General features: G+C 72.8%; 47 protein-coding genes and 1 pseudogene (1 of these 48 running past the window's edge). 24 read left to right on the top strand and 24 right to left on the bottom strand.

The window, feature by feature from the left end; genetic code table 11:
* The 5 genes from ACFXAM_RS10630 to ACFXAM_RS10610 form a co-directional block, all read right to left on the bottom strand.
* On the bottom strand, positions 1–2,846 hold the 5' portion of the coding sequence (locus ACFXAM_RS10630) for a BTAD domain-containing putative transcriptional regulator (RefSeq protein WP_380289548.1). It extends 211 nt beyond the left edge of the window; only the first 2,846 of its 3,057 coding nucleotides appear in the window; the start codon lies at positions 2,844–2,846; its stop codon lies off the left edge, out of view.
* A 415-nt stretch (positions 2,847–3,261) separates the two neighbouring features.
* Entirely contained in the window at positions 3,262–3,660 is a 399-nt protein-coding gene (locus ACFXAM_RS10625) for a hypothetical protein (protein WP_380289546.1), read from the bottom strand.
* Between the two features lie 324 nt (positions 3,661–3,984).
* Positions 3,985–4,569 carry an RICIN domain-containing protein gene (locus ACFXAM_RS10620; protein WP_380289544.1) on the bottom strand — a complete coding sequence of 195 codons (585 nt, stop codon included), beginning with the start codon at positions 4,567–4,569 and terminating at the stop codon, positions 3,985–3,987.
* A gap of 44 nt (positions 4,570–4,613) precedes the next feature.
* Positions 4,614–5,276: a hypothetical protein gene (locus ACFXAM_RS10615; RefSeq protein ID WP_380289542.1), complete on the bottom strand. Its 663-nt coding sequence runs from the start codon at positions 5,274–5,276 to the stop codon at positions 4,614–4,616.
* 245 nt (positions 5,277–5,521) lie between these two features.
* Positions 5,522–6,586, bottom strand: a complete 1,065-nt coding sequence (locus ACFXAM_RS10610; protein ID WP_380289540.1) for an IS701 family transposase — start codon at positions 6,584–6,586, stop codon at positions 5,522–5,524.
* Positions 6,587–6,942: 356 nt separating this feature from the next.
* Here ACFXAM_RS10610 and ACFXAM_RS10605 point away from each other — a divergent pair, with 356 nt between their 5' ends.
* From ACFXAM_RS10605 to ACFXAM_RS10550, 12 genes are all read left to right on the top strand, one after another.
* Positions 6,943–7,518, top strand: coding sequence for a TetR family transcriptional regulator (locus ACFXAM_RS10605; protein ID WP_380289538.1), 576 nt, complete (start codon positions 6,943–6,945; stop codon positions 7,516–7,518).
* Between the two features lie 505 nt (positions 7,519–8,023).
* Positions 8,024–9,268: an NAD(P)/FAD-dependent oxidoreductase gene (locus ACFXAM_RS10600; RefSeq protein WP_380289537.1), complete on the top strand. Its 1,245-nt coding sequence runs from the start codon at positions 8,024–8,026 to the stop codon at positions 9,266–9,268.
* Positions 9,269–9,376: 108 nt separating this feature from the next.
* Positions 9,377–9,730 (top strand): cupin domain-containing protein, encoded by a 354-nt coding sequence (locus ACFXAM_RS10595; protein ID WP_380289535.1) that lies wholly within the window; start codon positions 9,377–9,379, stop codon positions 9,728–9,730.
* Positions 9,727–11,397: a class I tRNA ligase family protein gene (locus tag ACFXAM_RS10590; RefSeq protein WP_380289533.1), complete on the top strand. Its 1,671-nt coding sequence runs from the start codon at positions 9,727–9,729 to the stop codon at positions 11,395–11,397. Before ACFXAM_RS10595 ends, ACFXAM_RS10590 begins: the two co-directional genes overlap by 4 nt.
* Before the next feature lie 313 nt (positions 11,398–11,710).
* Positions 11,711–12,088, top strand: a complete 378-nt coding sequence (panD, locus tag ACFXAM_RS10585; protein ID WP_380289531.1) for an aspartate 1-decarboxylase — start codon at positions 11,711–11,713, stop codon at positions 12,086–12,088.
* Between the two features lie 148 nt (positions 12,089–12,236).
* On the top strand, positions 12,237–13,580 hold the full coding sequence (locus ACFXAM_RS10580) for a SidA/IucD/PvdA family monooxygenase (protein ID WP_380289529.1): 1,344 nt from the start codon (positions 12,237–12,239) through the stop codon (positions 13,578–13,580).
* Entirely contained in the window at positions 13,577–14,671 is a 1,095-nt protein-coding gene (locus ACFXAM_RS10575; RefSeq protein ID WP_380289526.1) for an NAD(P)/FAD-dependent oxidoreductase, read from the top strand. The genes ACFXAM_RS10580 and ACFXAM_RS10575 overlap by 4 nt, the downstream gene beginning before the upstream one ends.
* Positions 14,668–16,272: a hypothetical protein gene (locus tag ACFXAM_RS10570; RefSeq protein ID WP_380289524.1), complete on the top strand. Its 1,605-nt coding sequence runs from the start codon at positions 14,668–14,670 to the stop codon at positions 16,270–16,272. Before ACFXAM_RS10575 ends, ACFXAM_RS10570 begins: the two co-directional genes overlap by 4 nt.
* Before the next feature lie 5 nt (positions 16,273–16,277).
* On the top strand, positions 16,278–17,228 hold the full coding sequence (locus ACFXAM_RS10565; RefSeq protein ID WP_380289522.1) for a lactoylglutathione lyase: 951 nt from the start codon (positions 16,278–16,280) through the stop codon (positions 17,226–17,228).
* Between the two features lie 124 nt (positions 17,229–17,352).
* A complete protein-coding gene (fdxA, locus tag ACFXAM_RS10560) occupies positions 17,353–17,679 on the top strand; it encodes a ferredoxin (protein WP_380289520.1) in 327 nt (108 codons plus the stop codon).
* A 10-nt stretch (positions 17,680–17,689) separates the two neighbouring features.
* The gene (locus ACFXAM_RS10555) at positions 17,690–19,678 is read left to right on the top strand and encodes an NAD(P)-dependent oxidoreductase (RefSeq protein ID WP_380289518.1); all 1,989 of its coding nucleotides are present in this window, start codon (positions 17,690–17,692) and stop codon (positions 19,676–19,678) included.
* Positions 19,675–20,919 carry a cytochrome P450 gene (locus ACFXAM_RS10550; RefSeq protein WP_380289516.1) on the top strand — a complete coding sequence of 415 codons (1,245 nt, stop codon included), beginning with the start codon at positions 19,675–19,677 and terminating at the stop codon, positions 20,917–20,919. The genes ACFXAM_RS10555 and ACFXAM_RS10550 overlap by 4 nt, the downstream gene beginning before the upstream one ends.
* Before the next feature lie 553 nt (positions 20,920–21,472).
* On the opposite strand, the gene ACFXAM_RS10545 is transcribed toward ACFXAM_RS10550, so the two are convergent.
* Together ACFXAM_RS10545 and ACFXAM_RS10540 are read right to left on the bottom strand one after the other, a co-directional pair.
* Positions 21,473–22,219, bottom strand: a complete 747-nt coding sequence (locus tag ACFXAM_RS10545) for a thioesterase family protein (RefSeq protein ID WP_380289565.1) — start codon at positions 22,217–22,219, stop codon at positions 21,473–21,475.
* Between the two features lie 1,111 nt (positions 22,220–23,330).
* A complete protein-coding gene (locus tag ACFXAM_RS10540; RefSeq protein ID WP_380289514.1) occupies positions 23,331–24,341 on the bottom strand; it encodes a GlxA family transcriptional regulator in 1,011 nt (336 codons plus the stop codon).
* 483 nt (positions 24,342–24,824) lie between these two features.
* Between ACFXAM_RS10540 and ACFXAM_RS10535 the strand changes: the two genes are divergently transcribed.
* From ACFXAM_RS10535 to ACFXAM_RS10520, 4 genes are all read left to right on the top strand, one after another.
* Positions 24,825–25,961: an MFS transporter gene (locus ACFXAM_RS10535; protein ID WP_380289512.1), complete on the top strand. Its 1,137-nt coding sequence runs from the start codon at positions 24,825–24,827 to the stop codon at positions 25,959–25,961.
* A gap of 1,177 nt (positions 25,962–27,138) precedes the next feature.
* The gene (asnB, locus tag ACFXAM_RS10530) at positions 27,139–28,989 is read left to right on the top strand and encodes an asparagine synthase (glutamine-hydrolyzing) (RefSeq protein WP_380289510.1); all 1,851 of its coding nucleotides are present in this window, start codon (positions 27,139–27,141) and stop codon (positions 28,987–28,989) included.
* Positions 28,990–29,082: 93 nt separating this feature from the next.
* Positions 29,083–29,265, top strand: a complete 183-nt coding sequence (locus tag ACFXAM_RS10525; protein WP_380289508.1) for a hypothetical protein — start codon at positions 29,083–29,085, stop codon at positions 29,263–29,265.
* Positions 29,252–30,643, top strand: coding sequence for an amidase (locus tag ACFXAM_RS10520; RefSeq protein ID WP_380289507.1), 1,392 nt, complete (start codon positions 29,252–29,254; stop codon positions 30,641–30,643). Before ACFXAM_RS10525 ends, ACFXAM_RS10520 begins: the two co-directional genes overlap by 14 nt.
* 187 nt (positions 30,644–30,830) lie before the next feature.
* On the opposite strand, the gene ACFXAM_RS10515 is transcribed toward ACFXAM_RS10520, so the two are convergent.
* The 3 genes from ACFXAM_RS10515 to ACFXAM_RS10505 all read right to left on the bottom strand — a co-directional run bounded on the left by ACFXAM_RS10515 (position 30,831) and on the right by ACFXAM_RS10505 (position 32,242).
* Positions 30,831–31,229 (bottom strand): DUF2267 domain-containing protein, encoded by a 399-nt coding sequence (locus ACFXAM_RS10515; RefSeq protein ID WP_380289505.1) that lies wholly within the window; start codon positions 31,227–31,229, stop codon positions 30,831–30,833.
* A 53-nt stretch (positions 31,230–31,282) separates the two neighbouring features.
* Positions 31,283–31,687, bottom strand: a complete 405-nt coding sequence (locus ACFXAM_RS10510; protein WP_380289503.1) for a DUF2267 domain-containing protein — start codon at positions 31,685–31,687, stop codon at positions 31,283–31,285.
* Positions 31,688–31,807: 120 nt separating this feature from the next.
* Positions 31,808–32,242, bottom strand: a complete 435-nt coding sequence (locus ACFXAM_RS10505; protein ID WP_380289501.1) for an Hsp20/alpha crystallin family protein — start codon at positions 32,240–32,242, stop codon at positions 31,808–31,810.
* Between the two features lie 109 nt (positions 32,243–32,351).
* On the opposite strand from ACFXAM_RS10505, the gene ACFXAM_RS10500 reads away from it, so the two are divergent.
* Positions 32,352–33,038 (top strand): hypothetical protein, encoded by a 687-nt coding sequence (locus ACFXAM_RS10500; RefSeq protein WP_380289499.1) that lies wholly within the window; start codon positions 32,352–32,354, stop codon positions 33,036–33,038.
* A 158-nt stretch (positions 33,039–33,196) separates the two neighbouring features.
* Here the strand turns inward: ACFXAM_RS10500 and ACFXAM_RS10495 are convergent, their stop codons facing one another.
* The 3 genes from ACFXAM_RS10495 to ACFXAM_RS10485 form a co-directional block, all read right to left on the bottom strand.
* Positions 33,197–33,733, bottom strand: coding sequence for a hypothetical protein (locus ACFXAM_RS10495; protein ID WP_380289497.1), 537 nt, complete (start codon positions 33,731–33,733; stop codon positions 33,197–33,199).
* A gap of 129 nt (positions 33,734–33,862) precedes the next feature.
* The gene (locus tag ACFXAM_RS10490; protein ID WP_380289495.1) at positions 33,863–34,636 is read right to left on the bottom strand and encodes a class I SAM-dependent methyltransferase; all 774 of its coding nucleotides are present in this window, start codon (positions 34,634–34,636) and stop codon (positions 33,863–33,865) included.
* A gap of 49 nt (positions 34,637–34,685) precedes the next feature.
* A complete protein-coding gene (locus ACFXAM_RS10485) occupies positions 34,686–35,186 on the bottom strand; it encodes an NADAR family protein (protein WP_380289493.1) in 501 nt (166 codons plus the stop codon).
* A gap of 151 nt (positions 35,187–35,337) precedes the next feature.
* On the opposite strand from ACFXAM_RS10485, the gene ACFXAM_RS10480 reads away from it, so the two are divergent.
* A complete protein-coding gene (locus tag ACFXAM_RS10480) occupies positions 35,338–35,706 on the top strand; it encodes a hypothetical protein (RefSeq protein WP_380289491.1) in 369 nt (122 codons plus the stop codon).
* An 8-nt stretch (positions 35,707–35,714) separates the two neighbouring features.
* On the opposite strand, the gene ACFXAM_RS10475 is transcribed toward ACFXAM_RS10480, so the two are convergent.
* Together ACFXAM_RS10475 and ACFXAM_RS10470 are read right to left on the bottom strand one after the other, a co-directional pair.
* Complete coding sequence (locus ACFXAM_RS10475) at positions 35,715–36,101, bottom strand: VOC family protein (RefSeq protein WP_380289489.1); 387 nt, start codon at positions 36,099–36,101, stop codon at positions 35,715–35,717.
* A gap of 469 nt (positions 36,102–36,570) precedes the next feature.
* Positions 36,571–37,593, bottom strand: a complete 1,023-nt coding sequence (locus tag ACFXAM_RS10470) for a hypothetical protein (protein WP_380289487.1) — start codon at positions 37,591–37,593, stop codon at positions 36,571–36,573.
* 418 nt (positions 37,594–38,011) lie between these two features.
* Here ACFXAM_RS10470 and ACFXAM_RS10465 point away from each other — a divergent pair, with 418 nt between their 5' ends.
* Positions 38,012–38,356 (top strand): hypothetical protein, encoded by a 345-nt coding sequence (locus ACFXAM_RS10465; protein WP_380289485.1) that lies wholly within the window; start codon positions 38,012–38,014, stop codon positions 38,354–38,356.
* Positions 38,357–38,691: 335 nt separating this feature from the next.
* The gene (gene cpt, locus ACFXAM_RS10460) at positions 38,692–39,225 is read left to right on the top strand and encodes a chloramphenicol phosphotransferase CPT (protein ID WP_380289483.1); all 534 of its coding nucleotides are present in this window, start codon (positions 38,692–38,694) and stop codon (positions 39,223–39,225) included.
* 239 nt (positions 39,226–39,464) lie between these two features.
* On the opposite strand, the gene ACFXAM_RS10455 is transcribed toward cpt, so the two are convergent.
* The 6 genes from ACFXAM_RS10455 to ACFXAM_RS10430 all read right to left on the bottom strand — a co-directional run bounded on the left by ACFXAM_RS10455 (position 39,465) and on the right by ACFXAM_RS10430 (position 49,486).
* A complete protein-coding gene (locus ACFXAM_RS10455; RefSeq protein ID WP_380289481.1) occupies positions 39,465–40,202 on the bottom strand; it encodes a hypothetical protein in 738 nt (245 codons plus the stop codon).
* Between the two features lie 517 nt (positions 40,203–40,719).
* Positions 40,720–41,325, bottom strand: coding sequence for a hypothetical protein (locus tag ACFXAM_RS10450; protein WP_380289480.1), 606 nt, complete (start codon positions 41,323–41,325; stop codon positions 40,720–40,722).
* Between the two features lie 720 nt (positions 41,326–42,045).
* Positions 42,046–42,807 carry a 2OG-Fe dioxygenase family protein gene (locus ACFXAM_RS10445; RefSeq protein WP_380289478.1) on the bottom strand — a complete coding sequence of 254 codons (762 nt, stop codon included), beginning with the start codon at positions 42,805–42,807 and terminating at the stop codon, positions 42,046–42,048.
* Between the two features lie 511 nt (positions 42,808–43,318).
* Entirely contained in the window at positions 43,319–43,576 is a 258-nt protein-coding gene (locus tag ACFXAM_RS10440) for a glutamate-cysteine ligase family protein (RefSeq protein ID WP_380289476.1), read from the bottom strand.
* 166 nt (positions 43,577–43,742) lie between these two features.
* Complete coding sequence (locus ACFXAM_RS10435) at positions 43,743–49,304, bottom strand: tetratricopeptide repeat protein (RefSeq protein WP_380289474.1); 5,562 nt, start codon at positions 49,302–49,304, stop codon at positions 43,743–43,745.
* Between the two features lie 11 nt (positions 49,305–49,315).
* Complete coding sequence (locus ACFXAM_RS10430; RefSeq protein ID WP_380289472.1) at positions 49,316–49,486, bottom strand: hypothetical protein; 171 nt, start codon at positions 49,484–49,486, stop codon at positions 49,316–49,318.
* 220 nt (positions 49,487–49,706) lie between these two features.
* Between ACFXAM_RS10430 and ACFXAM_RS10425 the strand changes: the two genes are divergently transcribed.
* Positions 49,707–50,165 (top strand): hypothetical protein, encoded by a 459-nt coding sequence (locus tag ACFXAM_RS10425; protein ID WP_380289470.1) that lies wholly within the window; start codon positions 49,707–49,709, stop codon positions 50,163–50,165.
* Positions 50,166–50,192: 27 nt separating this feature from the next.
* Positions 50,193–50,483 (top strand): hypothetical protein, encoded by a 291-nt coding sequence (locus ACFXAM_RS10420; protein WP_380289468.1) that lies wholly within the window; start codon positions 50,193–50,195, stop codon positions 50,481–50,483.
* 196 nt (positions 50,484–50,679) lie between these two features.
* Here ACFXAM_RS10420 and ACFXAM_RS10415 read toward each other — a convergent pair whose 3' ends face one another.
* Together ACFXAM_RS10415 and ACFXAM_RS10410 are read right to left on the bottom strand one after the other, a co-directional pair.
* Positions 50,680–51,348 (bottom strand): response regulator, encoded by a 669-nt coding sequence (locus tag ACFXAM_RS10415; RefSeq protein ID WP_380289466.1) that lies wholly within the window; start codon positions 51,346–51,348, stop codon positions 50,680–50,682.
* On the bottom strand, positions 51,345–52,631 hold the full coding sequence (locus ACFXAM_RS10410; protein ID WP_380289464.1) for a sensor histidine kinase: 1,287 nt from the start codon (positions 52,629–52,631) through the stop codon (positions 51,345–51,347). Before ACFXAM_RS10410 ends, ACFXAM_RS10415 begins: the two co-directional genes overlap by 4 nt.
* Positions 52,632–52,838: 207 nt before the next feature.
* Between ACFXAM_RS10410 and ACFXAM_RS10405 the strand changes: the two genes are divergently transcribed.
* Complete coding sequence (locus ACFXAM_RS10405) at positions 52,839–53,636, top strand: ABC transporter ATP-binding protein (RefSeq protein WP_380289462.1); 798 nt, start codon at positions 52,839–52,841, stop codon at positions 53,634–53,636.
* Entirely contained in the window at positions 53,636–56,239 is a 2,604-nt protein-coding gene (locus ACFXAM_RS10400) for an ABC transporter permease (RefSeq protein ID WP_380289460.1), read from the top strand. Before ACFXAM_RS10405 ends, ACFXAM_RS10400 begins: the two co-directional genes overlap by 1 nt.
* An 839-nt stretch (positions 56,240–57,078) precedes the next feature.
* Here the strand turns inward: ACFXAM_RS10400 and ACFXAM_RS10395 are convergent.
* Positions 57,079–57,671, bottom strand: a pseudogene (locus ACFXAM_RS10395) (IS701 family transposase); the annotation flags it as partial.

Raw genomic sequence — 57,671 nt, 5'->3', positions numbered from 1 at the left:
CTGCGGTGGACCCGGGCGGCGATGTTCTCCACCTCGGCCTGGCGCAGGCGGGCGTCGCAGCGGGCGACCAGGTCCAGGGCGCGCTGCGCGCAGGCCAGGACGCCGGTGCGTTCGCCCAGCAGCTGGCGGGTCTCGGCGGTGTAGGCGAGGGCCAGGGCGTGGTTCTCCGCGCGGCGGGTCTCGTCCCCCAGGGCCAGGGCCTGCTGGAGGCTGTCGAGGGCGCCGGCGGGGTCGTCGGTGCACAGCCGGGTCGCCGCCAGTTCGATCAGGGCGATCTTCTCGTTGTCGCGGGCGCCGATCTGCCGGTTGAGGCGCACCGCGCGCAGGGCCGCGTCGGCGGCGTCGGGGAAGCGTTCCAGCCAGCGGTAGACGGAGCTGAGGTTGGTCCAGCTCTCGCCCTCGCCGACCTCGTCGCCGGTCTCCCGGCGCAGGACGACCGCCTGTTCGAGGAAGGACAGGGCGGTGGGGAGGTTGCCGAGGGCGCTGTGCAGCAGGCCCAGGCGGCCCACGCCGATCGCTTCCTGCTGGCGGTCGCCGCAGGCGCGGGAGATGTCGAGGGCCTCGACGGCGCAGGCGATGCCGTCGGTGAACTGCCCGCAGCGCCAGCGGGCGACGGCGAGGTTGTTCAGGCTCAGGCTCAGCAGGTGCGGGACGGCCAGGCGCCGGGCGGCGCGCACGGCGACGAGGCCCTGTTCGACCTGTTCCTCGACGCGGCTGCGCATGTAGAAGTAGAAGGCGAGGTTGCGCGACAGGTGCAGGATCTGGTGCGGGTCGGCGGTGTCGCCGTCCTGGTCCAGGCAGTAGCGGATCGCGTGGTGTTCGCGGTCGAACCAGGCGAGCGCGTCCTCGGGGGCGTTCCACGGGGGCAGTTGCGCCGCCGGCGGGCGGGGGCCGTCCTCGAAGCGCAGCCGGTCGGGGAACAGTGTCACGCAGGCGGCCTGCGTGGCGCTCAGGTAGTAGGACAGCAGCCGCCGCACCGCGCCCGCGCCCTCCCCCTCGCCGCCCTCCCCCTCGCCGTCGTCGCCGTCGCCGCTGTTGTCCCCGGCGTCGTCGTCCGTGGTGCTCAGGGAGCGTGCGAAGCTGCGCACCAGGTCGTGGATGCTGTAGAGGTCCTGGGTGTGCTGGAGCAGCAGGTGGGCGTCGAGGAGGTGTTCCAGGACGGCTTCGGCCTCGCGGGCGGGGATGGCGGCCAGGGCCGCGGTGGACCAGATGTCGATCTCCGCGGCGGGGTGGCGGCCCAGCAGGCGGAAGACGGTGCGCTGCTGGGCGTTCAGTGCCTGGTAGGACAGTTCGAGGGTGGCGGTGACGCTGCGCTGTCCGGCGCTGAGTTCGTCCAGGCGCCGGGTCTCCTGGCCGAGGCGTTCGACGAGGTGGCGCACCGACCAGCGGGGCCGGTTGCGCAGGCGGGAGGCGGTGATGCGCAGGGCCAGGGGCAGTTGCCCGCACAGTTCGCCGAGGCGGTCGACGGCTTCGGGTTCGGCTCCCGCGCGTTCGGCTCCCAGGGTGCGGGTGAGCAGGGCTCTGCTGTCCTCGGGGGCCAGCATGCCCAGGGAGAGCCATTCGGCGCTGTCCAGGTCCATCAGCCGGGCGCGGCTGGTGACCAGGACCAGGCAGCCGGGTGAGGCGGGCAGCAGCGGCAGCACCTGGGCGCTGTCGGCGGCGTTGTCCAGCAGGAGCAGGACGCGCCGCCCGGCCAGGGCCGCCCGCCAGGCGCGGGAGCGTTCCTCCACCCGGCCGGGCAGGTGGTCCTCGTGGGGGGCCAGGGTGCGCAGCAGGCTCTCCAGGGCGGCGGCGGGTTGCAGCGCTTCTTCGCCCGGGGTGAAGCCGCGCAGGTCGATGTGGAGCTGGCCGTCGGGGTAGTGGGGGGCGAGGCGGTGGGCGACGTGGACGGCGAGGGCGGTCTTGCCGATGCCGCCCATGCCGTCGAGTGCGATGACGCGGGTGCTGTCGTCGCTGTCGTGGCGGGCGCGTTCCAGCAGGTGGCGCACTTCGGTGTCGCGGCCGGTGAAGTCCGCCAGGTCGTAGGGCAGGGTGCGGATCGCGCGGGCGTGCGGGGCCGCATCGGGGTCGGGCGTGGGGGCGGGGGTGGGGGTGGGTTTCGCGGTGGGGGTGGGGGTGGGTGGTGGTGTGTCCAGGCCCGGGTCGGCGCGCAGGATCCGTTCGTAGAGGGCGGTCAGGGGCCCGCCGGGGTCGGTGCCGAGTTCCTCGGCGAGCAGGGCGCGTACCGTTCCGTACTCCTCCAGGGCCTCGGCGGCGCGTCCGGCCCGGTAGAGGGCCAGCATGAGGTGGCCGCGCAGGGTTTCGCGCAGCGGGTGGTCGCAGATCAGGGCCCGCAGGTCGCCGACGAGTTCGCCGCTGTCGCCGCGGGCCAGGCGCAGGTGGAAGTACTGTTCCGCGGCGGTCAGGCGCCGTTCGCTCCAGGCGGTGGCCGCGGCGTCGATCACCGGGCTGCCGCGTCCGGCCATGACCGGTCCGCGCCACAGGGCCAGTGCGCCGGACAGTGCGGTGAGCGCGTCCTCGGCGCGTTCGTGGGCGAGGGCCTGGCGGGCGGTGCGCAGGGCGTCGGTGAAGCGGGTCAGGTCCAGGGCGAAGGCGGCGGTGTCGGTGCGGTAGCCCGGGCCGTCGGTGACGATGACCGCGGCGCCGTCCGGCAGGCGCCGGCGCAGGTCGGAGACCGCTTTGCGGACCTGGTGCTCCGCGCTGGAGGGCGGCACCTCGCCCCAGGCCGCCTCGACGAGGCGGGCCACCGGCACCACCCGGCCGTTCTCCAGCAGGAGTGTCACCAGGACGCGTTCTTGGACCGGTCCGCCGAGCGGCAGCCGCCGCTCGCCGTGCCAGGCCTCCACCGTGCCCAGGACGAGAAAGTGAAGCGTCCGCTGTGCCCCCACCCGTTTCCCCCAATCCCCTTTCCAGGTGCCGGGCATCGGTTCGGCCCCGCCGTGTCACGATAGGCGGTCGACCTGTGCGGGCCCGCGGGTTCCAGTCTGGGGTCGTCCGCGAACGAGGGAAAGGGGCGCTTGGGCCGCGCCGCCAAGGGCCGCGGCGGGCCGGGCACGGAAGGAAAAAGGGGCGCGGAAGCCAACGGCGCGGCGGCCAACGGCCCGGGGGAAAGACGTGGCGGCCGACGGCGCGGAAGGAAAGGGCGCGGGGGCAGGCGCGCGGAGGGGGTGCGGGCCGGGCGGTGTTCCCGGGCGGCGGGGCGCGGGCCGGGCGGCGTGTGGGCGCGGGCCGGGCGGCGCCGGGGTGGGGTCGCGGGGGCGGTCAGGCGACGGTGGTGAAGGCGGCGTCGACGGCCAGGACGGCGAGGGCGCCGGCCTCGGCGGCGGGGCGCAGGTCGAACACGCCGGTGAAGGGTCCCGTCACCAGCAGCAGGACCTCCTGGGAGCGCAGCGCGCGCCACCATTCGCGCCCGGCCATGATCGAGGTGTCGAGCCAGGTCTCCCCGCTGGGGCGGTGCACGGTCAGGCGGGGTGCGGCGGCGGTGACGGACCAGCCCGGCGCGGGGCCGTCCTCGGGGAAGCCCGCCTGCCGTGACCAGCCTTCCTCGACCCGCAGGGGGCCGGCCACCGGGGCGGGCACCACCAGGACCGGGCGCCGGTCGGGCAGCAGTTCCGGCCAGGCGCCGTCGATGAGTCCCGCGTTGGTGGTGGTGATCTCCATGCCCCGCCCCTTGCCCCGCATTCCGTCCCGGCACACTCCCCGCCCCGGGCAGCGTCCATCATCCCCCACTTCGCCGCCCGTGTCCCGGGTTGCCGCCAACCGCACGGGCACCTGCGGGCAGGGCCGCCTCGGGCCGAACACCCGTTCGTGGAAGTGGCGTTGACGGCCCTTCGGGGGCGAACGGGCGTTCGGGAACGGTGCCGTGGCGGGGCGGCGGGGCGCGGCGGGAAGGCGGTGGGGCGGGGTGGGGCCGGCCCGGGGTGGGGAGGGGTCGGCCCGGGGGCTGCCCGGCTCCGGGCCGTCCCCTCCCGTGGGTGTCAGCGGTTACCAGACCTTGTCGAACCGGAACAGGTCGGCCTGGAACTGCATCTGGACGATGTGGTCCCCCTCGCCGCCGCCCTGGACGACCAGCCAGCCGTTGCTGTTCTGGGCCTGGAAGGCGGTCAGGCCGGTGCCCGGGACGGTCTTGCCCCAGAACACCTCGCGCGCGTCCCAGTTGCACTCCTCGGTGATCAGCCAGACCCCGTCGCCGGCGGCGCCGCGGTCGATGGCCAGGCACCACCAGCGCATGTGGTCCTTGAACTTGTAGAACTTGGCGTTCGGGTCGTTGGGGTCCTGGCGGCTGCAGACCTGGAACTGCTGGTTGGCGGCGCCGTTCCAGCGGTACTGGACGATGGAGCCGTGGTCGTCGCGGCTCTTGGAGACGTCGAGCACCAGGTTCTCGTTGCTGCCGTACTTGGTGGGGGTGAAGATGCGGTACCCGCCGCCCTCGCAGCTGTAGCCGTCCATCGGGTCGGACGCCGAGGCGGCGGGAGCCGCGACGGTCATCAGCGCGGCGGCGGTGACGGTGGCGCCGAGGACGGCGCCGATGCGCCGGGCGGGGCTGTTCCTGTGCCGGGTCCTGGCCATGGTGTGTCCTTGCCTCCTGGTCGGTTCGCCTGACGGGGCCCGGGTCACGGGCAGATCTTGCGCTGGGCCGCCCACCGGACCGTGCCGGGGGGCATGTACTGCGTGCACTCCACCGTGCCCAGCTCGGCGTCGCCGAACGTGACGTAGCGGCCCTTGCCGGTCGAGCTGGAGTTGACCCAGTAGCCGGTGCCCGGGCCGGAGCGGGCGCACAGGTAGCGGGCCCACTCGCCGGAGACCTCCAGGACGCCGCGGTAGAGGCCGTAGTAGCCGGGCACGTTGATGTCGAAGCTCTGGGTGCGCTCGGTGGTGCGGGTGGTGCTGCGTTCGGTGGAGACCGAGAACCCGACCTTGACGCCGACCTCGGAGAGGGTGGACTTGTAGCTGGAGTTGAACTCGGTGTTGTTGTTGATGCTGGTGTTGATGGTGGTCTGCTCGCGCATCGTCTGGGTCTGGCGGCCGGTCGTTCCGGGGGCCACGTTGAACCCGATGAACTCGGTGATGACCGGTTTGACGGTGGCGGAGGTGATGTCGTCCCAGATCCTCTCGACGTCGGGGTTGCAGGCGGGGCCGGGCGGCGGTGTGGCGTGGGCCGGTACGGCGCCCAGTCCGAGGCCGGCGAGCGTCAGGGCCGCGGCGAGGGCGGTGGCCGGCGCGGCGCGCCGGCGCCTGCGGGCGGGGGCGGGGGTGGGGGTGGGTGAGGTGCTCACGAGGGTCTCCCTGCGGTTAGGGGGAACGGTCCGCTGCGAACTACCGGAAATCCTCGGCCACGGCGCGGCGGGCTTTCCATCCCACGTTCCTGAGGGGCGTTTGTGGCGGAGCACGGGCAAACGGCGGGGGCGCTCGCGGGCGCCCGGGCCGGCGGGCCGGGCCGGGCCCGGCCTGGGGCGGAGCCCGGGCGGGGGGCCGGGCGGGAGGCCGGGGGCGGGGCCGGGCAGGGGGCCGGGCGGGGTGTTCAGCCGGTGTCGGCGAGGGTGCGGTAGGCGTAGGCGGCGGACATCAGGGTCATGTAGTGGTGCCAGCCCGGGTAGGAGCGGCCCTCGAAGTCCTGAAGGCCGAAGTCCTGGGTCAGTTCGCGTACCGCCTCGCCGGTGCCGGCGTGACAGGAGACGAGGGCGAGGAGGTCCTCGGGGCGCCGGCGCACCAGGTTGGTGATCCACACGACGGTGGGGTAGCGCGGGTCGGTGAACAGGCGGTAGGTCTCGCGGGCGCGGGCCCCGGCGGCGGAGGGCAGGCGTACCAGGGTGTGGCGCACGCCCGGTGGGGAGACGCAGGCGGCGGCGGGCAGGTCGCGTCCGGTCTCGTCGAGCGGCAGGACCGCGAACACGCCGGGCACGGCGAGCACGAAGTCGTGGCAGTGGTGGGTCAGCAGGCGCAGCAGGCCGGCGGTCTCCTTGCTGTCGCGCAGGTCGGCGACGATGGGGGCGGGGGCGATGCCGGAGCGTTTGAGGCGTTCGACCATGTCGAAGGTGTCGGCCCAGATCGGCTGGCCGGGGGCGTCGCGGGGCACGCGGGCGCGTCGGCGCAGGCTCGGCAGGGACCATTCCTGGGGCAGGTGCAGGCGCCAGTCGACGGGGACGGCGGCGGTGGGGCCGGCCAGGAACAGGCCGGTGCCGACCTGGCAGTTGACGGTGCGTCCGAGCTGGGGGACGAAGCGCCGGTGCACTCCGCAGGAGTGGTCCCCGCGTTTGGGCACGACGGTGGTGACCACCGTCCACGCCCGTGGGCGCAGGTGGGCCTCGGCCCAGCGGGCCAGTTCGCGGCGTACCGGTTCCCAGGGCCAGGGGCTGGAGTTGACGAACTGCTGCAGGGACTGCGAGGCGGTCGGGGAGTCGGTGACGGCGGCGGCCAGGTGGCGGACCGTCTTCTTGCCCGGTGCGGTGAGCAGTCCGTGGAGGTAGGCGTGGCCGCGGCGGCGCTGGTCGGCGCGCTGCAGGTGGACGAACAGGACGTCCGCGAAGGCGGACAGCCGGTCGGTGGGATGTGGCGGAACAGTGGCAACAGGGCAGTGCGGCAGCATTGGTACCCTTCCCCCTCGAAGCACGTCTCCTGCCGCCAAGAATAATTGAGCTGACGATGTTTCCGGAGTCCAGGAACCGGACAAAGAACACCCGGTCAAATCGACGTCATATCGAGGTCAAGACGCCGGATGCAGGGGGAATCGGCCAGCAGCGGATTCCGGGATTCCCAATCCGATGTGGCCGCTCTGCGTCCGCGGCACCGTGTTGCTGGTTCACTCAGCACACGAGGCGGTTGCTCTTCGCGCCGTCCTCCCGGTACCCGCCGCGACGGCGGCGCTCGCCTCGCAGAATTCCCATCCGCCCGACCGTGCGACCGCCCAATGCCCCTCGGAGTCATCAGATGCAGGAACGAGCAGTGCGAACCCGAATCGCCCTGGTACACGCAGCCGCCGCGGAGTTCGACCGGCACGGCTATGCGGGCACGTCCATGCTGCAGGTGTGCAAAGCGGCGGGCATCACCACCGGTGCGCTCACCTTCCACTTCGGTTCCAAGGGTGAACTGGCGGACGCCGTGCAGGATCTGGGGCGCAGTGCCGTTCGCGCCGCGGTGGAGCGGGTGACGGCGCGCCCGGCTCCGGCGCTGGATCTGATCGTGGAGCTGACGATGCGTCTGGCGGGGTTGCTGGAGGACGACATCGCGGTGCGTTCGGCCGCGCGGCTCACGCGGGAGCGTCCCGAGGGGCGGCTGAGCCTGTCGGCGTCGTGGCTGCCGACGGTCAGCCGGCTGGCCGACCACGCGCACCACGCGGGTCAGTTGCGGGTCGGTACCTCGCCGGCGGCGCTGGCGGCGCTGGTGTCCTACCTGCTCACGGGGGCCGAGGACCGGACGCGGGCGGCGCTGGGGGGCACGGGGCGTCCGGACGCCGTGCAGCAGGTGCAGCAGATCTGGGGGATCGCGTTGCCGGGGATCTGCGCCGAGCGCGGGGTGTGAGCGCGGGCGCCCGGGCAAGGCCTGCGGGCGCGGGCCGCAGGGCGCCGGGCGGCTGAACCCGGGGGCCGGGAGGCCGGGTTGCGGACACGGGCCGGGGGCCGGGCGCCGGGTGCGGCCGGGGGCCGGGTGGCCGGGCGCCGGGTGCGGGCGGGTCGGGGCGGGTGGATGCGGGGCGGGCGGCGCCCGGGGGGCGGGTGCGCGGGGCGGGCGGGGCCCGGGCGGGGGCGGGCGCAACGCGCGGAGAACCGTGTGGCCGGCGGGACCCGAGCGCCCGCGCACGACCCCTGCGCATTGCCGTGGCCGCAATGGCGCCGCACCCCCGGGCGCGGGCCCGGAAAATGCGCGCGATGACCCAAAGTGGACGACGAGTGTCACGTCCTCGTCTCGTCCCCGCCTGCCGCGGCGGCGAGGATTCCATTCACCACGAACTCGCGACCAGCGCGTCCGGCTGACTAATCCTCAGCCCTGTCCGGCATGCCTGCATTCATTTATCCAGGAGGATTCCATGGCGAAAGCCGAACGCATGGACGTGGTCATCGTCGGTGGCGGGATCGCCGGATCCGCGCTCGCCGCCGCCCTGGCCGGCGACGGCCTCGATGTGCTGCTCCTGGAGCGGCAGGCCGTCTACCGGGACAAGGTCCGCGGCGAGGTGATCAACTGCTGGGGTGTCGCCGAACTCCTCGAACTCGGCCTGGAGGAGTGCATTCTCAAGGCCGGCGGCACCTACGTCGACCGGTTCATCGGATTCGACGAAATCGTCACCCCCGAAACCGCCCGCGCCAACGCCCTGCACCTGGACCGGCTGCTCCCGGGAATCCGCGGCGTCCTGGACGTCGGCCACCCGCAGGCCTGCGAGGCACTGTCGCAGGCCGCCCGCCAGGCCGGGGCCACCGTCGTCAAGGGCGTGGGCGACGTCATCGTCAGCGCCGGCGCGCACCCTGGCGTGCGCTACGAGTACAACGACCAGGAGTACGAGGTGGACTGCCGCCTGGTGGCGGGCGCCGACGGGCGGATGTCGACCGTGCGCCGCCAGCTGGGCCTGGGCCTCACCCAGACCCCGGCGAACTCGCTGGGCGGCGGCATGCTGGTGGAGGACCTGCACGCCTGGCCGGTGAACGTCACCTCCGTGGGCACCGAGGGCGACGTGCTGTACTTCGTCTTCCCCCGCGAGGGCGGACGGGCCCGGCTGTACCTGCTGCACGACGTCGCCCAGAAGGGCCGCTTCTCCGGCCCCGAGCGCCACAGCGACTTCCTGCGGGCCTTCCGGCTCGACTGCCTGCCCGACAACGAGATGTTCGCCTCCTGCACCCCGAGCGCGGTCTGCGCGTTCTACCCGATGAACGACGCGTGGGCGGACGCGCCCAGCGCACCGGGCGCCGTGCTGCTCGGGGACGCGGCCGGATGGACCGACCCGGTCATCGGCCAGGGCCTGTCCATCGCACTGCGCGACGCGCGCATGGTGCGCGACGCGCTGCGCGCCTCGCCCTCCTGGGGGCCGGGCACCTTCGAGCCCTACACCCGCGAACGCGAGATCCGCATGCACCGCCTGCGGATCTCCGCCTCGGTGCGCACCATGATGAACCTGACCTTCACCCCCCGCGGCGTGGCCCGCCGCCGCGCCTACGCCGAGGTGTGGCCCACCGACCCGCTGCTGGCGGGCTCGCGCCTGGCCACCTTCAAGGGCCCCTTCCACGTGCCCGCCGAGTCCTTCGAACCCGAGGTCATCGAGCGCCTCTTCGCCCTGGGATGACCCGCCCCCCGGGCGGCCCCGGCACCCCCGTGCCGCGGCGCACCCGGGCACCGCGCCGGCCCTCCTTGCGGGCGCGGGACGCGCAGCACTCACGAGAGGAGACACCCCATGCACGTCAAGACCGCCTCCGGTGACGAACAGATCCGCAAGAACGGGTGCGACATCCGCCAGCTCTACCCGTGGGAGGGCGTCGTCACCCCGCCCTGGAACAGCACCCTGTGCTCCATCAGGCCCCAGGAGTCCAGCACCCCGCACGGCCACGACACCGACGAGACGTTCATCTTCGTCAGCGGCCACGGGCGCGCGCGGGTGGGCACCGAGGAACGCGAGGTGGTGCCCGGCGACGTCATCTACATCCCCCACGGCACCAACCACATCGTCACCAACGACAGCGACGAGCAGGCACTGACCTTCGTCAGCATCTACTGGCTGCAGCCCGCCGGACCCGGGGAGGACGCGTGAGCGGCGACACCGCGCACGACACCCCGCACAGCGGCGCGCACGACACCCCGCACGGCGGCGCGGACGGCGCCGCGGGCGGCTCGGCGGGCGGGGGTGGGCGGCGCCGGCGTGTGGACGTCACGTTCTCCCCGCCCACCCCCAACGGGGACCTGCACCTGGGACACCTGGCCGGGCCGGTGCTGGGCAGCGACGTGTGCGCCCGCGCCCAGAAGATCCAGGGCCACGACGTGGCGTTCGGCACCAGCACCGACGACAACCAGACCTACGTCGTCACCACCGCCCGGCGCCTGGGCACCGAACCCGAGGCCCTGATCCGCCAGGCCTTCGACGCCGTCACCAAGACCCTCGCCCTCGCGGGCGTGGAGGTCGACCTGTTCGAGCGCCCCGACGCCGAGTACACCGCGTTCGTGAAGAACTTCTTCACCCACCTGTGGCGCCACGGCGCGTTCGACCGCCGCGAGGTGGACCTGCCCTACGACGAGGAGAGCGGCACCTACCTCGCCGAGGCGTTCGTCACCGGCCGCTGCCCCACCTGCCTGGCCCACGCCCGCGCCGGCGTCTGCGAGGCGTGCGGCCTGTACAACCTGCCCGGCGCGCTGCTCGCGGTGGGCGAGGACGCGCTGCCCACCCGGAAGGTGTCGATCTGGGTCCTGGACCTGGAACGCCACCGCTCGCTGCTCGCCCACTGGTACCGCTCCAGCGACATCCGCCTGCGCCCGGACCTGGAGAACGTGGTCACCCGCTCCCTGGCCGCGCCGCTGCCCTACATCCCCATCACCTACCCCGGCACCTGGGGCATCGCGGTCGACTGGGACGGACCCGACGCCGAGCCCCAGACCGTCAACGCCTGGCCGGAGATCTACGTCGGCCACCTCTACTGGCTGCGGCGCGCCCGCGACAACCGGCGCGAGGACGTCGAGGAACTGGTGCAGTTCATCGGCATCGACAACGGCTTCTACAACGCGTTCGTGTACGTGGCCCTGTCGCTGCTGGCCGCACGCCACGGCCTGCCGGTCGAACTGCCCCGCACCCGCACCCTCACCAACCAGTACTACCTGCTGGAGGGCCGCAAGTTCTCCACCAGCAAGGGCGACGTGCGCTGGGCCGGGGAGTTCCTGGAGGCCTACGGACGCGACCGCACCCGCTTCGTGCTGTCGCTGACCAGCCCCGAACTGCAGCAGTCCGAGTTCAGCGAGCCGGTGGCCACCGCCACCCTCGCCGCCCGTTTCGACACCCCGCTGGCGACCATCGCCACCACCCTCACCACCGCCCTGGCCGGGCACCGCGCCGACCACGAGCCCTCCGCCTGGTGGGCCACCGCCCTGCACGCCACCCGCCGGCGCTTCGAGCAGGCCTACCAGACGCAGACGTTCTCCGTGCGCAAGGCCGCCGAGGCCCTCGCCCTGCACCTGGAGGTCCTCGCCCTGCGCTGCGCAGACCTCGACACCGAGGACCCCGCCGAGACCAGCGGCGCCCTGCGGTTCCTGTGGACGCTGCGCACCCTGGCCTGGCCCGTGACCCCGGACCTCGCCGAACAGGTCGCCACCGCGTTCGGCGCGCCCTCCACCACCGGCGTCCCGCCCCTGCTCGCCGACCTCGACCGCCTCCCGCCGGCGCCCTTCGCCGGCCTCACGGCCCCCCTGCCCCCCACCCCCCAGAACACCTGACCCCACCCGGGGGGGGGCACACCCGAACCACCCCCGGAACACCCACCGGGGGGCACCCCCGGGACACCCAACCCCCCTCCGGGGGCACCCTCGGAACAACCGAATCCCCCCGGGGGCGCCCTCGGGACGCCCAACCCCCCGGGGGGGTGCCCTCGGAATGCCCGAACCGCCCCCCCCGGGGGGGTGGCCCGGCCCCCTGGGGGGTGGCGGGTGCCGGGGCCGGCAGGCCCGCCCCCCCCTTGTTTTCCCGTCCTTTCGCCCACCTGTCCCGTGCCGACCGGCACACCCCACGCCGCAAGGGAATCGACGCATCATGCAGCGCACCTTCATGCACTCCAAGATTCACCGCGCGACCGTCACCGACAGCAACCTCAACTACGTCGGGTCGATCACCATCTCCCCCGAACTCCTCGAAGCCGCCGGCATCGGCGTCTACGAACTCGTGCACGTCGTCAACGTCAACAACGGCGCCCGCTTCGAGACCTACACCATCCTCGACGACTCCCCCAACCCGCCCGCCGGGCACATCGTCGTCAACGGCGCCGCCGCCCGCCTCGTGCAGACCGGCGACAAGGTCATCATCATCAGCTACGCCCAGCTGACCGACGAGGAGCGCACCGACTTCAAGTCCCGGGTCGTGCACGTCAACGACGCCAACGAGATCACCGAGACGGCCCTGCTGAGCGCCTGAGCGCACACCCCCGCCCGCCCTGCCGGGAGCAGCAACCCCCCGGGCCCCCGGGGGCAGGACACCCCACCCCCCGTTTCCGCGTGTGCCGGGTGCCTGCCCCCGGGGCCGGGTCCTGCTGCGCACGCGACAAGTTGAGGATGCGTGAGTAGTGAAGACGAACAAGGTTCACCCCATCCTGGGCATCGGGTTCGGACCGGCGAACCTCTCCCTGGCCGTCGCGCTCGACGAACTCGGCCGCCCCGACGACGCCCACTTCCTCGAACGCTCACCGGGCTTCCAGTGGCAGGACGAGCAACTGCTGCCCGGCACCGACATCCAGAACAACCCGTTCCGCGACCTGGTCATGCAACGCAACCAGGACAGCCCCTACACGTTCATCAAGTACCTCGCCTCCCGCGGCGCCCTGACCGACTACCTCCACCTGAACGCCAAGTTCCCGCTGCGCCGCGAGTACGCCGGCTACCTCGCCTGGGTCGCCCGCTCCTTCGCCGAGCACGTCGACTACGGACAGAGCGTCCAGGCCCTGGGCCTGGTGGAGGACAGCGACGGCGGCGAGCTGTTCAGCGTGCGCACCCACGAGGGCGCCCGCTACCTCGCCCGCACCGTCGTCGTGGGAACCGGCCGCTCCCCGCGCATCCCCGCCCCCTTCCGCACCGCCACCGCCACCGGGGCGGGCGTCTTCCACTCCACCCGCTACCTGTCCTCCATCGAGGCCCTCGCCGCACGCGACATCCGCGTGGCGGTCGTCGGCGCCAGCCAGAGCGCCATCGAGATCGTCCTGGACCTGCTGGCCCGCCCCAACGTGCGCCAGGTCACCTCCATCCACCGCGGCATCGGCTTCCGCCTCAAGGACACCAGCCCCTACAGCCGCCAGGTGTTCCTGCCCGAGTTCGTCGACTACTTCCACCCCCTGCCCTCCGCCACCCGCCGGCGCCTGCGCGCGGAACTGCGCTCCATCAACTACGCCGCCTGCGACCAGGACGTCATCGACCGCCTCGTCGGCCTGCAACGCGAATACGAACTCACCGGCAGCGACCGGCTGCGCCTGGCCCCCTTCACCGAGGTCACCGCCCTGGAGGACGCACCCGGCGGCGGACACCGCCTGAACGTCCACGACGTCAACCACCTCACCCGCGACACCATCGACACCGACATCGTCGTCCTGGCCACCGGCTTCAAGGACTTCGGCACCGGCGCCCACGACGAGCGCTACCACCCCCTGCTCGAAGGCCTCGCCCACCGCCTGCCCCTGGACGACGACGGCATCCCCGTCGTGGAACGCGACTACTCCATCACCCTCAAGGCCTCCGCCTCCGCCCCGCGCCCGCTGAAGGTCTACCTCAACGGCCTGTGCGAGGCCAGCCACGGCATGGGCGACGCCGGCGCCCTCGCCATGCTCTCCGTACGCGCCTCCGACGTCACCGCCTCCCTGCTCCACCTCCACGACGACGACACCCCCCCGCGCCGCCCGGCCGAACGGGTCCTGCAGTGAGCACCACCCCCGGCGCGGACATCGCCGTCGTGGGCGCCGGCGTCATCGGCCTGGCCACCGCCGAACGCCTCGCCGCCCACGGCGCACGCGTCGTCCTCATCGACGACACCGGCGCCACCGGCGGCGCCACCAGCGCCTCCGGCGGCCTCGTACGCGCCTTCGACCCCACCACCACCCACGCCGCCTGGGCCGCCGAAGGCTGCGCCGCCTACCAACACCGCGGACCCCACGGCACCTGGCCGCACCTGCGCGCCCACGGCAGCCTCACCCTCCTGGACCGCGACACCCTCACCACCGCCCACCCCGCCCTCACCACCGCCCACGACGCCGGCCACAGCGCCCACGTACTCGACGCCCACCAGATCACCCACCACTTCCCCGCCCTGCGCACCCCCGACCACCTCCTCGCCGTCCACGAACCCCACGCCGGCTGGCTGCCCGCCCAGGACCTCACCCGCGCCCTGCTGCACGAAGCCACCACCCACCCCACCACCCGCCTGCTCACCACCCGCGCCACCGCCCTGCTCACCCGCCCCGGCGACACCCGCGTCCACGGCGTGCAGACCACCACCGGCCCCGTCCACGCCGACGCCGTCCTGCTCGCCGCCGGCGCCGCCAGCACCCCCCTGGCCGCCACCGCCGGCATCCACCTGCCCCTGACCACCCGCGCCGTCGGCTACTGCCTCTTCCACATCGAGGACACCACCCACCTCGCCCACCTGCCCACCCTCGTCGACACCACCACCGGAGCCTGGCTGCGCCGCTGGGACGACGACCACACCGTCCTCGCCGGCGTCACCAGCACCCGCACCGGCATCCCCCCCACCGTCCGCCACCACGTCACCCCCGCCGAAGAACACCGCATCCGCACCGTCGTCCGCGAACGCTTCCCCCCGCTCGCCCACGCCCGCGCCGTCGGCGGCGTCAGCGCCTACGACGCCCTCACCCCCGGCACACCCGGCACCGTCACCCGCTGGAACCAGGCCCCGGGCCTGGTCACCGCCGTCGGCTGGAACGGAGGCGGCTTCAAACTCGCCCCCGCCGTCGCCCGCCACGCCGCCACCGAACTCCTCACCGCGGCCAGCCGATGACCGACACCGACTCCTGGCGCCTCAACCCCACCGACGAAATGCTCCACCACAGCGCCCACACCCTCGGCTCCACCCGCATCGTCCAGGTCCTGTGGCACACCCCCCGGCCCCTGCCCGCCCACGCCCTCGACGACCTGTGGCACCACCTCAACCACGGACTGCTCAGCCGCCGCGCCCACCACCCCCGCCTGCCCGGCGCCCGCCGCGCCTGGAAACCCGCCACCAACACCGACCCCCCGCACCACCAGACACACCCCCTCACCCACACCACCGCCCCCGACTGGATCGACGACCAGATCCGCATCCCCCTGCCCGCCGGCTCCACCCGCCTGTGGCACCTCGCCAGCGCCCCCTACGACGGCGGCCACCTGATCTCCCTGACCGTGCCCCACTTCCTCAGCGACGGCCTCGGCATCCTGAACGCCCTCGCCACCACCACCCGAGCCCACCCACCCACCGGCCCCCGCCACAGCGACACCGCCGACGCCCTGCGCCAGATCACCCGCGCCGCCCGCCACACCGCCCGCTGGACCCTCCACCTCGCCACCGACCCCCACCTGCGCACCACCCTCACCACCGCCCTGCACCCCACCACCAACAACAGGACAGCAACCGGTGCGGCCAACAGTGCAGCCAACGGGACAACAGCCGATGCGGCGGGCACCGCCGCGGGTGGTACGGCCAACGGGACAGCGACCGGTGCGGCGAACGGGACTGACGGCACGGTAAGCGGGACCGCGAGCGGCACGACGGACGGGACCGCGAACGGTGCGGCGAACGGGACCGCGAACGGTGCGGCGAACGGGACCGCGAACGGTGCGGCGAACGGGGCTGACGGCACGACGGACGGGACCGCAAGCGGGACGGCGGGCGGGGCGGGGGGCGGGTCGCAGCCGCGGTTCTTCACCACCGCCGTCCTCGACATCGACGCCCACACCTGGGAGGAACAGGCCCGCGCCCACGGCGGCACCGTCAACAGCCTCTTCCTGGAGATCGCCGCCAACCTCCTGCGCGCCCGCCTGCCACACGCCGCCCACCACGGCCTCACCCTCGGCATCCCGATGAACCTGCGCCGCACCGACGGCGACGAACGCGCCAACGCCCTCGTCGTCCTCCCCCTGCCCCTGCCCGGCGGCCCCCCACACCACGACGACCTGCACCCCACCCGCCGCGCCACCAAACACCTCCTGCAGACCTCCGCCACCCACAGCACCACCCTCGTCCCCGAACCCCTGTGGCACCTACTGCCCGAACACCTGGCCACCCGCCTGAAAAACCCCGGCGCCCAGCAGACCGACGCCATCGCCTCCAACTTCGGCGACATCCCCGACGCCGTCGCCCGCTGCGCCGGCCCCACCGCCACCCGCGTGGCCCTGCGCACCATGAACATCCCCGGCCTGATCCCCGAACGAGCCCGCCTGCGCGCCTCCCTGTGCCTGGCCCGCCTGGGCCCACGCATGACCCTGACCGTCACCGCCATGCCCGACCACTTCGGCACCCGCGACCACCTGCACCACCTGGTCACCGAAGAACTGACGGCCTGGGGACTGACCGCACAACCGTGGTGGCCCGCCCCCCCGCCCACCACGAAGGAGAACTGATCCCCATGCCCACACCCGTGCCCACCAGACCCGCCAACCCCGAACGCTGGTTCCGCACCCGCCCCGACTCCTCCGTCCTCACCCGCCCACGCCTGCTCGCCCGCTCACTCATCCACGCCACCGACCTCGACGACCACATCACCTTCTACGAACACCTCCTCGCCGTGGACGCCGACCTGCGCATGCCCATCCCCGACTTCGGCGGCCTGGAACTGGCCGCCATCGGCAACCTCCTGCTGATCGCCAGCGAACGCCCCTTCACCCCCATGCAACGCCGCACCGCCTACTCCCTGATCGTCCCCTCCCTCACCACCCAACTCACCCTCCTGCACACCACCGCCACCACCGTCCTCGAAGCCCCCGAACCCATCCTCCCCGGAGCCCGCGCCCGCGTGCGCTACCCCGACGGCCAACTCGCCGAACTCGTCGAACACCGCCCCTACCCCGGCGAACAACCCCGCACCCGCACCACCACCAACGCCAACAGCGCCAACGACAACACCGCCGACAACAGCACCAACGGCACCATCGACGGCGGCAGCAGCGGCGGCACTGGCGTCAGCGGCGGCGGCGGTGCGGCGGCGCGGGACAGGGCACCACAGCTGCTCGTACGCCGCGCCGTCCCCGAAGAAGAGTTCACCACCACGCTACGGCTCTACGAACACCTGCTGCAGGCCCCCGCCCTCACCGGCCCCGCACCCACCGGCCCCCACCCCGCACGCTGCGCCGTCATCGGCAACCTCCTGCTCGTCGCCCGCACCACCCCCGACCCCGCACCCTGCCCCACCGCCCTCGTCCTGCCCCCCACCGCCACCACCACCACCGGCAACGGCAACGGCAACGGCAACGGCCACAGGAACAAGGACGGGAACGGGGACGAGGGCGGGGGCACGGTGCTGCTCGCCGGAGGCGTACGCGCCGAACTCTGGCAGACCCCCCACGGACAGCAGCACTGACCCCGCACCCCCGACACGCACACACGTACCGCGGCAACGCACGCACGCGAGCGACACCCCCGGACCACCCCCTACCGCCCCGCCCCCCCTTTCCCGCTGTTCGGACCTGTGGAGGATCGGACCCATGGCCTTCGTCATCGCCCAGCCCTGCGTGGACGTCAAGGACAAGGCGTGCATCGAGGAATGCCCCGTCGACTGCATCTACGAGGGCCCGCGCAAGATGTACATCCACCCCGGCGAATGCGTCGACTGCGGCGCCTGCGAACCCGTCTGCCCCGTCGAGGCCGTCTACTACGAGGACGCCGTACCGGCCCCCTGGACCCCCTACACCACCGCCGAACGCGAGTTCGCCGACACCCTCGGCTCCCCCGGCGGCGCCGCGGCCACCCAGGCCGCCACCACCGACCACCCCACGATCGCCGCCCTGCCGCCCACCACCACGGACAGCTGAGAGCACCGCGATGACCACGCCCGTCGTCCTCGTCACCGACGACCTCGCACCCGCCGCCCTGGACGCCCTGGGCCCCTGCGTGCAGGTACGCCGCATCCCCGCCGGCGACCGCGCCGCCCTGCTCGCCGCCGCCCCCGGCGCGCACGCGCTCCTCGCCGGCCCCGACACCGACGTCGACGCCACCGTGATCACCGCCGCCCGCGACCTGAAAATCCTCGCCCGCCACGGCACCGGCCCGAACCACCGCACCGACCTGCCCGCCGCCACCCGCGCCGGCATCACGGTCCTCGCCCCACCCGCCCCCCAGGCCCTGTCCGTCGCCGAACTCACCTGCGGCCTGATCATCGCCACCGCCCGCCACATCCCCCAGGCCCACACCACCCTCACCACCGGCACCTGGAACCGCACCGCACACACCGGCACCGAACTACTCGGCAAAACCCTCGGCGTAATAGGCCTGAGCACCGCCGGACACCTCGTCGCACAACGCATGTCCGCCTTCGGCATGCACATCCTCGCCCACGACCCCACACACCCGACACACGCAGCAGACACGCACGCGGTGGACACGACGGGCACGGGCGCGACGAACGCGACGGACACGGCAGACACGGGCACGACGGACGCGGCAGACACGGGCGCGACGGGCACGACGGGCGCAGGCGCGGGCACCGGCACCGGCACGGTGGACGCGACGGACACGGCAGACGCGGGCACGACGGACGCGGGCACCGGCACGGTGGACGCGACGGGCGCGACGGGGGCGGTGGGGGTTCGCATCGTGACGCTGGAGGAGCTGCTCGGCGCCTGCGACGTCATCACCCTCCACGAACCCGCCGGCCCCGCCACCCTCCCCGTCCTCGGTCACGACCACCTGCGCCGGGTCAAACCCACCGCCCTGATCATCAGCGCCGAACACGCCGGCGCCCTCGACCACCGCGCCCTGGCCCGGGCCCTGGACGAAGGACGCATCGCCGGCGCCGCCCTGGACATCCCGGCCGCACCCGGCCCGCACACCACCCCCGCGAGCGCCACCCTGGCCTCCCACCCCCGCGTCGTCGCCACCCCCGCCCTCGCCACCCGCACCACCGAGGCCCGCGAACGCGCCCACACCCAAGCCGCCCACGCCGTACGCCACGCCCTGCAATCCGCCCACGACCCCGGCCCGCACAGCATCAACCTGCCCGGCGCCGGCACCGACCCCCAGGTCACCGCGTTCGTCCCCCTCGCCCGCCACCTCGGCCGCATCCTCACCGCCCTGGGCGACGGCACACCCCCCCAAGGCCTGCGGATCACCACCCACGGCGACCTCACCCGCCACGACACCCGCCTGCTGCAGGCCGCCGCCCTCGCCGGCATCCTCGACGACCTCACCGACGAACGCGTCACCCCCGTCAACGCCCCCCTCATCGCCCACGACCACGACATCGACGTCCACCCCGCCACCGCCGCCCCCTGCCCACACCACCGCACCACCCTGAGCGTGCGCGCCCACCACACCGACGGCCGCACCACCACCGCACGCGCCACCGTCACCGGCCCCCGCGCCCGCCACCGCCTCACCGGCATCGACGACCACGACCTCGACCTCCCCCTGGACACCCACACCCACCTGCTCCTGCTGCGCTACAAAGACACCCCCGGCATGATCGGCGCCTTCGGCCGCGTCCTGGGCGACCTGAACCTCAACATCGCGCACATGCAGGTCTCACGCACCACCGAAGGCGGCGAAGCACTCGCCGCCATCACCCTCGACACCACCCCCACCCCCACCCCGGCCCCGGCCCCGGCCCACAGCGCCCCGACGGCCCCGGCCCCGGCCCCGGCCCGCAGCGCCCCGGCGGCCACGGCCCGCAGCGCCCCGGCGGCCGCGGCCCGCGGCGCCGCCGGCGCCCTGACGGCCCTGACGGCCGCCGGCCCCGGCGTGCACACGGCCAGGTCCGTCGACCTCACCGACCGCCACCACCCCACACCACCGCACACGGAGGATCCGTCATGACGGACGTCACGGGCTGCCCCGTCCACCACAGCTTCGACCCCCTGGGCGAGGCCTACATCGCCGACCCCTACCCGATCCTGACCGGGGTGCGCGAAGAGACCGCCGCCTTCTACGCCCCCTCCATCGACATGTGGGTCATCACCCGCTTCGACGACATCCAAAGCGCCCTGATGGACCCCAAGACGTTCTCCGCCGCCGTCGGACAACGCCCCGTCTTCCCCCTGTCCGACGAAGCGCAGAACATCATCAAGGCCGGCTTCCACGCCTACCCCGTCATGTCGGACTGCGACCCGCCCCGCCACACCCGCATACGCCGCCACAACCAGAAATCGTTCTCCGCCCGCCGCATCTCCGCCCTGGAACCCAAGGTATGGGCCAAGGCCGAAGAACTCCTCGACGCCGTCGAACCCGGCTCCGGCATCGTCGACCTCGTCTCCGCCCTCACCTACCCCCTGCCCGCCTACATGATCTTCACCTTCATCGGCTTCCCCGACGAGGACATGGACATGCTGAAGTCGTGGTGCGGCAACCGCATCGCCTTCAGCTGGGGCCGCCCCACCCCCGAAGAACAACGCGACATCGCCTCCAACATGGTCAACTACTGGCAGTACTGCGAAGAATTCGTCGCCAAACGCCTCGCCGAACCCGTCGACGACTTCACCAGCGACCTCATCCGCATCCACCAGGCCGACCCCGAAAGCCTGCCCGTCTCCGACATCACCAACGTCGCCTACGGACTCAGCTTCGCCGGCCACGAAACCACCACCAGCTTCACCGGCAACGCCATCCGCCGCCTGCTCGTCAACCGCCCCCAATGGGACGACCTGTGCGCCGACCGCACCCTCATCCCCCAAGCCGTCGAGGAAATCCTGCGCTACGACAGCAGCATCCCCGCCTGGCGGCGCATCACCACCCGACCCGTCACCGTCGGCACCACCGACATCCCCGCAGGCGCCAAGATCCTCCTCCTCCTCGGCGCCGCCAACCGCGACACCAACCACTTCGAAGACCCCGAAACCTTCAACGTCCACCGCGACGACTCCCGCAAACACCTCGCCTTCGGCCAAGGCATCCACTACTGCATCGGCGCCCCCCTCGCCCGCATGGAAGCACGCATCGCCCTCGACCTCCTCGCCCAACGCGCCCCCGACATCAGCCTCGTCGACAACCAGGACTTCGACTTCCCCGCCAACGTCTCCTTCCGCGGCCCCCGCAAACTCCTCGTCCACTGGCCCCACTAACCCCCACCCACCCCACCACCCGCCACCCACCCCGCCACCGGCCCCGCCACCGCCCACCCCGCCACACCAGACCACCGGCAACACCACCCACCCCCGGCAACACAAACCGGCCCCCACCCGGCAAGCCCCGACCACCACACCACGCAACCGGAAACCAAAACCGGGACCGACCGGACGACCGGGCCAGACACCGACCCGGAACCCGGGCAGGACCCGACCCGGACCAGACAGCCAGAAACCGGCAGCCGGCCCGGAGCCGGGCGGGGGCCGGACGGCCCGGGGCCGGGCGGGGGCCGGGTGGGGCGGGCAGGGGCCGGACGGCCCGGGGTCGGGCGGGGGCCGGAGCCGGGCGGGGGGCCGGGCAGCCGGGAGCCGGAGCCGGGCGGGGACCGGACAGCCGGGAACAGGAGCCGGGCGGGGCGGCCGGGTGGCCGGGTGGCCGGGGTCAGGCCGGCGGTCGGGACGGGCAGGGGCCGGGTGGCCGGGTCAGGCCGGCGGTCGGGACGGGCAGGGGCCGGGCAACCGGCGGGCGGGGTCGCCGAGTGACCGGGGGTCAGCGTTCGTCGACCACCAGCGTCTGCAGCACCCGCCCGCACTGCCCCGCCTCGTCCGCCAGCACCCCCTCCGCCAGACCCGACCCCTGCGCCGCGGCCGCCGTCGCCGAACGCAGACACAACCACGACCCCACCGGATCACGGTGCACCAGCAACGTCACATCCGTGTTGATGACGAACCGCCGATGGTGATCCAACTCGAAAGCCACCGCCCAACTGCTGTCCGCCAGCACCAGAGCCCGCGTCAACGGCGTGTCCGAACAACCCGCCAGCAACGGAATACGCTGACGCGCCCACACCACCCCCGGCCCCGGCACATCAAAACCCCCACCCCCCTCGAACCGCCACTCCATCGCCGCGAGATACCCCTCAGAATGAGCACCCGCCATCACCGCCGCCGGCTGCACCCCCGGCACCCGCCCCACCCCCAACCCCGGCGCCAGACACGGCGTGTCCACCGGACTCGCCACCACCCGCCACGCCCGCGCCAACGCCACCGTCCGCCCCCCACAGACGATCTCACCCTCCAGCAACTCCGCACGCCGCCCCGACCGCACCGTCCGCACCTCCACCCGCAGATCCGCAACCGGCACCGCACGCACCAACTCCACCGTCACACGCGCGATCCGCAACCCCTCCCTCGGCCGATAACGCTCCATCGCCCACCCCAACAACGCCGACGGCGGCCCCCCATGCTGCAACTTCGCACTCCACGGCCCCGCCGTCGCCGCACCACTCGCAAACACCCCCTCACCCACCTCCTCATAGAACGCCCCACCCACCGCCACCTCACCAACACCCACAACAACCAACTCCCTTCACACAACCGAAACTTCCCCACACAACGACCTCGACCACCGCACAGCGCCGAGACCCCCACCGATACCGCACCCCGACACACCCACGAAAGACCCCCACACACCTGATGCCACACCCAGGAAGGCGCGCAGACACCGCCTCGGCAACAGGTATGCAGCAACGCCACGCCCAAGGGGGGCTGCCGGCTACGGAAGAGGCCCAGCACACCACGTGGTGCCACACCCGGGAAGGCGTGCAGGTGCGGCCCCGGGAACGGGTGTGAGCAGTGCCGGGCCCGCGAGGAGTGCCGGGTACGGCTGCAACTGCCCGGCAGCGCCGCGCCCGAGAGCGTCGCCGGCTGCGGAAGGGACCCAGCACACCGCGTGGTACCACACCCGAGAGGGCGTGCAAGTGTGGCCCCGGGAACGGGTGTGAGCAGTGCCGGGCCCGCGAGGAGTTCCGGGTTGCCGGGTACGGCTGCGACTGCCCGGCAGCGCCGCGCCCAAGGGGGTCGCCGGCTGCGGAAGGGGTCCAGCGCACTTCGTGGTGCCGCACCCGGGAGGGTGTGCAGGTGCGGCCCCGGGAACGGGTGTGAGCAGTGCCAGACCCGCGAGGGTCGCCGGGTACGGCTGCAACTGCCCGGCAGCGCCGCGCCCGAGAGGGTTGCCGGCTGCGGAAGGGGTCCAGCGCACTTCGTGGTGCCACACCCGAGAAGGCGTGCAGGTGCGGCCTCGGGAACGGGGTGTGAGCAGTGCCGCCCCCGGGAGGGTCGCCGGGTTGCCGGGTACGGCTGCGACTGCCCGGGAGGGTGTGCGGGTGTGCAGGTGCGGCTCCGGGAACGGGTGTGAGCGGTTCCGGGCCCGCGAGGAGTGCAGGGTACGGCTGCGACTGCCCGGCGGTGCCGCACCCGAGAGGGTGTGCAGGTGTGGCCTCGGGAACGAGGTGTGAGGTGCCGCGCCCGGGAGGGTTGCCGGGTGCGGCTGCGGCTGCCCGGCGGCGCCGGGCCCGGGAGGGCCGCCAGGCCGCCGGCCGGCGGGTGGGTGGGTGGGTGGGTGGGTGTCATGACTTCGGGGCCGCCGCGGCCGGCGCGCTCGCGGATCCCCACTGCGCCCGGCCCCGCCCACGAAACCACCGCCGATAGGAATCCGGCGGCACCCCGACCGTACGGGTGAAATGCCGACGCAAAGTCGCGGCAGTCCCCATCCCGGTCTGCGCGGCAACCTGCTCGACACTGAGGTGCGTGGTCTCCAGCAACCGCTGCGCGAGCTGAACACGCTGCGTCAGCAACCACTGCAAAGGCGCCATCCCCGTACCCGCACGAAAACGCCGCACCAACGTCCGCCGGCTCACATTGGCCTGCTGCGCCATGACCTCGACCGTCACCTGCTGGTCCAGCCGCTGCGCCGCCCAGGCCAGCACCTCCGTCAGCAACGGATCCTCCGCACCGTCCCCACCCTGCAACGACGGCACCGGCGGGGACGGCACCTGCTCGTCCCCACCCTGCAACGGCGTCACCAGACGATACGCCAGCGCCTTCGCGACCGCCGGACCGTGATCGACCCGCACCAGATGCAGGAACAGATCCAGCGTCGCCGCACCACCCGCCGACGACAGAATGTCACCCTCGTCGACACACAACGCCTCCGCGTCCACCCGCACCCGCGGATACCGGGCCGCCAACAGATCGGCATGCGCCCAGTGCGTGGCCACCCGACGCCCGTCCAGCAACCCCGCGGCCGCCAGCACGAACGCCCCCGTGTCCGCACACACCATCCGCGCACCGGCCTCATGAGCCCCACGGATCGCATTCAACAGACCCGCCGACGGCATCCGCGTCACATCCGGCCACCCCAACACCACAACGGTGTGAGCCTTGGCGAGCTCCTCCAGAGAGCACAACCGCTCGATCCGGCACGCATCACAGCTGTCCACACTGTCGACCACATACGCCGCGAAGTCGTACCAAGGATCCGCCAGCGCCGCACGATCGACACCGAACACCTCACGCGCAGCCGCAAGATCCAGACCGGAGATTCCTGCAGCAAAAACCAGAGCTAGAGAAATCGGCATGACTCATACCGTCACCGCCGGAACGTTCCCGGTCAATAGAGTCGTGCCGAAGTATCCGGCAAATGCCGTGACACGACACGGAACCCGCGGACAGGAAGAGCCCGCACAGCATCAGCATAGCATCGGCGCAAGAGCGCATGAGCCACTTGTTTATCCCCACGGACCTGCCGAAGTCGTGGACGACCTGCCCCCACCCCACCCCACCCCACCACCCCACCCACCCACCCGCACCCGACCCCGCTGACCTGCACACACGCCCGGAACCCCCGCCTCCGGCACCGCACCCAAGACCCGCTCCCCGAAAGGGTGATGTCGCAAAGCTGCCAGTCTCCCTCCCCGGGACCTGCTGGACTGGTCGCGCACCGAAAGGCCCTTCACAGGACGGAATTCATGGCCTCAACGACGACCGCCACTTCGCTCGAAGGCGGAACCGGCCGGCCCGTTCGATCACCCGTGGTCGAGTGGCTGGCGGTATTGTCGGTAATGCTGGGGATCTTCTCGATCGTCACAACCGAAATTCTCCCGATCGGACTGCTCACCTCGATCGGCTCCAGCTTCACCATCTCCGACGGGATGGCGGGGCTGATGATGACCATGCCCGGATTCCTCGCAGCACTCTCCGCGCCCCTGGTCACCGCCGCCACCGCACGCATCGACCGCCGCCTCATGCTGTGCGTGTTCATGCTGCTGCTCGCACTGGCGAACTTCCTCGCCGCCGCAGCACCGGACTACTGGCTGGTCCTGGTCTCACGCGTCATGGTCGGCATCACCATCGGCGGCTTCTGGTCCATCGGAGCCGGACTCGCCGACCGCCTCGTCCCCCCCGAGAAAGTCGGACGAGCCCTGTCCGTCATCTTCTCCGCCGTCCCCCTGGGCTCCGTCCTCGGCGTCCCCGTCGGCACCTTCATCGGCGACATCGCCGGCTGGCGCACCGCCTTCGTCGTCATGGGCGTCCTCACCGTCGCCATCCTCGCCCTGCTCCTCGCCGTCATGCCACCCCTGCCCCCCACCGAAACCACCCGCCTGAGCGTCCTCGCAGGACTCTTCCGCAGCACCAACACCCGCTACGCCCTCGCCCTGACCTTCCTGATCGTGCTCGCCCACTTCGGGACCTACACCTACGTCACCCCGTTCCTCGAACAGGTCACCCACGCCGGCTCCCGCGCGATCACCGTGTTCCTCCTCATCTACGGCGTCGCCGGCATCGCCGGCAACTTCCTCGGCAGCGCCCTGGTCACCCGCCACCCACGCACCGGCTTCGGCACCGCCGCCGCACTCCTGGCCGCAGCAACCCTCCTCCTGCCCGTCCTCGGACACAGCGACACCGGCGCCATCACCCTGCTGATCGTCTGGGGCATCGCCTACGGAGCAGTCCCCGTCTCCTCCCAAACCTGGTTCGCCAAAGCCGCACCCACCGCACCCGAAGCCGCCTCGGTCCTGTTCACCGCCTCCTTCCAGGCAACCATCTCCCTCGGCGCCCTCGTCGGCGGCGCCATCGTCGACCGCACCTCCCCCTCCACCGTCATGACCCTCGGCGGAATCACCGCCACCCTCATGGTCCTCACCACCCTCCTCCACCTCACCCACCGCCAAACCTGGCCCGACACCACACACCCCTAACCACCACCAACACCCACAACACCCCGACACCCGACACCCGACACCCGGCACCCCGGCACCCCGGCACCCCGGCACCCCGGCACCCCGGCACCCCGGCACCCCGGCACCCGCACAACGTCCCAACACCACCGGGACAAACCACCGGGACACACCACGGACACGCCACGGGCCCGCGCACAGCACACACCACAACAGCCACACCACCGCACCACCCGGAAGCGGCACCCGCACCACAGCACCCACGTGACACGGCACCCGCCACCGGCCCCTTCGCACCACCGGGGCACCCTCGTGACGCGAGACACCCGCACCACCGGGGCACCACGCCACACGCACCACAACAGCCACGTGACACGGCACCCGCACCACCCCGCAGCACCCGTCACACGGGACCCCGCGCGATGCACCACCCGCACCACCCCGCGCAACACGGCACCCTCGTGACACAGCACCCGCACCACCGGGGCACCGCGGCACCCGCCGCCGGCCCCCTTTGCACCACCGGGGCACCGCGGCACACGCACCACAACAGCCACGTCCCGCGGCACACGCACCACCGCGCGCGACGCGGCAGCCGCGTGACACGGCACCCCGCACCACCCGTCACGCGGCACCCTCGTGACGCGGGGCACCCGCACCACCTGGGCACCGCGCCACACGCCACGGGCCTCGCACCATCGGGGCACCGCGACACACGCACCACCCGTCACGCGGAACATCGCACAACGCACCACCCGCACCACCCGCAGCACCCGCACCGCCCCGCGCAACACGGCTGCCGCGCAACGCACTCCCGTGCGGGCCGGCACCCGCACCACCGGTCACGCGGCGCGCGCACCACAGCACCCCCGTGACACGGCACGCACCACCCCCGCACCATCCGGGCGGCGCGGTGCCCCGCGCGAGGCACCACCCGCGCGAGCCGGCACCCCCGCACCACCCGCACCACCCGTGACGCGGGACCCGCGCCACCCCCGGCACGTGCCCGCCACGGCGACCCCCGCGGCGTGTACGTGCCGCGGCACGGCCACCACGCCACACCCCCCTGCCCCCCGCCCCACCCGAAAGCGCCCCTACACCCCCGCCCGCCCGCACGGGCACGGGACCACGGCGCCCGCCCGCGCGGCCCCCAGGGCCACGCCCCCCGGCACCATCACCTACCGAGAGGACACCACACATGTGCGGAATAGTCGGCTGGGTGGACTTCGAGCGTGACCTGACCCTCGAACACGCCACCGTCAACGCGATGACCGACACCATGGCCTGCCGCGGCCCGGACGCCGAAGGCGTCTGGATCGACCGCCACGCCGCGATCGGCCACCGCCGGCTGTCGGTCATCGACCTCGAAGGCGGCCGCCAGCCGATGGTCGCCGAGGAGGACGGCCGGGCCCTGGCCGTCCTCACCTTCAGCGGCGAGATCTACAACTACCGCGAACTGCGCTCCGAACTGACCGTCCTCGGCCACCGCTTCCGCACCAACAGCGACACCGAGGTCGTCCTGCGCGCCTACCTCCAGTGGGGCCACGACATGGTCCACCGCCTCAACGGCATGTTCGCGTTCGGCATCTGGGACATCCGCCGCGAGGAACTCGTCCTCTACCGCGACCGCATGGGCGTCAAACCCCTCTTCTACTTCCCCACCCCCCACGGCGTCCTGTTCGGCTCCGAACCCAAAGCCATCCTCGCCAACCCCGCCGTCCCCCGCCGCGTCAACGCCGACGGCCTGCGCGAGATCCTCGACATGGTCAAAACCCCCGAACACGCCCTCTTCACCGGCATGGCCGAAATCCGCCCCGGCCACCTCGTCCGCGTCGGACGCCAAGGCCTGACCAAACACCGCTACTGGGCCCTGGAAGCCCGCGAACACACCGACTCCCTCGACACCACCATCACCACCGTCCGCGAACTCCTCGAAGACATCATCTCCCGCCAACTCATCTCCGACGTCCCCCTGTGCAGCCTGCTCTCCGGCGGCCTCGACTCCTCCGCCGTCACCGCCCTCGCCGCCAAAGCCCTCAAAGCACAAGGCGCCGGCCCCGTCCGCTCCTTCTCCGTCGACTTCGTCGGCGCCGCCGAGAACTTCGTCCCCGACCCCCTGCGCGCCACCCCCGACGCCCCGTTCGTCCGCGACCTCGCCGAACTCGTCCACGCCGACCACAAAGAAATCCTCCTCGACAGCGACGACCTCAGCGACCCCGCCATCCGCGCCGCCGTCCTCGCCGCCACCGACCAACCCCCCGTCTGGTACGGCGACCTGTGGCCCTCCCTCTACCTCCTCTTCCGCGCCGTACGCGAACGCTCCACCGTCGCCCTCTCCGGCGAATCCGCCGACGAACTCTTCGGCGGCTACAGCTGGTTCCACGACCCCGAAGTCCTCACCGCCGAAACCTTCCCCTGGCTCACCACCACCCCCGCCCCCTTCTACGACGGCACCCCCCTCTTCGACCCCGCCCTCCTCAACCGCCTCGACATCCCCGCACGCCGACGCCAGGCCTACCACGAAGCCATCGCCGAAGTCCCCACCATCCCCGGCCAAACCGGCCTCGAAAAACGCATGCGCGAACTCGGCTACCTCAACCTCACCCGCTTCGTCAACACCCTCCTCGACCGCAAAGACCGCATGAGCATGGCCGTCGGCCTCGAAGTCCGCGTCCCCTTCTGCGACCACCGCCTCGTCGAATACGTCTTCAACACCCCCTGGGCCATGAAAAAATTCGACGGCCGCGAAAAAAGCCTCCTCCGCGCCGCCACCCGCGACCTCCTCCCCCAATCCATCATCGAACGCGTCAAAGCCCCCTACCCCAGCACCCAAGACTCCGGCTACGAAAAGAAACTCCGCGACCGCCTCACCGAAACCCTCACCAACCCCAACGCCCCCATCCACCCCCTCCTCGACCACAAAAAAACCAAACAACGCCTCAACAACCCCATCACCAACGAAAGCACCCAAATCACCCGCATCGACCTCGAAGTCCCCCTCGCCCTCAACAACTGGCTCCACACCTACAACATCACCATCACCGACTAACACCCACACACCCACACACACCTAAACACCCGACGGTCCTGCCCACCCACACAGGACCGTCGGGCCCCTTTCGTCCCCGAAAGGAACACGCCCATGCCCCCCACCCCGCAACCCCCGCCCGACGCAGTCGCCCTCGCCCACCACATGCATGCCGAGATCGCCACCCTGCACGAACTCGACCTCGCCGGCATCACCCCCGCCGCGGTCTACCGCACCACACCCATCCCATCCGCCAGCCCCGCCGCACCCGCGGAACACGCCGATGCGGCCCAGTGACCTCACCGTCGCCGACGCCGCCGCGGCCATCGCCGCCCGCCGGCTGTCACCCGTCGAGCTGACCGAATCGGTCCTGGAACGCCTCGAAGCCACCCAACCCCGCCTCAACGCGTACGTCACCGTCACCGCCGACGCCGCCCGCGCCGCAGCCGCACGCGCCGAACGCGAGCTGCTCGCCGGCCGGCACCGCGGCCCCCTGCACGGCATCCCCTACGCCCTCAAGGACAACATCGACACCGCGGGCATCCGCACCACCGCCAGCTCCCGCCAATGGGCCGACCGCGTGCCCACCCGCGATGCCACCCTCGCCGCCCGCCTCACCGCCGCAGGTGCCGTCCTCGTCGGCAAGACCCACACCCACGAGTTCGCCTACGGCCTCACCACCCCCCAGACCGGCAACCCCTGGCACCCCGACCGCGTCGCCGGCGGATCCAGCGGCGGATCCGCCGTCGCCGTCGCCACCGGATCCGCGCTCTTCGCCCTCGGCACCGACACCGCCGGCTCCGTCCGGGTACCCGCCGCGCTCAACGGCGTCGTCGGCCTCAAACCCACCTACGGCCTTCTCTCCTGCCACGGCATCGCTCCCCTGGCGTGGTCCCTCGACCACCCGGGCCCCATCACCCGCACCGCCCACGACGCCGCCCTCGTCCTCGACGCCCTCACCGGCCAGGACCCCCACGACCCGGCCACCCACACTCCACCACCACCCGCCGACATCACCCGCCCCCACGACCTCCGCGGCCTGCGCGTGGGCATCCCCCGCACGTACTTCTTCGACCGCATCACCCCGGACGTCGACAAGGCCGTCCGCACCACCATCGACCACCTCACCGCCCTCGGCGCCCGCACCGTCGAGATCGACACCCCCCTCGCCGACCACCTCCTGCCCACGCTGTGGGGTCTCATGGCCCCCGAAGCCGCCGCCGCCCACGAGCACCACCTTCGCCACACCCCCGACCTCTACGGCGACGACGTCCGCACCCTCCTCGAAGCCGGGCGCCTCCTCCCCGCCGTCGACCACCTGGTCGCCCAGCGAGCCCGCACCCTCATCAACCGCACCTGGCGCCACCTCTTCAGCCACGTCGACGTCCTCGCCACCCCCACCGTCCCCCTCACCGCCACCCCCCGCACCCAATCCGACGTCCACTGGCCGGACTCCACCACCGAGACCGTCACCAACGCCTACCTCCGCCTCACCGCCCCCGCCAACCTCACCGGCCAGCCCGCCCTCACCCTCCCCATCGCCCTCGACCCCACCGGCCTGCCCATCGGCCTCCAGCTCATCGCCCCCCACCACCACGAACCCACCCTCTTCCACCTCGCCACCACCCTCCAGCAAGCCGTCCCCACCCTCCGCCCCCCGCAGCCACTCGCGTAGCGCTCCACGCACCGGGGCAACACCGGGGCAACACCGCGCCACCCTCGCCGCCCCGCTGGGCCGCCGATGCCTGCATCCCTGCGACGCAACCCGGCCATGACGACCCACCACCGCGGGCCGCTGACGGCGCACCGGTGCGCCTCGGTGGCACAGGCGCCGGTGATCTCCAGCGGCCGAAGCCGCCGCTTCAGGCCACGGCAACCAGGTCCGCGCGGCCGAACAACAGGGCGTAGCCGCGGGGCAGGTGGGCGAGGAGGCGGTCGGTGAGGTGGTCGTCGGCGAGGGTGGCGAGGGCGGAGAGGACGGAGGAGGCGTCCCAGCGGGCGGCGGTGAGGCTGGTGCCCAGGGATTGGGCGAGGCCCTCGACGAAGGCGGGGGCGGTCACCGGTGCCGGGAGGGGGATCTGGGCGGCGAGGACGGCGCGGGCGCGTTCGGGCAGGGCTGCGGCGAGGTCGCAGCGTTCGTCGCCGGTGAGCTGGGAGCCGAGGAGCGCCAGGACGGCGGTGAGGACGCGTTCGGCTTCCTCGTCGGCGGGGTAGCGGCCCAGGTTGCGGACCTGCCGGAGGAGGTGGCGGTAGCGGGTCATGGCCGTGGGGCCTTCCGGGGGCCGGCCGCCGGAAGGCCGGCGGCGTGGGGTGGTCAGGGTCGTGTCCCTGCGGTCGGGCGGCCGAACAGCAGGTCGTAGCCGGGCGGCAGCTGGAGCAGGACGCGCCCGGTGAGGTCGTCCCCGGCGGCGTCGGCCACCGTGGACAGGACGGCGCCGATGTCCCACAGCGCCGTGGCTTCGGTGGCGCCCTCGATCCAGGCCGCGGTGGCGCGCACGAAGCGCTCCGGGCCGAGCGGCTCGGCGGCCTGCAAGGGGTTGAGCAGGATCAGGGCCATGGTCTCCGGCAGACGGGCGGCCAGTTCCGCGCGCACCTTGCCGGCCAGATGGGCGCCGAGCAGGGCCAGGACGACCCGGGCGGCGCGCTCCGCCTCCTGCGGGGTGTCGTACTCGCCGCGCTCCCGGACCTCGTCCAGGAACGCCTCCCATCGAAGAGTCACCGCACTTCTCCCTCCGTTCCCAGGACCGGTGCGAGGGGTGCCCGCGGGCTGGGGTGTTCCGGCCGCCCCGCTGATCGAGGGGGGAGCGATCGGGGGCGGCCGGAACGGCAGCGGGGCCGGTCAGGCCTGGATCTGCTTGCGGTCGCCGCTGTGGCTGATCGCGACCTTGCGGGGCTTGGCCTTCTCGGCGACCGGGATCTTCAGGGTCAGCACGCCGGCGTCGTAGTCGGCGGTGATCCCGGCGGGGTCGAGGGTGTCGGAGAGCATGACCTGGCGGGAGAACACGCCGAGCGGGCGCTCGGACAGCTCCCACTTCACGCCCTCGCCTTCCTGGCGCGGGCGACGCTCGGCCTTGACGGTCACCATGTTCCGCTCGACATCGATGTCGATCGCCTCCGGGTCCACCCCGGGCAGGTCGAAGCAGATCACGTACTCGTCGCCGGCCCGGTAGGCGTCCAGCGGCATCGGAGCCGGACGCGACCAGGTCCCCGTGCTGCCCAGGAACTGCTGGGTCAGGCGGTCCAGCTCGCGGAACGGGTCAGTGCGCAGCAGCATCGCGAAACACCTCCACTGATCGAATGGGTGCCAGTGCGCTTCACCTGACACCTTTCTAGCGCGTCATCCATCCGATGACAAGTCCTGGAGTCGCCGATAGAGTGACGTCATGAGTGAGAAGCCCCGCAACGGCGCCCCCGACGCTCCCCGGCCGGCCGGACCCGCCTCGTTCCTGGCGGCCGCGGCGGCGCTGGCCGCCATCGACGACGCCGTCCGCAGCGCCGAGAACCCCGCGTCGCAGCCCCCGGTCGCCCCGGGCGGGCAGGAGGGCCCCGAGCGGGCCCTGGCCGCCGTGATGCTGCTGCGCGAGCTGCGCGCCCAGCTCGCCGGCTGGGAAGCCGGTCTGGTGGAGAGCGCCCGTGAGGCCGGCGCCACCTGGGCCGACCTCGCCCGGCCCATGGGCGTCGCCAGCCGCCAGGCCGCCGAGAACCGCTACCTGCGCCTCAAGCCCGCCGGCGGCACGACGCAGCCGGGCACCGGCGCGGAACGCGTGAAAGCCGTCCGCGACCGGCGCGCCGCCGACCGGACGGTCACCGCCTGGGCCCGCGACAACGCCGCCGAGCTACGCATCCTCGCCGCCCGGATCAGCACGACCGCACTCGACCCCGTCGCCCACCCCGCCCAGGCCGCGCTGACCGCCGCCCTCGGCGCCACCGACCCCGCCGACCTCATAGAGCCCCTCGCCGCCATCCGCCCCCACCTCGACACCGGCCAGAGCGACCTGGCCACGCGCCTCGACGCCCTCACCGACCGCACCACCCGGCTCCGCGACGACAGCGACCGCCGCCGCGCCTGACCCCGTCACCCCCACCGGAAGCCGCCGGCAGGACCCCTGGACCGGGCCATCACCACGACACCACCACGACGGCCCTCCGACCACACCGCCGGACAACCCGCCGACCTGCCGGGACCGGAGGCCGGCGCGTGTCCGGGCCGGGCACGGCAGGTGACGGGTCACTCGACCGAAGCGTCGTAGTGGGTCGCGCCTTCGGGGACCCAGGGGAAGTGGACCCACGGGTGGCCTGCGGGCGCGTGACCGCGCGGATCGAACGCGAGCACCGCCTCGACGAAGGGCGTGGGCGGCCTGTATCCGTGGTCGATGACGTAGTGTCCGATGAGTGTCGGAGCGGCGAACGCCCTTCCCGGCCGGTCCGGGACACGGATCTCGCCCGTGCCGACGCTGCTTCGCCGATGTCCCGGCCGCGGCTTGTACGACTCGGGCGGCTCCTCGTCCGAGGGCGGGCAGAGCTCGCACTCGTGAAGGCCCAGCATCTCGTTGACGGCCTGCACGGCAAGGACGGCCTCAAGCCTCTCGATGAAGCCCGCCGGCGCCACGCCCCTGGCCCATGGTTCGTCGCCCGACAACCAGCCGACGTTCAGACGCTCGTACGGGGGCTCGAACGTCAGAAACCGGTAGCCCGTGGTCATGTCGGTGAAGCAGTCTCCACCGTTCCAGTAGCTGTAGGGGCTCATGTCCTCGTAGAACGTCACTGTGTGTTCCTACCACCCGCGTCTCCACCCGGTCAGGCCGGGTGCCGCACGCTCTCGACCGGGTCTTGGCGGTCGACTCCCCCGCCGGGAGGAGCGTCGGGGTCGCCGTGACCCGAGGGGGTGTCGTCCCTACCGGGATCGTCGACGCGCGAGATGGACGGTGATGTCGGCGGCAATCTCGACCGTCCCGGGAAGGACCCGCGTGATCGCGTCGTACGCCTGCTCCCGCCGCGATCGCGGCAGCTGGAGGTACGCCGAGACGGTCGACAGGTAGCCGACGTAGTCCGCAGCGCTCATCGTCAAGCGCCGTTCGACGACGGCCTGCCGCACGTCGCGGAACAGCGGGGACTGCTGCAACTCCGTTCCCGGCCACTGCATTTCCTCATCAGGAGCAGTCCCGTCGGGAGACGGCACCTCGTCGTTCTCCAGGTACGGCGCCCGCGCCGCCCGCACGGACTCCTCCAGGGCCGGGTCGGCCGGCCGCACCTGGCCGCCGAAGGAGGCGAACACGCCCCCCGGTTCCAGCAGCGCGGCCGCTCTCGGCCACCGGCCCGCCGGGCGCGTCCAGTGCAGGGCGGCCGCCGCGAAGACCAGCCCGTAGGTCTCGCCCGGCCGCAGGTCCTCGAACGCGGCGCGGACGGTCGTCACGTTCGCGGGCACAGTCTTGTTCAGCTCGGCGACCATGGCAGCGTCGGGCTCCGTCGCCGTGACCGCGACCCCACGGCCGGCGAACAGGCGGGTTGCTTTGCCCGTCCCCGCACCGATCTCCAGGGCCGTCCGGACCGGCCGGCCCGCGTACCTCATCACCAGGTCGAACAGCTCCGTGGGATACCCGGGCCGGAACCTTTCGTAGGCTTCCGCAGTTGCGCCGAAGCCCAGTGCACGAGCGGACATGCCGAGCATCCTCGCACGAGCGGGGCGGACAGCGCCCGGCAGTACTCCCCCCTCGCCGTCACCGCCCGTCACCAGCCCCGTCGGACCGGGGCTGGCCGGAACGGCCGCGGCCGTGGTGGGCCTCGGCGCGGAGTTGGCGGCGGGTGCTCATCAGGATCCGCCCGAGCATGTTGCGTCCCGAGCCGGTCCTTCCGCGCCCCCAGTAGTGATCGGTACCGGTGTCCTCGACGATCTCCTCGTCACCGGTGGACAGCAGGACCGCACGAATGTCCGCGTGCGCCCGGAACTTGGCCCCCACCGCGCGGCGCATCACCTCGTCCTTGACGCGCTCCCAGTCACGCCGCAGCGGTCGCGACGGATCACGGCCCAACTCCGCCGCACGCAGCGGCGTACGGGCCCGACGGATCAGATCCGCATGGCGGGTACCGGCGAACTTCTGCGCCTGGAAATAGTGCTCCGACGTCGGCCACACCGACCCGTCGAGCTCCAACGCGTGCGCGGAGAAATTCGAGAAACATCCGTACGGAACGTCATCCGCACCATAGAAGAAGATCGTCACCCACAGCCCCCCTCAGACCGGCGACACCCGCACCGTCCCAGACACCCCACCCCACCCGCAACCGCATTCGGCCGGCGGCAGCGCATCCGGAGTACCTCCGCCCGCCGGCCGCCGGCCGCACGGCACTCCCCGCACTCCCTAGGATCCCGCCGTGACCACCTGGACAGAACAGCCCACCCCGGGCGACATCGAAGCGGTCGTCCGCCACTACTTCCACCTGCTCCGCACCGGCAGGATCCCCGACGTCGAGCAGTTCGTCGACGACCACCCGACCCGGCACGTGCTCACCGCACTGTGGACCGCCACCCACACCGACGACAGCCCCACCGCCGGCCGATGGGGACAGGATCTGTCCTGGCTCGGCGAGCTCCACCTCGCCGCCTTCCGGTGGGGCCACACCACCAGCCACGTCAGCATCGAGATCACCCACGGGGCCCGCACCCTCGACGTCGCCCTCGGCTTCTGGATCAAACCCACCGACACCGGCTGGACCCTCACGGGGCCGGCCACCTACTGGTAGTACCGCGCTCAGTGCTGGTGGGCGAGTTGGATGAGGTTGCCGCAGGTGTCGTCCAGGACGGCCGTGGTGACCGGGCCCATCTCGGTCGGCTCCTGGGTGAAGTGCACGCCGAGTGCGCGCAGTCGCTCGAACTCGGCGTGCACGTCGTCCACGGCGAAGGACGCGGCGGGGATGCCGTCGCCGACGAGTGCCTTCTTGTACGGGCCGACGGCGGGGTGGCTGTCGGGCTCCAGCAGGAGTTCCGTGCCGTCGGGCTGCTCGGGCGAGACCACGGTCAGCCACCGGGGACCGCCGAGCGGGACGTCGTGCTTGAGCACGAAACCGAGCACCTCGGTGTAGAAGCGCAGGGCCTTCGCCTGATCGTCGACGAAGACGCTGGTCAGGTTGATTCTCACGGCTTTCCCTCCACCGGGTCTCGATGCGCTCAAGGAGTGTGGTGTCCGGGCCCACGAGCCCACCCTAGTCGTCCCGTCACTGCGGCGCGGTCCTCACGCCTCCGACGTGGACGGCCCGGTCGGGTCCGCCCGGGCAAGCGCGATCGATCCGGCCACGGCCGCCGTCCACGCCGCCGGCCGCCGAGCGATCTCGCAGCTCGGGCGGGGCGAGCGGGCGTCCCGAAGCCGTCATCGAGGCCCCGCCCGTTGTCGGCGTACTCGTGACGGAGGGCGTCGACCTTCCCCTCGTGCAACCACTCGCAGCGGACCAGGGGCCGCGCGAGGACGGCCTCGAACCGGGCAGCCGTCCGTGTCGCCGTGTCCCGACGCCGGGGTCAGCCCGCGAGGCCGGGACGGCCGGTTGCAGCACGACGTCCTCGGCCTTCTGCGGCGGCGGTCGGCACACCCGGTGCACGACCGGGTGAACGACTCACTGCATGACTTCGAGATGCGGATGGTCGAACGACGTCGGGCAGATGTAGATCTGCATGTTGTATCCCCTGCCGATCTGCACCATCGGCGGATCCGAGGGCATGCGAAGTCCGATGCGCTCCGAGGGGACGCGGTCTTCGAGGGGAATCCAGCTGCCGCTTCCGCCGTTCCACTCCCCGCTGCTGACGGTGAGCAGCGGCCGGTACTCGGTCCCGCAGGTCGGGCAGGGCATGGGCGAGGGGTCGCAGAAGCTCCACGGGCCCCAGCCGCCGGTCTTCCAGCCGGGGGCGACCGAGAGCTCGTACTGGTAGTAGGCGCCACCGGGGCCTTCTTCCGCGTTCTCCTTCTGCTCCTGCCCCCAGTCGGAGAGGCGGTCGGCGAGCTCCTTCGGCAGTTCGTGCGGCGCCGGGTACTCGGTGACGACCTCGGGGTGCAGGACGCACGGTTCGGGAACGTAGTTGCCGTAGTGCTCGACGTCGGCAGACCCAGGAGGAGCGGTGAGCAGCTCGCCGACGCTCGCGGCGTTCCGCCAGACGAGGCGGGCCGCAGGAAGCCCTTCGCCGTCGTGCTCGACGGGGCACCACAGGACCTGCAGGAGGTCGGCTCCCTCGGGGCCGGTGAGACCGGGAACGTCGCGGAGGTAGAGCTGGGCGACCGGCAGCAGGGCGTTCGGCTCGGTGCGAGGCGGGTGTCCGGTCTGGAGCTGGTCGAGGTACGCGCGCTCGTCGGGGGTGAGGAAATCCTCCCCCGACTCGCGGTGGCGGAGCCAGGCGGCTTCGAGCAGCGCCCGCCTTCGGCGGACGTCGTCGAGCGAGACGGGCGGCTCCCAGTGGTGGTGCTCCTGCGCGCAGGTCGGCCACGGCTCGTCGGACGGCCACAGGAGCGGCCCGCCGACGGAGCTGTCGCGGACGGACGGCACGCCGGCACGCGGGTGCAGGCGGACGGCTTGCCGGGCCAGCGGTGCCAGCTCCGGGAACAGGGACGCGATGTCCACAGGTCGGGGCGGGGTTGTTCTCGGCACCTGTGCTCCTTCAGCGGCGACCTGCGAGTTCCGGGTGGACTCTATACGCGGGATGTGACAGTTCCTGTTGGCCGCTCGGTCAGGTGGTCTCCGCCGACGCCGACGTCGACGCCTGCCGACATCACGCGGCCCTGGACGCCGGCGGAACGCGCCCGCCTGCTGGGTCAGCCATGGAGGGTGGCGTACCGGCCATCCTCCCTCCCCTCACTTGTTAGTGGCCATGTCAATCGACAGGCTGTGTGTGTCCGCACGGCTGCCGTACCGACCGCTCCGCCCCACCGCGGACACCGACGGCCGGTCCTCCGTCCGGTTCGACCACCGATCCGGCATCCCGGATGCCTGCACGGGTCGCGCAGCCGGGGCGGCGTGAACGGCACCGATGTCCAGCGGAACCGTCCGAGAGAGATGAGGAAGAAGCATGCGCAAGATCGGGATGGCCATGATCACCCTGTCGCTCGCCGTGGGAACGGGGATCGCCGCAGCCCCCGGCGCCGCGGCGGCGACGCCGTGCCCGAGCGGAGCGGTCTGTATCCGCGAGTTCGGCGGAGACATCCTGAGCAAGAACATCTTCTACAGCTACGGCGCCCACAACCTCGACAACGTCACCGGGTACCACATACTCGTCAACAGCCAGACCGGCGGCGCGGGCCTCAAGTTCTGCTACGGCTACGACGGCACGGACTGCTCGATCACGTACCGCAACAAGGGTGAATACCCCGCGATCGACTTCACGCCGATCAACTCCATCGTCCTCCTGCCGTAGTCACGCATTGGGGGGCAGCCGGGCTGCGCGGTGTCGGCGGCCGGGGTGTCTTCGAGCGCGGTCCGTCGGACGAGGTCGGCCTCGTGCATGTGGCGGCGCCGTTCCTCGTGGGCGGTGTGGTCGGCGAAGGGTGGCCGGGCCGGAGCGGTCGGTGCGGGGCAGGCGGCGGGCCGCTCGTCAACAGCGTGCTCGGGCAGGGGCGCGGGACCGGGGCCGAAGATCGTGGGGACGGTTCCCGGAGTCCTGCGCCTGAAATCTGCCTACCCCACACCGTGCTGTGCCGGTTCGTCAGAAAAGATGTCGGATTGGTCCCCGGACCACCTTAGAGTGGCGCGATGGCGACTCAAGTGATCATTCTCAATGGCGGTTCCAGTTCGGGGAAGACCGGGGTGGCCCGCTGCCTCCAGGCCGTCCTGCCGGACCCTTGGCTGACGTTCGGGGTGGACACGCTGATCCAGGGCATGCCCCCGTCCGTCGTCGCCTCGGAGGAGGGGATCGACATCGGCACGGACGGCTCGGTGTCGGTGGGGGACGGCTTCCGGGAGCTGGAGGACGCCTGGATGGCGGGGATCGCGGCCATGGCCCGCGCCGGGGCACGGGTGATCGTGGACGAGGTCTTCCTCGGCGGCCCTGCCTCCCAGCAGCGGTGGCAGCGGGCCCTGGCGGGCCTCGAAGTGCTCTGGGTCGGTGTGCGGTGCGAGGCCGAGGTCGCGGTGTGGCGCGAGGTCATGCGGGGTGACCGGGTCACGGGGATGGCAGAGGCCCAGGCCGAGGCCGTCCACCAGGGCGTGCACTACGACCTGGAGGTGGACACGGCCGGCGCCGCGTCCGTGGAGTGCGCACGGCTGATCGCGGCTCGACTCGGCTGACCCGCGCGGCCGACACCTGCGCCATCCGGACGCCTGGGGCCGCCAGTCCCGAACCTTTGAATCTCTCGGGAATGCGGCCGGCTGGTGTCGCCCCTCACGCCCGGCTTCGATCGGACGGGCCCGGTGGTCACCGAGCAGGACGCCGGGCCGGCGAAGCATGCGCAAGGTGCTGCTGACCGAGCGGGTGAGGCCGGCGCGGCACCCGGGTCGGGTACAGCGGCGCTCGCTGACGCTTCCGATCAGTCGGCTTCCGGCGTGCGGGACCGCTTCGTCAGCCGGGCGGTGACCTGACGCAGGAGGACCGATGGCGACGGCATGACGGCATACCAGGTGTTCGCGCTTTCGTCCGTAGCCGGGGCCCAGGCGGCCACCACCGGGAGTTCACAGTGGTCGCCGACTTCCAGCGGAGGCAGCGTCCACGCCAGACCGTGGTTGTGGCCGAAGTCCACGCCCCATGTGCTCGACGCACGGCCGTCCACCCCGTCGATCAGTGCGGCCCATCGCTGAGGCACCTCGCCCGAATCGGCCGCCCAGCAGATCGCCTCCTCGTCGTTTCCTCCGACGGTGAGCCGGGTTCTCTCGTCCTCCACCGTGATCGCCGCCAGCGCCTGCCCGCCGTCCCATCCCGCGTCGGCACCCTCCGGAAGCCGCAACGGAAGCCCCGCAGAGAACCGCAGCCGCCCGATCGGCGCAAGGACGTCGATCCGCCAGACCGCCGCGCGGCAGTCGGTGAGCGGCCCCCAGACTCCGGGGTCGAGCTCGGGATCGTACGGGGTCAGCAGCAGTTCGACACGGGCCACCGGGGTGACCCAGCGTGCGAGCGTGCGGCCGCCCGGCAGCTCGAAGTGCGCATCGGGCAGCAGCGGAAGGCCGGTGTTCCCGATGGTCGTGGTGAAGGCCAACGGGCCGAATGGAGTGTCGATCGCCGGCTGACGGGCGAAGCCCAGCGGGGTGCGCGGGACGGCGGGGAGCAGCACCGGCCCAGCGTACCGGGGCATCCTGCGGAGATTGTCGGGTCTGGCAACACCCGCTGCACGGCTGAGCACCGGCGCCTCTCATGCCGGCCGGTCGCGGCATGCCGGCCGTCCGCCGTGAGGTCGTTGTCGCGTTGGAGGCCGTCTCGGCGTGGCCACCGTGGCTCTGCGGCCTGCGGCGCCGACGTGACCCGTCACCCCTACGGGCCGAAGGCCTTCGAGTATCGGCTCGCAGGACGTTCAGAAGGTCAACGGCGCCTACCACGACATTCACGGCTGCGGCCTCACCGCCGTCGTCACCAGCGGCACGTTCACCAATGGCCGCCCCCCCCCGGTTCTGTACCCAGGGCGGCATCGGCATGACCGACCACCGTGCTCTCGGCCTGTGGGCCGAGAGCACCGGCTGACCTCCCTGGCACTGACACCCCGACCGTCGAACCCCCGACGGGGCGTGCCCGCGGTCAGGGCCACCGCGGGCTCCGGTTCCCGGCGGCTTCCGGACCACGTATACCGTGATCATCTAGTACGAAAGATCACGAGACACAGATGGGTTGCCGGTCATCGGGACGCGCCCCTGGCGGCGCAGGAAGGTCCCGCCCTCGATGAGCCAGAAGCCGGCCGGAACCGCGCCGCATTTGGCCACTTCGGAGTGCATCTGGGGATCAGTCCGGTTGAAGCCGACCCGGCGCTCGCCCTGTTCGTCGGTCGGGTAGAACGTGAGACCGGCCTCAGGGTGCCGGCCCTCCTCGAAGAGGTACGGCTCGCCCACGAGCGGGGTGATCACGATCTGCGAGATCGGCCCGGTCACGATGATGGCGCCGTTCCCGTCGACGGTCAGGCAGTCGACGTCGAACTCGGCCCGCGTCGTGCCGCTCTTCTCGAACACGTGCTGCACCACGACGTGCCCCCAGGAGCGGCCGTCGACCGTACGGGCGCTGACCTGCGCAGTGAGCCGCTCGCCGGGGTTGGGGCCCGGGCCGTGCTCGTTGAGCAGGGTCCAGCTGTGCAGCGCGAGGCCCCGGGCCGGTGGGGAAGCGGCCGGCGCGGCCGCGGCGCCGCCGGCCGTCCCGGCCGCGAGGGCCACGGCCGCGGTGGTGAGCGCGATGGCGGTGGTGAGCTTTTGCATGGTCAATCCTCAACGGGGAGAAGGGAATCGGGCTGTTTCCCGACTGCCTCCAATCTCCCGGCTCACCCCCGGTCGCGGCCTCCACCGCAGGGAGGGACCAGCTCCCCCGGGCGGGGGAACCGCTCCTCATCCGCCCGACTCAGCGGGTGGCAGCCACCGCGCGGCGTGACGTCTCGCGCCCAGGGCGAGGGCGGCCGCGGCCAAGGCGGCGGCGAGCGGGCCGCGGTGATCCTCGCCCCGCGCATTCGACCCGCACCCGCGGCACCTGCTCGACGTCACCACCTCGCCCGGCCCCTGGCGCGGCCGGCCACCGGTCGCCGACTTCGGCCGCCGCACCGGGCAGGTCCCCGCAGGCCGCTGAGACCCTTTCATGATCGAAGAAAGCCACCGCCACAGGATCGCTCGCCTCCCCGCACCACGGACCACGGACCACAGACATTGGAGCCTGCGGTTGAGGCCGGTCGCAGGAATGCGCACGACCCCGCCCCGGTCGTCGGCACCGCGCGCTGGCGCGGCGAGCGCCCCACCTGTAGCGGCCGGGCGGCAGCTGAGCCCGGTGCGTCGTGGCGGACCACCCGTTCGCCGAGCACAACGCCGGATTCTCCGATGATCGGACCTGGCTGCTCGGCCGGCGGTTCCTACGGCTCCGATTCGCGGGCCGGAGGCCGGCGCCACTGTCCTGCGCTGCGAGGTCGTCCAGCGCGGGCCGTCTGCCTCCGGCTACAGCCCGGGGGTGTAGGGGGCGATGCCGACGATCAGGATGTCGCGGCGCCCGTCGCTCCCGCCGTCGCCGAGGTGGACCGGGCCGACGTAGTGGCTGACGCGCCGGTCATGAACTCCGTAGCCGTCCAGCGGCTCGGTCAGCACGAAGCGGTCATGGATCGCCTCCGAGGGAAGTGTGTCGGGCGTCCGACCGGCGCTCTCCGGGGTGGCGATGACGTTCTCGCCGCCCTTGACGTTCCATCGGCCGACCAGGTGGGCGAAGGTGAAGGTGGCCGGCGAACCGCCGTCCTGGTGGAGGCAGTTCGGCGAGGAGACCGCCACCTGCGCCCGGTCGTGGACGGCGAGGGAGATCAGATGGATCCCGACGTAGACCGGTACGCGGTGCAGATCCTCCAGCCACAGGGCACGGTCGAGGTCGGCACGGACGAGGATGTCGAGCAGCCGGTTGCCGTGCAGGGCTTCCGGGATGTCGGGAAGTCGGCGCCGCATCCGCGGGTACTCGGGGTTGTGCTCGTCCTGCCAGTACTCCGTGACGCTGCCGAACTCCTCGTCGGGCGCGCCGGGGATGTAGGAGAGCTCGCCGGTCCAGGGCAAGTACACGGCGTGCGAGTAGCGGCGGAAGCGGCGGGTCTCACGGGCGTACGGATCCGGAGGCAGGTCCTGGTAGGTGTCGGCGAGCCGGGCGAAGTCCTCGGCCAGTGCCGCTGTGTCGATGCCGAGGTCGGCGGCGTTCAGGCGGGCGTATCCGTCACGGCGCACCCGACCTCCGTGCTCGGGCGGCTGTCCGGGCTGCCCCGGGTTGTCGACCATCGGAATCTCCAGGCGGTCGCGGGCGTCCGTGGGCAGGGAACCGCATGCCCTTCCGGCTTCTTCTTCCACGCTGGCACGTGTGCCGGGGGCGCGCCCCCGGAGGGTCCGCCGTGCGAATGACCCCGGCGGGGTGGTCAGGCCAGCCGTCGCGGGTCGCATACCAGTACGAGCCGCGCAGGAGCTCGCTGCCGAGGCGTGGGCCCTTGTCGCCGTGCTCCGCCTGTCGGGCGGAGGTCACCGCCCAGCCGCGAACGATGGCCGCCAGGGCCACCGAGTCCAAGGCATCGGCCGGAACATCCATGCATCGCACTTTCCACGGTCGGCAGGCGCGGGTGCAGACGGGTGTCCCAGAACGGCAGGTCGGCCAAGGAACTCCCGCCGACCTCCGCCATCGCGACGGCGGTGTGCCGGTCGTCGTCGAAGGCGCCGACCCACGGAAGCGGCCCGAGAGAGGGGAAGCTCAGCCGCAGTACCACAGGCGCAGATGGTTGCCGACGAGGGCGGCCACCTCGCGGTCGGGCAAGTACACGTGGCCTTGCAGGGAGCAAACGGCGAGATCGGCGCACGGCGGCGTCCGTAACTCGACCTGGCGGTCGGCGAATTCGCCGGACCCCAGATCCCCCAGCGCGCCTACGGCGTGGGCGGACAGCCGCGGACCGACGGCCGTCACGGCCCGGCCGGCGCGGTCCACGACAAAGTACTCCTCCTCCACACCCACCGACGCCGTCCTGATCCGCCCCGACGGCTACGCCCTCCGTCCACCACCGGCCGCCACGCCGACACCCGTGCCTCACCGGGACCCTCACCCGCTGGTTCGGCCGCCCGGTCGCGGCGGCGCTGCGCTGGGCGGTTCGCCGGGCGCGATTCGCCGGGGCATCGGTTGTTCAGCGCGAGCGCCGGAGCCGGGCCGCCTCCCCGGAGGCGGCCGCCGCCTCCGTGGGCCGCCCCGCTTCCGTCAGGAGCGTGCCGAGCCGGTCCAGCGCGCGGGCGAGTGGTGGCGCGTACTCGGAGGGCTCGTTCGCCGCCGGCAGGCGGTAGGCGTCGACCGCCTCCCCGGCGGCGGCCAGGGCTTCCTCCCGCCGTCCCGCCTTCGACAGGTGCGGGACGAGGTTGTAGAGGAGGAGGGCGAGCCGGGGCCGGTGGGAGCCGGGGTCGTCCTCGGCCAGCTCGCGCCCGATCCCCACCGCCTCCCCGGCGGCGGCCAGGGCCTCCTCGAACCGTCCCGCCCCGAACAGGTCGACGGCGAAGTCCGACAGGGCCGCGGCAAGACTGGGCGCGAAGGCGGCCAGGTTGTGCGCGGCCAGCAGGCGGTAGGCGTCGACCGCCTCCCCGGCGGCGGCCAGCGCCTCCTCCCGCAGGCCGACCTTGGACAGGTGACGGGAGAGAGCGAGCAGCGTGTCGGCGAGGCGGGGTCCGTGGGCGACCAGCTGGTTCGCCGTCAGCCGCCGGTGGATGCCGACCGCCTCCTCGAAGGCGGCCAGGGACTCCGTGCGCCGTCCCGCCTTCGACAGGTGCGGGACCAGGTTGTAGAGAAGGAGGGCGAGCCGGGGCCGGTGGGAGCCGGGGTCGTCCTCGGCCAGCTCGCGCCCGATTCCCACCGCCTCCCCAGCAGCGGCCAGGCCCTCCTCGAACCGTTCCGCGTCCAACAGGTCGATGGCCAGGTCGATCAGCGAGTCACTGAGAGCGGGCGCGTAGGCGGCGGGATCGTCCTCGGCCAGTCGGCGCTGGATCTCCACCGCCTCCCGGACCGCGGTCAGCGACTCCTGCCGCAGTTCCGCCTCCGCGCGGAGGTCGCTGAGTTCGTGCAGCGCGAGGGAGAGGCGGAACTGCCGGGCGGGGTCGTCCTCGGCCAGTTCGCGCCGGATCCGCACCGCCTCCTCGGCCGGGGCCAGGGCCTCCTCCCGCAGGCCGAGCTCGGACAGGTGGTGGGCGAGATCGAGCAGTGAGGCGGCCAGGCCGGGTCGGTGGGCGGGGTCGTCCTCGGACAGCCGGCGCCGGACCTCCACCGCCTCCCGGGCGGCGGCCAGGCACTCCTCCCGCCGCCCGGCCCGCCGCAGGTAGCGGGCCAGGTTGGCCAGTGAAACGGCCAGGCCGGGCCCGTACACGGCCGGGTCGGCCCCGGCCAGCGGGCGCCTGATCCGCACCGCCTCCTCGGTCGGGACCAGGGCCTCCTCCCACAGCCCCGCCTCCCACATCAGGGCGCCGAAGTCGAACAGCGAGGCGGCCAGGTCGTCCCCGAACGCGGCCGGGTCGGCCATGGCCAGCAGGCGCCGGACCATCACCGCCTGTTCGGTGGCCATCAGCGCCTCCTGGTACCACCCCAGCTGCCCCGACCGGATGCCGAGGTCGGACAGCTCGGCGGCGAGCTCCGGCTCGGAAGCGGGCGGCTCGGTCCTGGCCAGCAGCCGGTAGACCTGGTGCGCCACCTCGATGACGGCGCCGGCGTCCACCTGCGGCTCGTCGACGACCTCCTCGACGACGACGTTCAGCTTCGTCCCGTTCGGGAGGTCGACGGCGAACCTCTCCGCGTTCTCGCTGGTGCCGGCATCCTCCCCGATGCTGATCTCCAGTATCCCTTGCGGGAGTTCGACGGTGAACGTCTGCGCCTGCGGTTCGGTGATGGGGCTGGTGTCCTCCTGCCGGGCGTCGGGGTTCCCCGGGGTGGTGAGGTCCGTCCGGGGCCGGTCGGGGAGGTGGGTGGTGAGGTCCGTCCGGGGGCTGTCGGGGAGGCTGGTGGCGCGCGTCCGGGGCTCCGGGCCGGCGGTGGCGGCTCCAGGTGCGACGAGGTCCAACCGCGTCCCGTCCGGAAGTTCGACGGCGAACGTCCGCGACTCCCGGGGTACGCTCCGCCGCGGCTCCTCGCGGCGGGGCCGGAACGCCGTACGGGCCTGCCTCCCGATGCTCGACAGGAGGGCGCCGAGGCCCGACGGCGGGCCGGCCGGGCGGGGTGCGCCGGCCTTGCGCAGTTGGCGCCGGAGCTCCGCGGCCTCCTGTGCGGCGGCCCGGGACTCCGCCCGCCGCCCCGCTTCGGACAGGAAGCCCGCGAAGCCGGACAGCGCGTCGGCGAGCTTGGGCCCGAAGGTCGCGGGGTCGTCCAGGGCCGGTCCGCGGTAGTGGCGGACCGCTTCGGCGGCGGCGGCCAGGCCCGGCGCGCGCCGTCCCATCCGGGTGAGGCAGGAGGCGAAGTCGAACAGCGCGTCGGCGAGGTCGGGCTCGAACATCCCGGAGACCTCCATGACCAGGCGGTGCCGGATGTCGACCGCCTGGGCGAGGAGCGGGAGGGCGTGCTCCTCCCCTCCCGCCTTGATCAGCCCGGCGCCGAGGCGGGACAGCGTGCGGGCGAGGCCGGGTTCGTGGACGTCGGGGTCGGCCGCGGCCAGGTGGCGGTAGAGGCCGAGCGCCTCCTCCAGGGTGACCATGGCCTCCAGCAGCAGCTTCGCCCGCAACAGCCCGGCACCGACGTCGGACAGCGCGCGGGCGAACTTGGCGGAGAAGAGGTCGGGCCTGCGCTCGGCCAGCCAGCGGTAGAGGTGGGCCGTCTCCTCGGTGGCGGCCAGGCCCTCCTTCCACTGCCCGGTCGCCGTCAACCACTTGCCGAGGTTGGTCAGGGAGTGGGCGAGGTCGGCGGCGAAGGCCTCCGGGTTCCCGGCGGCCAGGCGGCGCCGGATCTCCACCGCTTCCCGGACGGCCTCAAGGGCCTCCGCCGGGCGTCCCGCCCGCCACAGCTGGGCGCCGAAGTTGCCCAGCGAACGGGAGAGGTCGGATTCATGGGCCCTGGCGTTGCGGGCGGCCAGCCGCCGCCGGATCCCCACCGCCTCCTCCTCGGAGGCCAGGCCCTCTGCCGGGCGCCCCAGGGCGGACAGGTGGCTGCCGAGGTTGGACAGCGAGGCGGCGAGGTCGGCTTCGTGGGCCTCGGGGTCCCCGGCCGCCAGGCGGCGCCGGATCCCCACCGCCTCCAGTTCCGCGGCCAGGGCCTCCTCTTCGCGCCCCTCCCCCGCCAGCCAGATGCCGAGGTTGGTCAGGGAGTGGGCGAGGTCGGCTTCGTGGGCTTCGGGGTTCCCGGCCGCCAGGCCGCGCCGGATCTCCACCGCCTGCTCGATGGCCGCGAAGGATTCCGCCGGGCGCCCCTCCTCCAGGAGCGAGACGCTCAGATTGGTCAGGGTGAGGGCGAGGTCGGCTTCGTGGGCCTCGGGGTTCCCGGCCGCCAGGCCGCGCCGGATCTCGGCCGCCTCCTGTTCGGCGGCGAGGGCCTCCGCATGGCGCCCGACATCCCGCAGGTGGAGGGCCAGGTTGGTCAGTACCCCGGCGAGGCCGGGTGCGTTGGCCGCGGGGTTGTCGGCGGCCAGGCGGCGGTAGACCACGATCGTCGACTCGGTGGTGGCCAGGGCCTCCTCCCGCCGCCCCGCCTGCGACAGGTGGTGGCCGAGGCTGGTCAGCGCCTCGACGAAGCGGAGTGAGTGCGCCGCCGGGTCGGACTGGACCCACCGGCCCAGGATGTCGACGGCCTCCTGGGCGGCGGCCAGGCCCTCGTCCCGCCGCCCCGAGTTCGCCAGCAGGCCGCCGAGGTGGGACAGCGCGAGAGCGAGGTCCGGTTCGCGGGTGGCCGGCCTGCCCGCCGCCAGCCGGCGCTGGAGGCCCACCGCCTCCTGGGCGGCCGCCAGGGCCTCGTCCCGCAGCCCCACCGCTGACAGGTCGCCGCTGAGGTTGACCAGCGAGACGGCGAGGTCGGCGTGGTGGCCGGGGCCGGCCCGGACCAGGTCGCGCCAGATCAGCACGGCCTGCCGGCCGTTGGCGACGGCCTCGTCGCGCAGCCCGGCCCAGGACTGGCGGAGCGCCAGGCTCCGGTGGATCCGTGCGCGGGAGGCGGGGTCGGTGATGGTGGTGGCCAGGCGGTGGGCGGCCAGGCGGGCGGCGACGGCTGCGATGCCGGCGTCGAGATCGGTGTGGCGTTCGGCGGGGAAGCGGGCCTCGACGGCTTCCAGGACGGCGGTGTCGAGGCTCTCCAGGGCGGCCAGCCGGGTCAGGGCGGCGCTGCCGGCGGTCAGGGCGAGATCGGGCCGCTCACGGAGGATCGGATCGAGGTGGCGGGCGGTCAGGTGGGGCCAGCGGTGGGCGGTCTCGATCAGGATGGTGAGGGCCTGGCGTGTGCAGGCGGGCGGTGCGCCGCTCTCGTCCCCGGACGCGAGCAGGGCGGCGGGGGCGGTATCGCTCCAGGGATCGGTGGCGTGGTAGCCGAACTCGTCCTCGTGCCCGGGGAGGGTGAGGGCGAGGTAGTCCTCGCCGAGGCGATCGGGGGCGAGCGGGTCCAGCAGCAGGCCTGGTTCGGCGGACGGGTAGCAGCGGGCGTGGTCGGCGGCCAGCGCCGTTGCGGCGGTGGTGGTGTCGGCGGCGCCGGTGCGGGTCAGGGCGGTGGCGGCCTCGGCGGGGGCCAGGGCGCCGGCGAGGGTGGCCACGTACACGGCGCGGCCCAGGGTGCGCGGGTCGCTGCGCAGCGGGCCGCGGCCGTGGTGGTGGAAGGAGCGCCAGTGGTCTTGTTCGCGGTCCAGGAGGTAGGAGGAGAGGGCGGCTTGTCCGTTGCCGGTGGGGGGTGTGTGACCGCGGACGGCGGCGTCGACGTCGACCAGGGCGCGCATGTGGAGGGTGAGGGTGAGGCCGAAGGCGGGGTCGTGGAGGTCGCGGGGCGGGGAGAGGTGGTGCGCGTTCGGGTGGTTGAGGGCCCGGGCGAAGCTGTCGCGAGCGGCGGTGTACATGGCGGTGCGAGTGCCGGGGTCGTCGGGCAGGCCCGCCAGGCGGATCGCTTCGCTGTCGTGGACGTCGAGTTTGGCGAGTTGGTGGGCGAGGTTCTGCCACCAGGGGCCGGCCTGACGGGCCAGCAGCAGGACGCGCAGGCGGTCGCGGGCGGCGTCGCGGTGCTGGCGCAGCAGGGTGACCAGGTCTTCCAGGGGCCAGCGTTCGGCGTAGTCGACGATCATGACCAGGCCGGGGGCGCGGACGGTCAGGCTCTGGTCGCCGCCGCCGGCCGAGGCCGTCTCATTGCGGTGGCGGGCCAGTGCGACCGTCCAGCCGGTCCGGGCGGAGCGGGCGGCGAACTCGGCGGCCAGCCGGGTCTTGCCCGAGCCGCCCTCGGCGTACAGCAGTCGCACCGACATCCCCAGGACGGGGCCGTCCCGCCAGGCCTCCAGCGGCCCGGTCTCCGGCAGCGGCACGAACGGCACCACTTCGTGACGGGCCGTCAGCAGTTGGCTGGGGGTCCGCTCCAGCCCGGCCGGCAGCCCGCCTTCCTCGCCCGGCGCGAAGGGCTCCACCCGGTAGGGCGGGGTGCCGCGGTAGATGTAGTTGTACTGGTCCCCGCCCTGCACGGCGTACACCCGGCCACCGTCGACGGCCGTGATGTTCTGCGTGTACACCACGCCCTCGTCCCCGCCCGGGCCCGTCGGCGTTCTCACCCTCGGTCCACCTACTCCGCGAACCCATCGGAATCGGTCTCGGGGGAATCCATGAAGTGGTCGTGCTGGGTGCCGTCCTGCACCACGAAGGCGCTGCCGCCGCCGTCGGCGGTGACGTCCTGCACCCACTCCCGCCGCGCCGCTGCCGGCTCTCCGGCCGCCTCGGACTCCTGTCGCACCATGAGAGCCTCCCCGGTTGTCTCGAAGCTTCCGGACCAGCATGGGCTCACCGGCGGAGGCAGCCCGGCCGATCCCGGGCCCTGTGACAGATTCGTTGCAGTGCCCGGGGCGGGCAGGCCCGGTCGGCCGATCACTTTCGCGATTCCCTCACGGGGTACACGGAAGCTCGGCATCATGAAGCTGCCCAGGACGGTGGCCTTGCGATGTCGAGGAGCGGTTGCGTTGGACGATGCGTTGATGACACTTGCGATGACCGGCGCGACAACGATCATGACGGCCATGGCCACCACTGCCTGGAATTCCGCGCGGTCCGGAACCCTCCGGCTGTTCCACCGCTCCGGGCCGGAAGAACAGCGGGCGCTGGAGGTGCAGTTGGACCGTGAAGCCGCTGTGGTGAGTCAGGACGAGGACCCCGAGTCGGCACGTCTGGACTTCGCGGGCGGCTGGCGCAGGCAGTTGGCTGCTTTGCTGCGCGAGCACCCCGAGGCCGAGGTGGAACTGCGGGCTCTGGTGGAGTCGGTGCAGGCCCAACTGCCGGCGGCGGAGAACACGAGATGGACCCAGAACATCTCGGCGACCGGTCACGGCATGGCCATCGGGGCCCAAGGCGGCAACGTCCACTTCCACCAAGCACCGCCCGTTCCCGGGACCGCGAGCGCCCAGCGCGACGACGATGCCTGAGCCTGGCGTCCTTCCTCGTCGGCCTTGATGCTCAGCCAGGAGCAGCGGTACCTGGTGGCGGCGCCCGGCATCGAGGAGGACCAGGAGCCGGCCGCCGGCCGGGCGAAGGTCGCGGCCCGGCCGGACAAGAGCCGCAGTGACCGGTTCGCGGCCGGCCTCGCGGCCCTGGCCGCCTTCGGCGCCGAGGGGCACGCCCGTATCCACAGGACCGCCGACGGGCCGGCGCCGGGTTCAGGGGTCAACGACCAGCACGCCCGCCGGGAAACGCCGGCCGAGGAGCAGCGCGGGCAGTTGGAGGCGCTCGGCGTGGCCATGTAGCCCGCTGGACGGCGCGCTGGAGTGGGCCCGCGCCGGGGTGTGCGTCCTCCAGCAGTCCCTGCCCCGGCCGTTCACCGACGTCCTGCTCCGCGGCGAGCCCGACAACGCGCGTGCGGGATCGGGCGGGATCGGCTGGGAAGTACGCCCCGCCGGGTGGCGAATCCCGGGGGGCCGGGGCGGAAGCGCGAGGGCCGGTTCACCGGTGGTTCATGAGGCCGCCCTCGTAGGCGGCGATGACGAGCTGGGCGCGGTCCCGGGCGCCGAGCTTGGCGAGGAGTCTGCTGACGTGGAACTTGACGGTGGAGTGCGACAGGTGCAGTTCGTCGGCGAGCTCCGTGTTGGACATGCCGGTCGCGATCAGGACGAGAACCTCGCGCTCCCGGTCGGTGATCTGGTCGAGGCGGCGGTTGGCTCCGACCGCCACCTGCGGGCGCCTGGTGAACTCGGCCACCAGTTTGCGGGTCACGCGGGGGGAGAGCAGAGCCTCGCCGTCGGCGATGACGCCGATGGCCGAGAGGAGGTCTTCGGGTGGGGTGTCCTTCAGCAGGAAGCCGCTGGCGCCCGCGTGGAGCGCGGTGAACACGTAGCGGTCGAGGTCGAAGGTGGTGAGGATCAGGATCCGCACCGGTGGCGGGTCTTCGCCGCCGAGCAGTCGCCGGGTGGCCTCGATCCCGTCCATCCCGGGCATCTGGATGTCCATCAGGGCGACGTCGGGCCGTTCCCGCCGGATGACCTCGACGGCTTCGGCTCCGTCACCGGCCTCGCCGACCACCGTGAGGCCCGGCGTGGTGTCGACGAGCACGCGGAAGCCGGCGCGGACGAGGGCCTGGTCGTCGCAGATCACCACCCGCACGTCCCCGCTCACGCCGATTCCGCGGTGGGGAACCGGGCCCAGACGCGGAAGCCGCCGAGAGGGAGGTGGCCGGCGGCGAAGTCGCCGCCGGAGAGCGCGACCCGCTCCCGCATGCCGATCAGGCCGTGACCGACGCGGCCGCCAGGGCTGTCGAGCGCGACGGCGGGACCGGGGCGGCCGGGTCGGCCGGGTCCGCCGGGCAGACCGGGCAGACCGGGCAGACCGGGCAGACCGGGCAGACCGGCGCAGTCGCGGCCCTCGTCGGTCACCTCGATCTCGATGCCGTCCGGGTGGTAGCTGACCTGGGCCCGGGCGCGGGCGGTCGCAGCGTGCTTGACGGAGTTGGTCAGCGCCTCCTGGACGATCCGGTAGCCGGCCAGGTCGATCGACGGCGGGAGCTGCCGGGCGGAGCCCCTGATCCGCAGCTCGACCTGGAGCCCGGCCCGGCCGGTCTGCTCGATCAGGAAGGGGAGGTCGCCCAGGCCGGGCCTCGCCAGGTCCGAGGCGGCGGCCGCGTCGGCGGCGGGCGGCTCCTCCCGCAGCACGTCGAGCAGGGCCCGCATCTCGCGCAGAGCCGTCCGGCTGACCGTCTCGATCGCGGTCAGCGCCTTGGCGGCCTCGTCGGGGTGTCCGGTGATGACGTGGCGGCCGACGCCGGCCTGCACCGCTATCACGCTCATGCTGTGGGCCATCACGTCGTGCAACTCGCGGGCGATGCGCAGACGTTCCTCGGTGACCGTCCGCTGCGCCTCCTCGACGCGGGCCTGCGCCTGGCGTTCCTCCTGGGCCCGCAGCCCGGCCTCGTAGGCGCGCTGGGACCTGATCATCATGCCGGCCGCCCAGAAGGCCACGATCGGTGCGCTCTGTCCCGACCACATCGCGGCCCACTCGTCGTCGAAGCGCACCGGGCTGCTGCCCATCGCGATGCCGACACCGATGACCGCCTCGGTGAGCACCAGGCCGGCCACCGCCCGGAACCGTGGCTGCGAGAGCGCGAACTGGTAGAGGCACAACGCGACCGCCAACGACGGGAACTTGACGAACCCGTAGGCCGCCATCGTCGCGTACGCCGCCAGCGACACCCCGAGGGCCGGCCGGGGCCACAGCCGTCTGGCCGCCACCGCGCAGGCCAGCGGGATCAACAACGCGTACCAGCCCGGCAGCGGGATTCCGGCGGTGGCGAGCTGGGCGTCGGTGGGACGCCCCCACAGCACGAACGCGATGCCGACCGCGACGTCCAGCCCGACGAGTTGGACGCGGGTCAGCCGTTTGGTGAGCGGCGGCCGAAGATGCACGTCCCGACAGTATTCGCGGGCGCGTGAGCGGGTCATCCGTCTGCGGTCGCATCTTCGGACCTGTACCTGCGGCCAGGTGTGCACGCGGTGTCCGGGCCCGGGCCCGGTCACCGACTCCGTGCCGAGGCCTGATCCGGCGGACCGGCCGCGACCGCCATCGTGGAAGCCGTCCGACCCCTGACGATCCTCGAAGGATGGAGCATCCGCATGACTCTCGACCGAGCACCCGCTCCGGACCAGGCACCGGGTTCCGGGCGGGCACCGGCTCCCGTGTCCCAGCCCGCCGCCCGCGGCGAGAAGATCACCAGGATCCACGGCACGGGCGACGCGAAGGTCACGGCGCTGGACGCCGTCGACGTCGAGATCGAGGGCGGCGCGTTCACCGCGATCATGGGCCCGTCCGGCTCGGGCAAGTCGACCCTGATGCACTGTCTGGCGGGCCTGGACTCCGTGGACCGCGGCCGGATCTGGATCGACGACATCGAGCTCACCGCGTTGCGCGAGCGCGAGCTCACCGAGCTGCGCCGCGACCGGGTCGGCTTCATCTTCCAGTCGTTCAACCTCATCCCGACCTTGACCGCCCTGGAGAACATCACCCTGCCCATGGCGATCGCGGGCCGCACGCCCGACCGGGCCTGGCTCAACGAGATCGTGGTGACCTTCGGCCTGGCGGACCGGCTGCGCCACCGGCCCTCGAAACTGTCCGGCGGGCAGCAGCAGCGGGTCGCCTGTGCTCGCGCCCTGGCGGGCCGGCCGCAGATCGTGTTCGCCGACGAGCCCACGGGGAACCTGGACTCGCAGGCCGGGACCGAGGTGCTGCGGCTGCTGCGCCGGAGCGTGGACGAGCTCGAACAGACCGTCGTCATGGTGACCCACGACCCGACCGCCGCATCCTTCGCCGACCGCGTGATCTTCCTCGCCGACGGCCGGGTGGCCGGCGAGGTGCGGTCCCCGACCGCTGAGACCGTCCTGCAGCGGCTGCGCCGAGGCGGGGGGCACCGCTGATGCTGAAGGTGGCGCTGCGCGGAATCTTCGCGCACAAGGGACGACTCGCGATGTCCTGCCTTGCCGTGGTGCTCTCGGTGGCCTTCGCCACCGGCACGATGATCTTCACCGGCACGATCAACGGGGCCTTGGACGACGCCGCGGCGGCGAGCGCCCCGGACGTCACCGTCACTGCCCCGCTGCCGGCGGGCACGGGGCCGGCCGAGGTCGGCGACGCGGTGCAGCGGGCCGTGGTCGGCGAGGGCGGCACGCTGCCGGACGCCGACACCCTGGTCGGCAAGGTGCGCGCCGTGCCGGGCGTGGCGGCGGCGTACCCCGACGTCACGGTCGACACCGCGACGCTGACCGACTCGCAGGGCAAGGCGATCGACACGGCCGGCGGGGTGTCCGGCTTCGGTGCCAAGAGCAGCATCCCCGTCCTGGCAGGCAACTGGGTCGACTCCGACCGGTCACCGGTGCGGCTCGCCGGCGGCCGGGCCCCGCAGGGCCCCGGCGAGGCCGTGCTCGACCGCATCTCGGCCGACCGCGCCCACGTGCGGATCGGGGACACGGTCCGGGTGGTCGCCCTCCCCGGCACCTTCGAGGCCAGGGTCACCGGCATCGCCGACTTCAAGGCCGCCAGCCAGGGCAACACCCGCATCTACGTCGACACCGCCACTGCCCAGCAGCGGCTGCTCGGCAAGCCCGGCGCGGCCACCTCGATCCGGGTGGACGCCGCCGCCGGAGTGACGCCCGCCGATCTCCGTCGCGGCCTGGCTGCCGCCCTGGGCGGCGCGGCCCAGGTACAGGCCAAGGATCCGACCGCCGTGAGCCCGGACAACGGGGCCGGTCAGACCACTGACTTCCTCGGCGTGGTGATGATGGGCTTCGCGGCGGTGGCCGTCCTGGTCGGCGTGCTCCTCATCTTCAACACGTTCTCGATGCTGGTCGGGGCCCGGACCCGCGAGCTCGGCCTGCTGCGTGCGATCGGCGCGAGCCGCCGGCAGGTGAACCGGTCCGTCCTGCTCGAAGCCCTGGTCCTCGGCCTCGTGGGCTCCACCCTCGGCATCGGCGCCGGGATCGGGCTGGCCGTCGGGCTGCACGCGGCGATGGCCTCCTTCGGCCTCGACCTGGGCTCGACCTCGCTGGTCGTCGGGCCCACTGCTGTGCTGGTCGGCTACGCCGTCGGCACCGCGGCCACGCTGACCGCCGGGGTGATTCCGGCGCGGCGTGCGGGACGCATCCCGCCGATGGCCGCTCTGCGCGAGGCGGCCGCGCCAAGCACCCGGCCCGGTCGGGGCCGCACGCCGACCGGCGCGGCGCTGCTGCTGGCCGGGGCCGGTCTGCTGGTCGCGGGCCGTGCCGCGACGGTGCCGGGCATGTTGCTGACCCTGATCGCCTTCTTCCCGCTCGGGCCCGCTCTTGTCCGCGGCGTCGTCCCGGTTCTGACGGCCGTCTTCCCGCGGCTGCTCGGGCCGATCGGCGCGATTGCCGCCGGGAACACGCTGCGCAACCCGCGCCGCACTGCCGCCACCTCGGCCGCGCTGATGATCGGTATCTGTGTGGCAACGGCGATGGCCGTCGCGGCGGCCTCCGCCTCGGACTCCATGACGGCTCGCACCGACCGGATGCTCGGCGCGGACTTCATCATCAGCGGACAGCGCTCGCAGGCGCAGTTCGGGCCCGAGGCCGCCGCGGCGGCGCGGCGTGTACCGGGAATCGGCGAGGTCGTCAGGGAACGGATCACCAGGGCCACGCTCACCGCGGGAGGGACCACGCTGTCCACCACCGTCTACGGCGAGGAGCCCGGCTTCCCCACCGCGATGCACGAGACCTACACGGCGGGCGATCCGCAAGCCGCGCTCGCCCACGGCCAGATCGTCGTCGTCGACACCATGGCCGAGCGACTCGGCGTCGGCATCGGCGACCAGGTCACCCTCGCCGGACCGGGCAGTCCCCCGGTGACCCTGACGGTCGGCGCCGTTCAACGCCAGGAACCGGCCGGCATGTCGATGGGCCGGGTACGACTCGCGCCCAGCGTCGGATTCGACGTCCTGTCCGCCCTGGCACCCACCGCCTCCGACACCACCCTGTTTGCCTTCGCGGCCCGCGGCGCGGACCCGACAGCGGTGGGGAAGGCGCTGACCACGGCGCTGGCCGGGTATCCACAGCTGGCCGTGCAGGACCGGGCAGCCTACAAGGCCTCCGTCCGAAGCAGCTCCGACCAGATGCTCTCGATGGCGTACGGGCTCCTGGCCCTCACGGTCGTCATCGCGGTGCTGGGCGTGGCCAACACGATGGCCATGTCGGTCGGGGAACGGACGCGCGAGATCGGCATGCTGCGTGCGGTCGGCGTCTCACGCCGCGAAGTCCGCCGTATGGTCCGCCTGGAGTCGGTCGTGATCACTGCGCTGGGGGCACTGTCAGGCGTGTCGCTCGGCCTCGTCTGGGGGATCGCCCTCCATCGCACGGCGGGTGAAGGTCAGACCATCCTGTCGGTGCCCTGGATCACCCTTGCGGAACTGGCGGCGGCTGCGGTGATCGCCGGCGTCCTCGCGGCGCTGACCCCGGCTGTGCGGGCGACTCGCCTCGACATCCTGTCCGCGCTGGCCGCGGACCAGTAGTCCAGCTCGCCCAGGACTGCCGCCCGCCGTCCTCGCCCCCATGCTCGGCCTCCACACCGTCACGGCCGCGCAATGGCGCCGCCGCGCCGCCGCGCCGCCACCGACTGGACTGCCTACCTCGAAGCCCGCACCACCGCCGGGGCGACGAGAACCGCGCCGGCCGATGCCGCAACGGCCGCAGCCGGCGTCAACCCGGGCGGCGCCACGCCGACCACCGAGGGGGCCGAGGGGACCGAGGGGACCGAGGGGAGGGACAAGCCACCGGGCACCGGACGGGAGGCGAGAGCTGTACGCCGTGATCACTTCCCCTCGGTGGCGCCGCAGTGCCACTCTTCTCGCCGGCCTCACCCTTGTGCCGGGCCCGGCCGCCGCACCGGTGGGGAGGTCGCCGCCGAACCGCCGACAGCGGCCACCTCCCCTTCCCGGCACCGCGAGCTACCCGAACCGCCATCCGCCGACCTCGCCCGCGCCGAACTCGACGACCTGCTGGTCGAGGCGCCGTACAGCATGGACGGGGACTCACGCGATCGCGTCCCACACTGGATCCCGATCTCCGGGGAGTGCGACACCCGCGTCATCTGCACTGCTGGTTCCGGAGGCTCACGGGAAGGCGTTGGACCTGTGCCCACAGGCACCCGACGACTAGTACTGCAACGGTGCTTACGGTGACGAGGTCTTAGCTCTTGGGCTGTGGTCTCGTCTCTTGTAGTGGCTGGTCCGGGCCTGGTGCTGGCGCCGACGGCGCCAGCGGGACCAGTGCAGGACGTGTGCGGTGCTGCGGCGGACCGGCCAGGTGAGGTTCGTGATCAGCCGGCGGATTTCGGGGACGGTGAGTGGGATCAGATCTGGCGTTCGAGCTGCCCGGTCCCCTTTTCGAGGTGCTCGGCCCGCAGGACGGTGAGGTAGGCGTGGGCGGCCATGGCGAGGGTGATGTGCCGGTACCAGCCCTGGGGCGGCGGATCTGGTAGTCGTCCAGGCCGCACTGGCCCTTGGCGGTCTGGAAGCAGTCCTCGATCGCCCAGCGGGCACCCGCGACGCCGATCAGCTCGTTCAGGGTGGCATCGGCGGGCGCGTAGGCGATGTAGTAGGCGACCTTTGTCGGGTCGGTGATGCTGCGACGGGCGAGCACCCAGTGTCGCCGGTCGGGGCGGTGCCAGGGACGGACCTCGACGCGGGCCCAGTCGTAGATCCGCGGGCCGTGGGCACCTTCGCCGCACGAGCGGCGCTTCCACTCCTGTCGCGACAGCCCCACGACCAGATCGTGGAGTCGGTGGTCCATCGCCCACCGGGTGACCACGGTGTCGTGCCGGGTGGTGGCCACGACCTGGAAGACGTCCGCCTGTTCGAGCTCTGTGCGCCAGCCCTTGCTGTTGCCGTAGCCGGCGTCCGCGGTCACCCACCGGAACGGGATCCCGTCGTCGATCGCCCGGCG

Source organism: Kitasatospora sp. NPDC059462, from assembly GCF_042749955.1.
Lineage (GTDB): Bacteria > Actinomycetota > Actinomycetes > Streptomycetales > Streptomycetaceae > Kitasatospora.
Note: the sequence above shows the minus strand (reverse complement) of the source record. Positions and strands in the feature narration are given on the sequence as shown.

Coding starts and splice junctions, on each gene's coding strand:
- ACFXAM_RS10625 (WP_380289546.1), bottom strand. CDS start 3,660: ATGGAGATCACCACCACCAACGCGGGACTCATCGACGGCGCCTGGCCG.
- ACFXAM_RS10620 (WP_380289544.1), bottom strand. CDS start 4,569: ATGGCCAGGACCCGGCACAGGAACAGCCCCGCCCGGCGCATCGGCGCC.
- ACFXAM_RS10610 (WP_380289540.1), bottom strand. CDS start 6,586: ATGCTGCCGCACTGCCCTGTTGCCACTGTTCCGCCACATCCCACCGAC.
- ACFXAM_RS10600 (WP_380289537.1), top strand. CDS start 8,024: ATGGCGAAAGCCGAACGCATGGACGTGGTCATCGTCGGTGGCGGGATC.
- ACFXAM_RS10595 (WP_380289535.1), top strand. CDS start 9,377: ATGCACGTCAAGACCGCCTCCGGTGACGAACAGATCCGCAAGAACGGG.
- panD (WP_380289531.1), top strand. CDS start 11,711: ATGCAGCGCACCTTCATGCACTCCAAGATTCACCGCGCGACCGTCACC.
- ACFXAM_RS10570 (WP_380289524.1), top strand. CDS start 14,668: ATGACCGACACCGACTCCTGGCGCCTCAACCCCACCGACGAAATGCTC.
- ACFXAM_RS10565 (WP_380289522.1), top strand. CDS start 16,278: ATGCCCACACCCGTGCCCACCAGACCCGCCAACCCCGAACGCTGGTTC.
- fdxA (WP_380289520.1), top strand. CDS start 17,353: ATGGCCTTCGTCATCGCCCAGCCCTGCGTGGACGTCAAGGACAAGGCG.
- ACFXAM_RS10555 (WP_380289518.1), top strand. CDS start 17,690: ATGACCACGCCCGTCGTCCTCGTCACCGACGACCTCGCACCCGCCGCC.
- ACFXAM_RS10550 (WP_380289516.1), top strand. CDS start 19,675: ATGACGGACGTCACGGGCTGCCCCGTCCACCACAGCTTCGACCCCCTG.
- ACFXAM_RS10540 (WP_380289514.1), bottom strand. CDS start 24,341: ATGCCGATTTCTCTAGCTCTGGTTTTTGCTGCAGGAATCTCCGGTCTG.
- ACFXAM_RS10535 (WP_380289512.1), top strand. CDS start 24,825: ATGCTGGGGATCTTCTCGATCGTCACAACCGAAATTCTCCCGATCGGA.
- asnB (WP_380289510.1), top strand. CDS start 27,139: ATGTGCGGAATAGTCGGCTGGGTGGACTTCGAGCGTGACCTGACCCTC.
- ACFXAM_RS10525 (WP_380289508.1), top strand. CDS start 29,083: ATGCCCCCCACCCCGCAACCCCCGCCCGACGCAGTCGCCCTCGCCCAC.
- ACFXAM_RS10520 (WP_380289507.1), top strand. CDS start 29,252: ATGCGGCCCAGTGACCTCACCGTCGCCGACGCCGCCGCGGCCATCGCC.
- ACFXAM_RS10515 (WP_380289505.1), bottom strand. CDS start 31,229: ATGACCCGCTACCGCCACCTCCTCCGGCAGGTCCGCAACCTGGGCCGC.
- ACFXAM_RS10505 (WP_380289501.1), bottom strand. CDS start 32,242: ATGCTGCTGCGCACTGACCCGTTCCGCGAGCTGGACCGCCTGACCCAG.
- ACFXAM_RS10500 (WP_380289499.1), top strand. CDS start 32,352: ATGAGTGAGAAGCCCCGCAACGGCGCCCCCGACGCTCCCCGGCCGGCC.
- ACFXAM_RS10490 (WP_380289495.1), bottom strand. CDS start 34,636: ATGCTCGGCATGTCCGCTCGTGCACTGGGCTTCGGCGCAACTGCGGAA.
- ACFXAM_RS10465 (WP_380289485.1), top strand. CDS start 38,012: ATGCGCAAGATCGGGATGGCCATGATCACCCTGTCGCTCGCCGTGGGA.
- cpt (WP_380289483.1), top strand. CDS start 38,692: ATGGCGACTCAAGTGATCATTCTCAATGGCGGTTCCAGTTCGGGGAAG.
- ACFXAM_RS10450 (WP_380289480.1), bottom strand. CDS start 41,325: ATGCAAAAGCTCACCACCGCCATCGCGCTCACCACCGCGGCCGTGGCC.
- ACFXAM_RS10430 (WP_380289472.1), bottom strand. CDS start 49,486: ATGGTGCGACAGGAGTCCGAGGCGGCCGGAGAGCCGGCAGCGGCGCGG.
- ACFXAM_RS10420 (WP_380289468.1), top strand. CDS start 50,193: ATGCTCAGCCAGGAGCAGCGGTACCTGGTGGCGGCGCCCGGCATCGAG.
- ACFXAM_RS10405 (WP_380289462.1), top strand. CDS start 52,839: ATGACTCTCGACCGAGCACCCGCTCCGGACCAGGCACCGGGTTCCGGG.
- ACFXAM_RS10400 (WP_380289460.1), top strand. CDS start 53,636: ATGCTGAAGGTGGCGCTGCGCGGAATCTTCGCGCACAAGGGACGACTC.